The sequence below is a fragment of the Pseudomonas sp. 1L-B-1-E-C1 genome, from assembly GCF_057291835.1.
In genome coordinates this window covers 1-54838 of sequence record NZ_JBXAWN010000013.1, presented here as the reverse complement: position 1 = coordinate 54838, position 54838 = coordinate 1, and the positions used below count along the sequence as shown (strand labels likewise).

Sequence of the window (54838 nt, the reverse complement as noted above, 5' to 3'; positions counted from 1 at the left end):
GCCATCGTCACTCACGCGCTGAATCCAGCACTGGCCGAAGCCGGTTTGCCGGTGGGTGCGGTGTCGTTGGTCGAAAGCGTTAATCACGCCGCCGGTTGGGCGATGTTCGCCGATCGGCGTCTGTCGCTGGCGGTGGCGCGCGGTTCGGGCCGTGCGGTCAGTCAGTTGGGCAGCATTGCCCAGCAGGCCGGCACCGCCGTCAGCCTGCACGGCACCGGTGGCGCGTGGCTGATTGCCGATCATGATGCCGACGCCACGCGCTTCGCGGCGGTGGTGCGCAACTCGCTGGACCGCAAGGTCTGCAATACCCTGAACGTCTGCCTGATTCAGCGTGAGCGCGCCGCTGAACTGGTGCCGCTGTTCCTCCATGCCTTGAAAGACGCCGGTATTGCGCGCGGCCAGGGCTGCAAATTGCACATCGTCGAAGGCAGTGAAAGTTGCCTGCCAAGCGAATGGCAGAACGCAACGGTCGAGGTGTATCGCGCCGAGGGTTACCGGACCGAGGCGCTGGCCGAATCCTTGCCCGAGGCGGATCTGGGTCGTGAGTGGGAATGGGAAGAAACCCCGGAAGTCAGCCTGATGATCGTCGACGATCTGGATCAGGCGATTGCGCTGTTCAACCGCTACAGCCCGCAGTTCACCGTGTCGCTGATCAGTGAGGATGCGGCGGTTCAGGAGCGCTTCTACAACGCGGTGAATGCGCCGTTTGTAGGCAACGGCATCACTCGATGGGTCGATGGCCAGTACGCGTTGAACAAGCCGGAACTGGGCCTCTCGAACTGGGAGAGCGGGCGCCTGTTTGCACGCAGTGCAATTCTTTCCGGCGATGGCGTGTTTACTGTGCGCAGCCGGATGACTCAGGTTGATCTCACGGTGAAACGCTGACTTGAAACCCGACCACACCGTGTAGGAGCCGCCGAAGGCTGCGATCTTTTGATCTGATCGCTCCCACGCAGAGCGTGGGAGCGATCACCGGCCGGGGCGTCAGGCTGCGTTGGAAGTCTTAGCGCTGATCGCGCAAGTCGTTGGTTGCTCGGCCAGCGGCACAAAAGTGCGGCGATCCGACGACAACGCGTCGATCGAACCGCTCTCGATGTCGTACACCCAGCCATGCAGATTCAGTCGGCCTTGCTCCTGGGCCAGGCGCACGCTTGGATGAGTCTGAATATTTGCCAGTTGCGCAATCACGTTCTCGCGCACCATTGAGCTCAACTTCGCCGCATCGCTGCCATGCGAGCGCGCTTCGTTCATCACCTTCGCCGATTCCGCATGTTGCAGCCAACCGCTGACGGCGGGCAGGTGATCCATGCATTTGCACTGAGCAATCGCCGTCATTGCGCCGCAATCGGAGTGGCCGCAAATCACGATATCGCTCACACCCAGCACCGCCACCGCATACTCCACCGTCGCCGAGACGCCGCCTGGATGCGGGCTGTAGGAGGGCACGATGTTGCCGGCGTTGCGGATCACGAACAGCTCGCCGGGCTCTTGCTGGGTCAGCAGCTCCGGCACCACACGGCTGTCGGAACAGGTGATGAACAGCGTGCCGGGTTGTTGCGTGGTCGCCAGGTGTTTGAACAGTTCGCTGCGTTGCGGGAAAGCTTCGTTCTGGAATTTCAGGAAGCCGTCGATCAGGGCTTTCATGGCGTGTCCTCTTGGCAGAAATCGGATGGCCCGCACGCGAGGTGCGGGCCGGGCGCGTCAGAACGGACGCAGCGGCAGGAACTTGCCGTCGAGGGTGACCACGGCGCGGGAGCCGCCTTCCGGGTCTTCGACTTTCTTGATGTCCAGTTTGAAGTTGATCGCGCTGATGATGCCGTCGCCGAATTGCTCATGCACCAGCGCCTTGAGCGTGGTGCCGTAGATCTGGATCATCTCGTAAAAACGGTAGATGGTCGGGTCGGTGGGCACGCCGCTGAGGCTGCCACGCAGAGGAATGATCTGCAGAGCGGCAATGTCATCAGCGGTCAGTTCGAGCTTGTCACCCACCACTTGGGCAGCGCTTTGCGGCAGCGGATGCTGACCGAGGAGGGCCGCGGTGACGTAGGCCAGGCTGAGGCCGGTGTCGTCGGCGAGATCCTGCCACGACAGATCTTTTTTCGCCTTGGCGTCGAGAACGCGAGTAGTCAGGGCCAGGCTGTTGTCGTTGTAGGCGTGGGACTGTTGCATGGTGTCACTCCTTTCAAGGGGTTGGCTTGCTGTGTGGGAGCAATCTTGCGCCGGCCCATCCATAGCGTCCAAGACCCATATACAATGCTGCGCATAAGCCCTGCCTATAGATGGTGTGCCCATGCTGTTGCGACATTTGCGTTATCTGCTGGCAGTAGCCGATCACGGTGGTTTCACCCGCGCCGCCGAAGCGCTGCATGTCTCGCAGCCGACGCTGTCGCAGCAGATACGCCAGTTGGAAGAGACCCTCGGGGTGAGTCTGTTCGATCGCACCTCGCGCACAGTGAAGCCGACGGATGCCGGTGCGGCCTACATCGAATGCGCGCGGCGCGTGATGGTGGAGCTGGAGGCTGGGCAGCGCGCGTTGCACGATGTGAAGGATTTGTCCCGGGGCACCCTGCGCCTGGCGATGACGCCGACGTTCATGGCGTATCTGGTCGGGCCGTTGGTGCGTGATTACCGGGCACGGTTTCCCGGAATTCATCTGGAAATCTTCGAACTGTCGATGGATGACATCGAGGCCGGCCTCGCCGATGACTCGTTGGATGTCGCGATCGCGTTTACGCCGGTGCGCAATGCCGAGATTGAATGCCTACCGGCGTTTACCGAAACGCTGGGGATCATGGTCGGGCCTGGGCATCTGTTGTATGAAAGCCGATCGGTGCTGACGCCGACGGAAGTCGCTTCACTGGATTTCGCCCTGCTGGCGCCGGGCTTCATAACGCGGTTATCGGTGGATGAGTATTTTCGTGAGCACGGGATTACGCCGCAGGTGCGGATTGAAGTGAATTCGGTGAGTACGTTGCTGGAAGTGGTGCGGCATGCGCCGCTGGCGACAATGCTGCCCGAGGCGATTGCCAGCGAAGACCGCGCATTGCGCCGCTTGCGTGTCGAAGGGGAGGCGCCACAGCGGGGCGCGGCGTTGTTGCGGCGCAGGAATAATTACCACAGTGCGGCGGCGCTGGCGTTTGTGGAATTGGTGCTCGGCATGAAAAGCCCCTCACCCTAACCTCTCCCAGAGGGAGAGGGGACTGACCGAGGTGTTGGGCGAGATACGACGCCTTGAACGAGCTTCGTTGACTCATAGTCACCACGGTCATTCAAGTTGTCGGTTGACCTGAGACAACTCGGTCGGCTCCCTCTCCCTCGGGAGAGGGCTGGGGTGAGGGGCGACGGGGGCACTCACGCCGCTTAACTCAAACGAATAAAAAAGGGCCTGCTCCCAATTGGAAGCAGGCCCTTCAGTTAAATAATCTACAACTCAATAAAACCGATCAATCACCCGAACTTCATTCTTGTTCTGCATCGAGTCCCACGCCTGTTTCAGCGTCTGCAGCACATTGCCAATGAAGTCCTTGTCGGCTGCAGCCTTCTTGCCGACATAACCATGGCCGCGGCGGTACATCTTCAGGCGGGCCAGCAGGTTCTGGTGGTTGCGGTCGAATTCTTCTTCGCCAGCGTGGGGCGACAGGCAGTCGATGTGCACCTGGCCCGATTTGCTGATCCAGAGAATATGGCTGTCGTGGCTGTCTTTCTGCGCCGCAAACATACGAGCCAGTTCTTCGATGGTGGGTTGATTGTTCAGATTCATTGTTATGCCCCTTGACCAGTCTGGTGATCTTTCAAAGTTGATTCGCTAATACAGGTAGCCCATCGGTTAGTTGATCCCTGGCACCGAAACCAGGACGTCAGCGCTCGCCCGTGTGAAGTACGGGGTCGTGCATCTGTTGCATGTAGTCGTGTTGAATAACTGCTACGCAATAGCGTCACAACGAGGAGAAGCAGCGAAAACCGGGAGGCTCCTTGACGACATATCCAGTGTCGGCCACAAGCATCTTGAGAATTTTCGCCAGCGCTTCTCGTCCTTGTACTGGACGTTCAGGCCAGGTCAGCTTCTTCAATCTGCCTTGTGGGCAGCGTGTATCCGGAAAAAACAACTCGGCGGTCAGACGAGTTTGCTCAAGCGTGTTACCAGTGTTCCCGATCGGGGAACGTCTTCATCATGCAAAAGCAAAACGATGCCGTCAACGCTTTTGTAGTGATTATTTTCAAGCGCTACATATTGTCGGACAAAGCCGTTTTGGCATGAGAAAAGATCCGCTTCAGCAACGCAGAGAAGGGAACCGCGAGGGATTTAGCGAGTCGCCGGACGCGCTGTGCGTTTGCGCGTAACGGCGGTTTTGCTGGCCGTCGACTTGCGTTTTTTCTTCCACGGCGCAGCGGCTTTGCCGGCGGGAGGCGGGCCGCTGATGGTCAGGCTGAGGGCAGAGCAGCGGCTGACTTGCTTGCTCATCCACGCAGCCTGTTTGGTGACGAATTCTTCCAGGCTCATCTCACCGCTTTGCACCATGTCGAGCGCCTGCTCCCAGATCGCTGTGGTGCCGGGGTCGGCGATTGCGCGTGGCACGGCATCGATCAAGCTGAAAGCGGCAGGCGTCGCCGCCAGTGCCTTGCCGTTCTTCACCAGATATCCGCGATCAAGCAAGCCTTGGATGATCGACGCGCGGGTGGCTTCGGTGCCGATGCCGGTGGTGTCCTTGAGTTTCTGTTTGAGCAGCGGATCCTCGACCAGTTTGGCAACGTTCTTCATCGCTTTGATCAGATCACCTTCGGTGTAGGGTTTGGGCGGTTGCGTCCACAGATCCTTGAGATTTACCCGCGACACCGCGCATTCGACGCCCTGGCTCAGGGCCGGCAAGGTTTGCGGCGCGGGCGCTTCGCGGCCCTTGGCCGGGGCAAGGGCTTCGGGCAATGCGCGCTTCCAGCCCGCCTCGATGATCTGCTTGCCCACCGCGCGCAAGGCCTGCCCGTTGCAATCGAAATCGGCCTGGGTGCGATCGTATTCGTGATTGGGCAGAAACTGCGCCAGGTAACGCGCGCGAATCAGCGTGTAGACCGCGCGATGCTTGCCGGTCAGGCGTTCGAGGTTCTTTGCGGCGATGGTGGGGATGATGCCGTGGTGAGCGCTGACCTTGGCGTCATTCCACGCCCGCGAGCGCCGTTGCGGTTCGAGATAACCCTGCAAAGCGTCGAGGCTCGGATCGGCTTGACGCAACGCTGTGAGGATCGATGGCGCCTCACTGTGTTGGCTCAAGGGCAGAAAGCCGCAATCACTGCGCGGGTAGGTGATGACTTTGTGGGTTTCGTAGAGCGCCTGGGCAATATCGAGAGTTTCCTGCGCGCCGAGCCCGAGCTTCTTCGAGCAGACTTCCTGCAAGGTGCCGAGATCGAAGGGCAGCGGCGCCACTTCGCGCATGCGCTCGGTTTTCAGCTTGATCACTCGGGCGCTGGCAGCACTGCTGAGCGCCGCTGCCGCTTGCTGCGCCAACGCCTGATTCAGACAGCGATCCTGATCATCACAAGCGTCCGCCGGTGCGCGCCATTGGGCGGTAAACGCCGTGCCGTCGTGCAGCAGCTCCACGTCGATTGCCCAGAACGGCACGGGGACGAAATCGGAGATGCTGCGGTCGCGGTCGACCACCAATCGCAGTGTCGGCGTCTGTACTCGACCTACCGGCAACACGCCCTGATAACCGGATTGACGGCCCAGCAAGGTGAACAGTCGACTCATGTTCATGCCGATCAACCAGTCCGCCCGCGACCGTCCCAGCGCCGAGTGATACAGGCTGAACGTTTCGGCTCCCGGCTTCAGCGCTGCCAGCGCCTTGCGAATCGACGCCTCGTCCAGCGCCGACAGCCACAAGCGGCGGATCGGCCCGCGATAGCGGCAGTGCTCGACCAGTTCCCGGGCGATCATCTCGCCCTCACGGTCGGCGTCAGTGGCGATGATCAGTTCGCTGGCTTCGCCGAGCAGGCGTTTTACCGCTTTGTACTGGCTGGCGGTGCGCGGCTTGACGGTCATTTTCCACTTGTCCGGAATGATCGGCAGATCAGCCAGCACCCAGCGTTTGTAGCGCGCGTCGTAGGCGTCCGGCGGCGCAGTTTCGAGCAAATGGCCGATGCACCAGGTCACTGTGACGTCCGTCCCCAGCCAGCAGCCGTCGCCGCGGCGCCTGGCGCCGAGCACGGCCGCAATGTCTTTGGCCTGGGACGGTTTTTCACAGAGGTACAGCCGCATGTCTGCCATCGCTGGTTGGTGTGTGGAGTGGGCACAGGATGGCCGGAGTTTGCGGCGGGGGCAACTTTTATCTGTATGGATATACAGATAAAGCGTTGCTGAAGGTTTGTACCGTTCGGCTGCACGGCCAGCCGGGCCTGGGCCCATCAGCTATACCTGAACCGGTCTCTTCGCTGTGTTCAGGAGACCCTCATGAAAAGCCCCAGTCCCGTAATCAGCCTCGAACAACTGGCGGGCTGCCTGCTGGTGAAATTCCACGGCATCCAGGTCGCCGCGTCCTCCCACGCGCTGATCCTCCAGGAGGCCAACTACCCGCCGGTCTACTACATTCCCCGCGAAGACATCGATGAAAAGTATTTTGCTCGTACCGACCACACCAGCTATTGCCCGTACAAGGGCGACGCCAACTATTTCAGTCTGCAAGTGCCGGGACATGAGGGCGCGAACGCGGTGTGGACGTACGAAAATCCAAAGGTTTCAGTCGCATCGATCCGCGACTACGTGGCGTTTTATCCGGATCAAGTGAAATTCGAGGTGATCAAAGCGGACGCCTGAAGCAAAAAATGGCGAGAGAATCGCTTCCCTCGCCATCGCTGTCAGCGCGTTTATCAGTTCTTGTCGAGATCGATATTCTTGGTCTCACGCAAGCAGACCATTCCCACCACCAGACTCACACCGGTGATCAGCACCGGATACCACAGCCCATAGAAAATGTCCCCGGTGTACACCACCAGCGCAAAGGACACGGTCGGCAGGAACCCACCAAACCAGCCATTGCCGATGTGATAGGGCAGCGACATTGAGGTGTAGCGAATGCGTGTCGGGAACAGTTCGACCATCAACGCGGCCAGCGGGCCGTAGCACATGGCCGAGATGATGATCAGCGCCACGATCAGGGCGACGATCATCGGTTTGTTGATCTGCTGCATATCGGCCTGTTGCGGATAACCGGCGAGGGTGATTGCGCCGCGCAGTGCCGCCTCATCGAAACCGTCCAGTTTCACGTCGCCGACACTCACTTGCACGGCGCTACCGGCAGGCGCAGCGACGCTGGTGTAGGGCAGGCCTTGTTTGACCAGGAAGGTTTTGACCTTGTCGCACGGGCTGTCGAATTTGGCCTTGCCCACTGGATCGAACTGGAAGGTGCACGTGGCCGGATCAGCGAGGACGGTGATCGGTGCCTGACGGCTGGCCTGGTCGATCGCCGGGTTGGCGTAATGGGCCAGGGATTTGAAGATCGGGAAGTACAGCGCGGTGGCCAGCAACAGGCCGAGCATCAGCACCGGTTTGCGTCCGACCTTGTCCGACAGCCAGCCGAAAAAGATGAAGAACGGCGCGCCGATCACCACGCTGATGATCAATAGACTGTTGGCCACCGCCGGGTCCATTTTCAGGAACTGGGTGAGGAAAAACAGCACGTAGAACTGCGCGGCGTAGAAGGTCACCGCTTGCCCGGCGTTGATACTGAACAGCGCGATCAGCACGACTTTGAGGTTCTCCCATTTGCCGAAGGATTCGCGGATCGGCGCCTTTGAGGTTTTGCCTTCTTCCTTCATCTTCAGGTAGGCCGGCGACTCGTGCAGGCTCAGGCGAATCCAGGTGGAAATGCCCAGCAGCACGATCGACAGCAGGAACGGAATCCGCCAGCCCCAGACCTCAAACTGATCGCCGGTGAAATAGCGGCAACCGAGCACCACCAGCAGCGACAGCAACAGGCCGAGGGTCGCGGTCGATTGAATCCAACTGGTGTGGAAACCGCGTTTGCCGATCGGCGCGTGTTCGGCCACGTAGGTGGCCGCACCGCCGTATTCGCCGCCGAGGGCCAGGCCCTGAAGCATGCGCAGCACCACCAGAATGATCGGTGCGGCGATGCCGATGCTGGCGTAGGTCGGCAGCAGGCCCACGCAGAACGTTGCCACGCCCATCAGAATGATCGTCGCCAGAAAGGTGTATTTGCGCCCGATCATGTCGCCCAGGCGGCCGAACACCAGTGCGCCGAACGGCCGCACGATGAAGCCGGCGGCGAACGCCATCAGGGCGAAGATGAACGCCGTGGTGTCGTTGACCCCGGCGAAAAACTGCTTGCTGATCACCGCCGCGAGTGCGCCGTAAAGGAAGAAGTCATACCACTCGAACACTGTCCCGAGTGATGAAGCGAAGATGACTTTCTGCGTTGCGTTGCTGGTCTCGGCGCTGCCCGCAGCGTCTAGCGGCTGAGCGTGGTCTGACATATCGGTATCCCTCACAGTGATTGTTTTTGTTGTTCCACTGGTGTTGCGTGTCCGGGTGATGCGCGATGCCTTGAATGGGATGCAAATCCCTGTGGGAGCGAGCTTGCTCGCGAAGGCGCCCTGTCAGTCAACGCCTATGTTGAATGATCTACCGCTTTCGCGAGCAAGCTCGCTCCCACAGGTACGGTGTTTACAGCACTACGTTTGAGGATGAGTTGTGCCGCCTTCTCGGCAATCATCAGCGTAGGCGAACAAGTGTTGCCTGAGGTAATTCTCGGCATGATCGACGCGTCGGCAACGCGCAACCCCGGCACGCCGTGCACGCGCAGTTGCGCATCGACCACCGCGTCACCGTCGTTGCCCATGCGGCAAGTGCCGACCGGATGGAAAATCGTCGTGCCGATTTTCGCCGCCGCTTCGTGCAGTTGTTCTTCGCTTTGCAGGTCGGCGCCGGGCAGGTATTCCACCGGTTTGAACGCTTGCAGGGCAGGGGCGCTGACGATGCGTCGGGTCAGGCGAATCGCATCGGCGGCGACACGCAGGTCTTGCGGATGGCTGAGGTAATTGGGCTGAATCAGCGGCGCCACTTGCGGATCGGCCGAGCGAATCTCGATGCGCCCCCGGCTCTGCGGGCGCAGGTCGCACACCGACGCGGTGAACGCCGGGAAGCTGTGCAGCGGTTCACCAAAACGCTCCAGCGATAACGGCTGCACGTGATATTGCAGGTTCGCCGAGGTTTGCTCGGGACCGGATCGCGCAAACGCGCCCAACTGACTCGGCGCCATCGACAGCGGGCCGCTGCGGTCGTACAGATAACGCAGGCCCATGCCCATCTTGCCCCACACGCTGCCGGCGATCTGGTTCAGGGTGCGGGCGTTTTCCAGCTTGTAGATCAGGCGCAGTTGCAGGTGATCCTGCAGGTTGCCGCCAACCCCCGGCAGCTCATGAATTACGCCGATGCCCAAACGATCGAGCAGCGGCTGCGGACCGATCCCGGAACGCTGCAAGATGCTCGGCGAGCCGACCGACCCGGCGCACAGAACAATTTCCTTGCGCGCCTTGAACTGCTTGATCTGGCCTTCATGCCGCGCGCTGACTTTTGCCGCGCGGCCGTTTTCCAGCAAGACACGATCAACCTCGACGCCGGTCAACACGGTCAGGTTCGCCCGGCCTCGCAGCGGTCTCAAAAACGCTTTTGCCGCGTTCCAGCGCACCCCGGCTTTCTGGTTGACCTGAAAGTAGCCGCAGCCTTCGTTGTCGCCCTGGTTGAAGTCGTCGATGCTGGCGATGCCGCTTTGCTCGGCAGCGCTGCGAAAAGCATCGAGAATCGGCCACGACAGGCGCTGTTGCTCGACCCGCCATTCGCCCTGATCGCCGTGAAATTCAGCGCCGCCGGCGAAGTGGTTTTCGCTCTGTTTGAACAGCGGCAGCACATCTTTCCAGGCCCAGCCCGGATTGCCCGCCGCCGCCCAACCATCGTAATCGGCAGCCTGACCGCGCATGTAGATCATGCCGTTGATCGACGAACAACCGCCCAGCACCTTGCCGCGCGGATAACTCAGCGCACGGCCATTGAGACCCGGTTGTTCTTCGGTTTTGAAGCACCAATCGGTGCGCGGATTACCGATGCAGAACAGGTAACCCACAGGAATGTGAATCCAGGCGTAGTTGTCGCGCCCGCCGGCTTCGAGCAGCAACACCCGTTGATGAGGATCTGTTGAGAGCCGGTTCGCCAGCAAGCATCCGGCGGGGCCGGCGCCGACCACGATGTAGTCGAATTCATCCAGGGACGTGTACATGCCCTGACCTCACTTTTTGTTTTTATTGTCGGACACTCTAGTTGTTAGCTTTCGTTAAAAGAATGTTAGTTTTTGCGCAGCCGCTGTGCGTTTTCAAACAGCGTTTAGCGACGATAGCCGACAAGGACCCGCCATGTTCGACTGGAACGACCTGCGCTTTTTTCTCGAACTGCAACGTAGCGGCCGCTTGCTCACCGCCGCGCGCCGGCTCAACACCACCCACGCCACCGTGGCACGGCATATCGAATCGATCGAGAAAAGCCTCGGTACCGCACTGTTCGTTCAGCATGCCCAAGGCTATGAAATGACCCCGGCGGGGGAGGCGCTGCTCAAACACGCCGAAGCGATGGAAAACGTCGCGCTGCTGGCGCAGGAAGAAATCACCCAGTCCACGGCGCCGCTGGGCAAGATCCGCGTCGGCGTCACCGAAGGCCTCGGCATCAAGTTTCTCGCCAGTCGCATGATCGGTCTGTTCGAACGCTATCCCGGTCTGGAAGTGGAATTGGTCGCGGTACCGCGCTTTGTCAGCATCCTCAACCGCGAAGCGGAAATCAGCATTCACCTCGAACGACCCTCCGCTGACATGCTGGTCACGCGCAAGCTCACTGACTATCGACTCGCGCTGTACGCCAGCCAAAGCTACCTCGACAAAGCGCCGCCACTGCAAAGCCGCGAAGATTTGGGTCGACATGCGTGGATCGGCTATGTCGATGATCTGTTATTCAGTCAGGAACTGATGTTCCTCAACAGCTTCTGCCGCAGCCCGCGCGTGGTGTTTCACAGCACCAGCGTCATCGCCCAGCAGGAAGCGGCGCGCTCGGGATTGGGCATCGCTGTGCTGCCGTGTTACATGGCCGCCTCCGACCCTGAACTGGTGGCGCTGCTGCCGGATGAAAACATCGAACGCAGCTACTGGATCAGCACGCGGCGGGAGTTGCACAAATCGGTGCGGCTGCGGGTGGTCTGGGATTATGTAGTGGGATTATGTGAGGCGGAGCAGGGGTTGTTGCTCAACCTTTGAGATCAAAAGATCGCAGCCTTCGGCAGCTCCTACACCGATTCCTGTAGGAGCTGCCGAAGGCTGCGATCTTTTGATCTTGTTTGACCGAATATATGGATATCCGTATATTCGGTTTCCCGCATATGGCGAACCGATCACCATGATCACCCCCACCGAAGTCTTCAAAAGCCTCGCTGACGAGACCCGCGTCCGTGCCATTCTTCTCATCGCCGAGCAAGGTGAACTCTGCGTCTGCGAGCTGATGTGTGCGCTCGGCGACAGCCAGCCGAAAATCAGCCGTCATCTCGCGCAACTGCGCAGTAATGGTTTGCTGCTCGACCGCCGTCAGGGCCAGTGGGTTTATTACCGGCTGAACCCGGAGCTGCCGGCATGGATCGGCGAAATCCTCCAGGTGACCGCGAAGGCCAATGCCGATTGGCTCGAGGACAACGCCGCGCGCCTGCAACATATGGATGGCCGCCCCGTGCGGGAACGCGTTTGTTGCTGAACTTTCATTTTTTACGGAGCGCATCGATGCGAGTCCTGTTCATGTGCACGGCCAACAGCTGCCGCAGCATTCTTTCCGAAGCCATGTTCAATCACTTGGCGACCGGCAGCTTCACAGCGGTGAGTGCCGGCAGTTTTCCCAAAGGCCAGGTGCTGCCACGCAGCCTGACGACTTTGCAAAAGTACGGTATCGCCACCGACGGGTTGCACAGCAAAGGCAACGACGCTTTCGAAAACGATCCACCGGATATTGTCATCACCGTCTGCGACAAAGCCGCCGGGGAAACCTGCCCGGTATATTTCGGCCCGGCATTGAAAGCGCACTGGGGACTGGAAGATCCGTCCGAAGTGCAGGGCGACGAAGCTGCAATCGACGCGGCATTCCAGGCCACTCTGATGCGCATCGGCGAACGCTGTCAGGCCTTCCTCGATCTGCCGTTTCACTCGCTCAGTCGCGAACAACTGAAGGCCGAACTCGACCGTATCGGTACGCTTTAAGGAGGCCCCATGTCAGACCATCTGCCCAACCTCGACGCAACCTTGTTCGACGCGGACAAGCCATCGTTAATGGGCGAATACAAGCCGCGCATCCTCTTGCTCTACGGCTCGACCCGTGAACGCTCCTTCAGCCGCTTGCTGGTCGAGGAGGCCGCACGCCTGCTCGAACATTTCGGCGCCGAAACCCGCGTCTTCAATCCGTCCGGTCTGCCACTGCCCGATGACGTCCCGCTTGACCACCCGAAGGTCCAGGAACTGCGCGAGCTGGTGCTGTGGTCAGAAGGCCAGGTCTGGTGCTCGCCGGAACGCCACGGCGCCATGTCCGCCGTTTTCAAAGCGCAGATCGACTGGATCCCCCTCGAACTCGGTGCTGTCCGCCCGACCCAAGGCAAAACCCTCGCGGTGATGCAAGTCTGCGGCGGCTCGCAATCGTTCAACGTGGTCAACCAGTTGCGCGTGTTGGGTCGCTGGATGCGTATGTTCACTATCCCCAACCAGTCCTCCGTACCCAAGGCATACATGGAATTCGACGAAGCGGGGCGGATGAAACCCTCGCCGTTCTACGACCGCGTGGTGGATGTGATGGAGGAATTGGTGAAATTCACCGTGCTGCTGCGAGGGCAGCAGGCGCATCTGGTCGATCGCTATTCCGAGCGCAAGGAAAGTGCTGAACAGTTGATGGCGCGGGTGAATCAGCGGTCGATCTGAGTAGCGCTTTCGCAACATGACAAGGCCGGCTGCAAATGCTGGCCGATTCACCTAGGATACCGGCGCATCACCGTGTGACGGGCAAGCTCAAGGATGTGTGTTGGCATGAAATTCAAGGAATGGGTGGATTTGACGGCGCTGTACAAACGCAGCCGCAGACAGCCAAACAAATTGCTGTTCACGTGGAAGAATGCACGCCGGTTATGGCCGATGTGGGCGGTCGCCGTGTCAACATTTCCCTTGGTTGTCATGGCCGGTTTCGGGATCAAGTACCCGATACTCGTTCCGATCTCGTATGTTTTTCTTGGATTGTGGACGGGCGGACTGTTCTTGACTCGACTCCACGCCCTTCGCACGGTTTATCCACTTCAGTTCGCTGAACATGCCATTGACCAGCAACCTTGGAGCGAACAAGAAAACATTCTTTGCTATGCGTTCTTTTTGCAGATTGTAAAGGATGAAGGCTACAGGGCAGCCAAACTCCGGGAACTGTCGGCATATTCCGACCTGACGGTCGCGCCGGCCAAACCTGCTCTTTCGCAAAATCTGGGCTTCCTTTCACTCTTGGGTTTGATGATGGGACTGTCCGCTGAGCTGATCAAAACCACGGCATTTTTTTTAGGGCCAAAGGGCGCGCTCGTCCTTATACCTATCGTCGGTACATTGTTCATCTACTGGCTGGTTTGGGACGGCATTCAAAGTACTCGTGATCAAAGACTGCGGATAAAACGCTATGTTGACCTGGCCGCTTATGATCTGGAGGAAGCGGTTCAGGATGTTCCAGAGTTGAATCCGGTGAAGACTTCGCCGGTTTTGTCGATGAGCCAGCAAACGGAGCCTGCAGCATGAACGAAGACAAAAAAGTGAAAGGCCCAGCCTCGTGCTTTCTATCGCGCTGAGCACGGCGCCTCAAATGATTAATCAACATAGCGAACAAGAATGGACACTCTGAAAGACCGACCGCGAGCAAAAGAAGTGCATGCGGCATGGCAGTCACTTGTTGACCAGATGCTCAGCGCACAGGCGGTACACCGGATCGAACATCTGGTTTCCAGACATCACGCTGTCACCGTACCGCCGAATGCCGGAGTTTACGCTTTCTGGTGGGTGGGATGCCGTGAGCAACTGATGAGCGCAAATCGGCATATTATTTTGAAGGGCCCCGGAGGTTCTGATGTCGATGTGCTTTACCACGATTGGTGGCCGGCAGACGCACCGTACCCGTGTTTGTATGTAGGCAAGGGGACCAATTTAAAACGTCGGCTGAGAGAGCACCTTTTACCCGGCACCGCTGGCCGCGCGCACCCACCGTTAACCCGAAACAATAAGGCCAAGCCTCGAACAACCTCCTGCCAATTGCGATTTGGCATCGAGCATGTATTCCCTACGGAAGCTGCACCCCTGACGTTGATAAATGACAATGTCGGGTTTTCCTGGTGCGATGACTTTCCAGATAACGCAGTGGCTGAACGTTTCTTCGCCGAAGACAGACTTGTGGGGCATCTTAGGCCTTGGTTCAACATCGATTCGGAGCGCTGATGTGCGACGAGGGGCTGGATTGCTAATTCGTGCTCGAGCCCGGTTTTGCCACATTTCAAAGGTTTTGATCATGTCAGATATGCCACCGCGCCTGATCTACAGACGCCCACAACCAGCAGACCTGCCCACCGTTTTCGCTATTTTCGGCGACCCGAAAACCAACCAGTTCAACCCCGCTGGTCCAATGACCGACATCGCCCAGGCCGAGGCCCTGCTTGATCGCTGGCTGCAACACTGGACAACCCACGGCTACGGATGGTGGGCAATCAGCAGCACCCAGGCCCCCGAAAACATCCTCGGATTCGCCGGCATCGCTGCCCATGACTATTTGGGCAAACTGGTTATCAACCTCGGCTACCGCTTCGCCGTCGAAGGCTGGGGCCACGGTTACGCAACAGAAGCCGCCCAAACCGCGCTGACCCACGCGTTCCACTACCTCGGTTTACCTGAAGTATTCGGGCTGGTCAGACCCGACCATGTCGCCTCGATTCGCGTTCTGGAAAAGATCGGCATGCACCGCTTCGGCGATCTCGACGACGTCCCGGGCAAAGCCCCGAGCCTCGTATTCCGTGTCCAAAGACAAGACGCCTAACCCAAAGCCAGACGCAAAACCTGTAGGAGTGAGCCTGCTCGCGATGACGCCAGCCCAGCCACCACCGTTCCCAGGCCAGCACATTCCCCTGTCGGAGCGGGCTTGCCCGCGAAGGCGCCCGCCCAGTCAGCCCTCATGCGCAGTACACCTTCGGGGGGCCGGGTCCCAGTTACAGGTCTACCCACCCGCGTAAGGCCGCCACCTTCGTTGGTGGCGAATGTGCTCGGCGAAATCGCCAGCTAACACCCACTTCGACGAGGGGAAAGCCTCGTCGAACCCCGTGGGCACACCTTGGCTGGCACACGGCCACAGCTTGCGTCTCCCAGTCTCGGCTGTCACCCTTCGGGCCGTTCTCAAGGATCAGAACCAGGAATCACGGATGAGTGGCTACGTACCCAACCCCCCGAAAAATTATCGTTACGAAGAAGCCAAACCCGTCGATATTCATGCCGAGCGTTGGGCGGAATATGAGAAGTACGGGAAAGAACCTGCGCGCGAGCCTGAGAAAATCGGGATTGCGTTGAGGATTGGGGTTTTCTTTGATGGCACGGGCAACAACGCGAATAACTCTGCTGCGGGGTTGTTGTGTGGTGCTCAGCATCCGATTGCGCCTGAGGATATTCCCGCCAGCTGCCAGCCTTACATGAGTGACCCGGACAGTAGTTACGGCAACGATGTCAGCAACGTGAAAAAGCTTAGTGATCTGTACTTCGCACCGCAGCAGGCGGAGGGCGATGTTCGTCAAAAGCAAGCGTTTCGTATGGTCTACGTCGAGGGGATCGGAACTCGATCTGGAGAAGAGGACAGCACGTTCGGTGCAGGTAGCGGTCGTGGAGAAACAGGCGTTGCTGGTCGAGTTCAGCTTTCATTTACAGATATCAAACTACGTATCAAAGACGTTCTGGATAGCCATCCCGATAGCGAAATTACCTCACTGACGTTTGACACGTTTGGCTTTAGCCGTGGGGCTGCTGCTGCTCGACACTTCGCGAACCAAATCGTACGGGGAAAACAGGGGCCGCTAGGTGATGTTCTGCGCAGCAACTCCCGAGCACTCAGCCGAACCTTCGTTGAAGAGTATAACGGCAGTATCAGGATGGGGTTCATTGGACTTTTCGACACTGTGCCGTCAGTTGCAGGCTGGTCAAACTTGGGCAATGTGAAAAGTCCCATCGCGACGGGCATCAAGTTGTACCTTGATCGACGTTTTTTTACAGATGTGATTCAACTCTCTGCCCGCGACGAGTGCCGAGCGAACTTCGCCTTGAGTCGCGTCAAAGCAGACCATTTGGAGATCACCTTGCCAGGTGCTCACTCCGACATCGGCGGTGGCTACCTCGATGAGGTTCAGGAGTGCGTACTTGTTAGTCCCATGCAGACGCTCGAGGTCTCGCAATTTACCGATGTCTCAACCACCTCGATCTACCAAGACGCAATGGCTATAAAAGACCAGTGGCTGGCGCGGGGTTGGCCTGCAGAGATGTTAGAAGTCGTTACCCCAGATGCATTGCTTCTGCCAATCGATAGACAGGATCGACTAAGCCCTCGCAAGAAACGTGTTTACGCAGCGCTACAACTCAAGCGACCAGTGAGTGGCATGCTGTCCAGGGTATATCTGCGAGTGATGCTCCAGCTCGCAAAAGATAAAGGCGTGAAGTTCAACGACATTCCAGACACCCCGGAATTGGCAGTGCCCGCGGAGCTTCGTGCGCTATGTGATCGATTCCTCGCAGGTGACTACAGCACCACGCCGCAAGAGGAAAAACTACTGATGCTTAAATACATTCATGCGTCCGCAAACTGGAACCATCCTCTTGGGCGAAGGGATGGCAGCGGTCTTCGCGCGGTTTACATCAATGCACCTACGGCCGACTCGATTCGCGTGCAGCATCCCCATGTACCTGACTGGACACTTTGGTAATGAAAATATTAATAGCCTTGCTATGCGCGCTGGTCATTGCCGGTTGCCAGTCTGCTGATCCACTCTCAGCCAAAAATGACCCGAAGTCCGAATGGTGGGAGCTGGCGTTCATTGAGCCGGCTTATATGAAAGTCTGGGTGGAGAACAGTTCGGTTCAAGACATTCACGGCAGGATTTTTTACAAAACCGGCGGCGGCACCGCTGCGGGGGGAGAGCCTGAAGATGGAACTGAGTCCGCCCGAGGTTGGACAGGTGGGGTGGGCGGCAGTGGAAGGAGAGTGGTGGGAGCAGATTTGCCAGTTCGCATCTGGGTCCGTTGGCAATCGATCGTCGAACAGAAAACCTGGCAAGCATGGGTAGATATTCCAGAGGAGGCCCGGCAGTTGATGGTGACGTCCGTTAATCAACGATGCCCAAAGACCCCGGACCAAGAGGCAAGATTCATGGCCTCGGTCTATCTGGGCCTGGCTCCAGGCGGTGCGGTACAAGTCTGGGTCAGAGACTCATGCCACCATCCTGTCAAAGTCGCCAGAGCGCAGGCAGAGATAGAACCGCTAGGGCCTAGTCAAGGCAAGAACCAAGGGCGCTACGCATATCCCGTAAGTGAAAAGTCCAAACGGTACATCGAGAAATTCGGCATCCCATACGGCAGTTGGTAACCCCTGAAGCCGTGAGTCTTCCATTGTGCTGCCGCGCTCAATATCGAAGCACGGCTGCCAATGCGCTGATCCGCTACCGATTCTTCAGGTGAATAAATAGCTCAATGCTCAAATCAAAACCTCAAACCCGGCACTACCCAACACCTCTCCATTAACCATCACCTGAACCCCATGCCGTCCGGCAAAATGCTTGCGCGTCGTAAAATCCTTGATCACCTGATTCCGCCGCACCACCTCAGCCCCGAACCCCACTAATTCCAACGTCTTCAACTTGAAAACCTTCCTCGAAACCCCGCCATTCGCCTTCACATAGTCAATCGCGTAATCAATCACCAGCCGCTGCTCATGCGCCACCGTGGACTTCACCGTAAACGACAAAGTAATAGCCTCACCCAACCTCACCACCGCCGGCTCAACCTTCACGTCCAACAACTCAACCTCAGCCTTCGCGCCCGCGCCAATCACCGTCAACGCCCGCAAATCCCCCTGTTTGATCAAACTCCGCAACGCATGCCTGGCAATCCAGGCCGTGTGCCTGTTCTCCAACGACCAACCTTCAATCGTGTCCAACACCCACTCCGGATGCACCTTGGTCACGTCATTCAAATGATTCGCCACAGACTTGCGCACGTACAAACTCTCGTCTGCCTTCAACCGATCCAGTATCCCGGCGGCCAAGTGAGGATCCGCCTGCACCGCTTCCAACCGAAACGACCAGGGCAGGCGAGGGCGGCTGCCTTCGCTGGCTAATCTTCTTACGTGGTGGTTTTCGTCGCGAGTCCAGTCATGCATCCGTTCCAGCGAGCGTTCAAGGTCGGCGCGCAGAAAGTGGCGGATGGCAAACTCGGATGAGCCGAAGGTGGTGAAGTACTTCAGCGCGTCCATTGAGGTGTCGAACGCGTGGGCGCCGTAGCTTGCCACGTAGTGCGGCAGGCACATGCTGACGAAGCCGCTGTTCAGACGAGGGGCAAGTTCACGTAATACCTCGAGCGTATCTTCATAATTCAGCGGCAGCACGGCATGCAGGCTTTCGGCGACTCGTGCCATGCGTTGCATCACCGACAACTCCGCCAGCCCATGGTTGGCATGCTTGAGAAAAGCCTTGCCCTTGAACGCCGGATACACCGTGCTCATTTCGTCAGCAATGTGCTGCAGGCGCTCGGCGTTGAAGATTTCCTTTAACGCCGGGGCGGCGCTGTTGGTGGTGCTCATGGTCAGTTCATCGGTGTGCTGATGAAGGCGTCGGTGCCTTCTGCGTACGCGGTGTATTCGGCAATTCTTGGATAGCGCGCGGCGTCAATCTGATCGGGCACGACGAGGCCGGTGAAGCTCCAGGCAACGGCCAGGCTGATGCCATCCTGGGCGAGCGAGCCGTCGACGGGTAATTCACGAAGCTCGAGTTCTTTTTCCAGAGCGGTAAACGCGGCGGCGAGTTGGCCTTCAACGCGTTCAACCCAAGGTTGATATTGAATGTCGGCCGGGCGCAAGTTGCGTTCGTAATAAAGCTGCACGGCTTTTTCGCAGGCCGCGAGGCTGAGGCCGATAAGGCGCAGGGCCTGTGCGCGTTGCGGAAATTCTGTCGGCAGCAGGCTTTTGCCGCAGGCGCTTTCGAGATAGTCGAGGATGAGGGTCGAGTCCATCAGAACCACGCCGTCGTCGAGGATCAGCGTTGGCGCCTTGACCACCGGGTTGATCTGCTGGAATTGCTCGAAATGGCGGAAAACCGAGACTGACTCATGTTCGAGGTCGATCCCCAGGCATTTGGCGGAGATCGCTACGCGGCGTACGTAAGGGGAGTCGAGCATGCCGATCAGTTTCATGACGCGTTCCTTCAAGTCGAACCGGTGGGAACGCATAACCTAGCCGAGCCTGAGGCAATTGTCAGTCGTCGAATCCGGGCTGCTCGTGAATCTCATCGACGTTCAGTCCCAACCGATACGCCACCGCCACAAATAGCGCCTGACATAAACATAGCGTTGCACTCAGCGAACGAAAGGCCAGCGCGCTGCCTTCATCGACCAGCAACACGCTGTCGCCGAGTCTCGCCAGCGGTGAGAGAGGGCTGTCGGTGATGATCAGGGCGTTGGCGTTTTGCTGCCGGGCGAAACGCAGACAATGCTGGGTTTCCCTGGCGTAGGGCACGAAGCTGATTGCGAGCTGATAGTTTTGCAGGGGCGTGGCTTTGTGCGTCCAGGCCTGGCGGAACAGCGCCTGCATTTCGCTGAAGCCGCTGAAATCGAAGCGCTGCGAGAAACGCACGATGGCGGACGGATGCACCTCGCACTCACGAGCGATGTCGCTGATGCGGTCGACCATGATTGGTTCGCTCTGCTGGCTGATGTAACTGGCAATACGCTTGAGCTGGCGCGGCAGGTCGTCGTATTCCCCGGTAATCGTTTGCAGCAGGTGCTCGGCAGTGATCGGAGGGCTGGCTAGTGGATGCTCGTCGGTAGCCGGCAGAGCGTGGCGAGGCATATGGCATCCTTGAGGCAGGTTGATCACGCGGTGGGCCGGATAATAGAAGGCCTGCGCGACCTTTGCCGGGCTGAAACGGTGCAACTTGCGAGAATAATTTTTGCTGGCGATGGGGTTCTGGTTAGCCGTTTGTCTTCTATATACAGCCGCTCGACTGAATTTCTTGCTATAAACGCACTCCGATGGCCCTGTAAAGCCTGTGTCAGAGCAGTTTCCAGGTCCTGTCGGACAAATTCCCTGTATTTACAGTTGCTGAGGTCTTGATCGGGCCTTAGACTGCCGCCCCTCGTAAATTGAGTGCCGGGTGGCGTTTGCAATAAAACGATGCCTTTTCGACGGCCCGACACGGTTCGCCGAAACGCTCCCTTATTCGCCTTAATGCACGTTTTTTTATAGAGATATCAATGACAAAGGACAAGTTGCTGGCCATGCCGGCAGATGACTACATGAATGCAGAGCAACACGCTTTCTTCGCTGAGCTGTTGCAGAACATGAAAGTCGAAACCCACGAGCGCATTGAGCAAAATCGTATCGCCATCGAAAGCCTGGACACCCCGGCCGACCCGGCGGACGCGGCTTCGGTTGAAGAAGAGCGCACCTGGCTGGTCAACGCGATCGATCGCGATCAGCGCATGCTGCCGCAACTGGAACAAGCCCTTGAGCGCATCAAGGACGACAGCTTTGGCTGGTGCGACGACAGCGGCGAGGCCATTGGCCTGAAGCGCCTGCTGATCAGCCCGACCACCAAGTACTGCATCGAAGCTCAAGAACGTCACGAGCAGATCGACAAGCACCAGCGTCAGGCCTGATTCCGTGGCCGCCCCCTGAACGGGGGGCGCCTGCAAAAGATCGCACCCTTCGGCAGCTCCAACAAGAGCTGCGGCAGGCTGCGATCTTTGCTTTTGCTCGTCTGCACTTTTCCCAAGCGGTTCCATTGACCTGCCACAGACCCCACGACTAACGGACCATGGATAATGGCGTTGTAGTGGCGTTTAATGCGGGTACAACAATGAGAACAAACGTGGGGTGATGAAGATGACGAGAGATGGATCTCTGGTTGCGGCGCTGCCTGCACCAGTGCTTTTGCCGAAACACCGCTGGATCGCGCCGACCCTGCAAAGCATCGCCCTGATGCTGTTGCTGGCCGGCATGGCCCTGACCGACTGGTCGCTGTACCTCGGCATGCCGCTGGCGGTGCTGATTGTCTGGCTACCGCGCCTGCGGTCGCGCAACGCTCCTGCCGCTGTTGCGGTCGATAGTGCGAGCGCATTGTCCGCACTGACCCGCGATCTTTCCTACACCACCAGTCACAACGCACTATCTGCAGCCGGCGTCGCGTTTTCGGTGAAAGCGCTCGCAAGCAAACTTGAATCACAACTCGACGCGGCGGCACAGATCGTCAGCAACGCCGAAGTGATGATCGCCACCGAACAGGCTACTTCACAGCTCAGCCGGGAGGCGCTCGATGCCGCCAGCGAAGCGCATCACAGCAGCGCGGCAGGGCGCAGTGAATTGCTCGACTCGATTTCACGTATGCAGCAACTCAGTCAACGCGCCAATACCAGTCGCGAGCTGATTGAGGCCTTGAGTGTGCGCAGCGACGACATTCAGCGCGTGACGCTGGTGATCCAGTCGATTGCCAGCCAGACCAATTTGCTGGCCTTGAATGCAGCGATTGAAGCTGCGCGGGCCGGCGAGCATGGTCGCGGTTTCGCCGTGGTCGCCGATGAAGTGCGTGGATTGGCCGCGCGCACGGCGGCGGCAACGGGCGAGGTTGGTCAGATGGTCGCTGACATTCAGCAGCGTACGGCCCAGGTGGTGGGGCAGATTCGCGAGTTGTCGAGCGACCTGCAGACCGGCGTCGAACAGGTCGAGCACACCGGCCAGCATCTGGACAACATCGCGCGCCTGGCCGCTGGCGTAGAAACCCAGGTCAGCGAGATCGCCCGTGGGGCGCAAACCAATCGTGAACAGCTTGATGCCTTGTTTACTGCGATCGAGCAAATGCGCAGCGACCTGGCGATCAGCGATCAACAGACCCGCCGTCTCGCCGATGCGGCGGTGCAAATGGAGGGACAGGCGGAAACCATCAGCGAGCGGCTGGCCGAAGTCGGTCTGGATGACTACCACCAGCGTATCTACGACCTGGCCCGCGAAGGTGCAAGCCAGATCGCGGCGCGCTTCGAAGCGGATGTCGAGCAGGGCCGGATCAGTATCGAAGACTTGTTCGATCGCACCTACCAGCCGATTCCCGGTACCGAGCCAGCCAAGTATCAGACCCGCTTTGATCGCTATACCGATCAAGTGTTGCCGACGATTCAAGAGCCGCTGTTGTTGCGTCACGAGGGGCTGGTATTCGCGATTGCCTGCACGCAGCAGGGTTATGTGCCGACGCATAATCAGGCATTCAGTCAGCCGTTGACCGGTGACGTGCAGGTCGACACGGTAAACAATCGCACCAAACGCAAATTTGCCGACCGCACTGGCATCCGCTGTGGCAGCCATCAGCAACCGGTGCTATTGCAGACTTACACCCGCGACACGGGCGAGCTTATGCATGACTTATCGGTGCCGATCATGATCAGGGGCCGGCATTGGGGCGGATTGCGTCTGGGTTACAAACCGGAGAATCCGCGTTGAGATTGTTACTGTTGACGCAATGAATCTGTGCACGGCGGTTGCTGTTTCCTCTGGATGGAAAGCTTTAACCTGACGACTTAGTTAGGTAGCTAATCATTTCGGAGGGCACATGCAGTGCAGGGTGGATGTGGCAGTGATGATCGGCAGCGGGGTGCCGGCCGGTTTACGTGCAATGGGGCGTAGCGTGTGCTGGGTTGTCTTGCTCAATGGTGAGCGTCGCGGTACGGCCTTCGCCAGTCGCGACGAGGCTGAAGAGTGCAAGGCTGCCTGGCTCGAACAATTGAACATCGAGCCTGGCGACAGCCTGCACTGATCGCCCTTATTTACCGCGATGCAGGCGTACGTTCAGCTCATCGACAATTACCGCTTCTTCACCGTCAGCACGCAGCCACTCTTTGAGTAATTGCGCCTGTTGAGGCGACCAGAAACCGGCATCGATCAGTTTGGTGTCCGAGTCCAGCGGGTGAGCCTCGACAAAATCATTGATCGACGCTTCATCGGACGGCAAGCCCAGCTGGTCGAAAAGGGTGGTCAGGTTAAGCTCGGTTGGCAGTTCCATCATCTACTCCTTGGTGGGCGCCGGTATGGCTTGTTTGTTCACTCCTCTTATCTGAGGCAGTCGTCGGCGCGGAGTTCGATTTTTGATTCAAGCGAGCGGGCGAGGGCGCACGCCTCGTTGTGATTACCGCGGAAACCTCTGACGCGTCCCGTGGATATCTCCTTGATGTGAAAGAAGGCGATGCCCGCTGGCACCACTTGAAAATGCGGGGTTTGGCGATTGTTAGAAGATGTCGGAAGGTGACTGAGGTCGGCAACCTGCACCGTCAGAGGTGTGCTGATTCCTGCGTCAGCCGACGTGGCGAAATGAGTCAAAGTGCACATATGAAGTCCTTTTCATCAGTCGGCCGGGATTTAGCGGCCGTTGCGGGTAGTCGTAATAAGCATCGCTGCTCTAGAATCGCCAGTACCTGTTGACGACCGGCCTTATCTAAAGCAATTTTTCGCCAGCGATATGTCGGAAAAGTGCTTTTTTTCGTGAGAAATTTCCCTGAAGTTCGTAGTCAGATTTGCTCCAGTCACGCTTGAAGCCTTTTCCTTCAACGTTTGGCGATTTCAGAGCGGGTTTCACTAATGACAATCCAGTAGTCTACGAACCTCGCGATTCACGAGCGCTTTGCTCGCTTCGGGTTTTTGAGTGATTTGGCAGTTTCCATCGGCTTGGCCGTTTCTTTGCCGTGCGCGTTTTTCGGTGCATGGTTTTTCAAATGTGGGGATGTTTCTTTGGCAGTCAGTAACCTCGATATGCATGCTTTGTTCGTGCTGGGTGATTTGCGCGCAAAGCTGGTCAAGCAATTTCAATCACGTTTTGTTTACATCACCGAGCAAAACGCCGAAGGCATTTACGTCGCTGAAATCGACACCGAAAGCGCATTGGTGGTCGATGACAAACCCGGACTCAAGCTCAAGGTAGGCGACCATTTCATAGCGTCGGTTTTGCCCAGCCGTGAAGGCGGCAAGATGGACATTCGTTTTCGTGAAATCAAAATGACGGTTTACGGTTTGGGCGACTACGCCTTCGTGAGCACGGCAGAAGGTCATGCGATTTTGTTCAAGGAAGGCCATAGCGTCGTTACGGTATTCGCCGCCAATGAGCAACTGCAGGAAGGCCTGACCAAAACCTTGAAAGCCGTCACTGCCAAGGCCGCCAAATGGCGCAAGGGCGAACTGGTGACCTTCAAGGCCAGCGAGTGAGCCGCGCGGACTTCCACTCGCAGAATTGCGGCAGCGCGCGCGAAGAGGCGCAGCGATTGTTTGTCCGAAAAGCCGAACTGCAAGGCGCCTGGCTCGGTTGGGTGGCGTCGCAGATCTATGCATTGCAACCGGCGGCTTACGCCAGCATGGTCAGACGTGAGCTGCAAAGCTTGCAGGAAAAGTCTGAAAGATAGCCTCGTGTGTGACAGCCCCCGGAAAAAGCAGGAACCTCGGCTAAAGTCAGTGGACTGAGTCATTCAGAGGCTTGCATTTCTGTCAGGCCAACTGCCATTGCTGTGAACAGCACGAGGTGCGATGCATGAACGGATTTCGACGGTTACTGGCCGCCAGCGTGGCCACCTTTGGTTTGCTGACGTCAGCGCAATCTCTGCAGGCGGCACAAGCGCCGGTCCACTTTGCCGACCTGAACTGGGAAAGCGGCAGCCTGATCACCGAGGTGTTGCGGGTTATCGTCGAGAAAGGCTACGGCTTGCCGACCGATACCTTGCCAGGCACGACCATTACCCTTGAGACCGCGCTGGCCAACAACGACATTCAGGTAATCGGCGAAGAGTGGGCGGGGCGCAGTCCGGTCTGGGTCAAGGCAGAAGCGGAAGGCAAAGTCGTCGGGCTTGGCGATACGGTGAAAGGGGCCACTGAAGGCTGGTGGGTGCCGGAATACGTGATCAAGGGCGACCCGGCCAAGGGCATCAAGCCGCTGGCGCCAGATCTGCGCAGTGTCACGGATCTTAAGAAATACAAGGATGTGTTCAAGGACCCGGAAAGCCCGGGCAAAGGTCGTTTCCTCAACAGCCCGATCGGCTGGACCTCGGAAGTGGTCAATAAGCAGAAGCTCACGGCGTATGGCTTGCAGGACGATTTCACCAACTTCCGCAGCGGCTCGGGTGCCGCGCTGGATGCCGAAATCAGCTCTTCGATTCGTCGCGGTAAACCGGTGTTGTTCTATTACTGGTCGCCGACGCCACTGCTAGGCAAATTCAAACTGGTGCAACTGGAAGAGCCACCGTTCGATGCCGAAGCGTGGAAGACGCTGACCGACGCTGATAATCCCAATCCAAAACCGACCCGCTCGCTGGCATCGAAGCTGTCGATTGGCGTGTCTACGCCATTTCAGAAACAGAATCCGCAAGTTGCCGAGTTCTTCAGCAAGGTTGATTTCCCGATCGAGCCGTTGAACAAAGCGCTGGCGGATATGAGCGATAAACACACCGCGCCTCGTGAGGCGGCGGTGGCGTTCATGAAAGCGCATCCGGATGTGTGGCAAGCGTGGCTGCCCAAGGATGTGGCCGACAAGGTGACGGCTGATCTGAAATAACGGGGTAAACCGACGTACCGCCGACCGGTCGTGCACGCGCAAAAAATCCGACTACGATGGTTTGTTCAAATCCCTTTGAAGGATTTCAACCATGACCTTTGTGTTGGCTCAATGGCTGGTGACGGTCTTCGCGGCAATCGGCTTGATGCATGTGTATTGGGCGCTGGGTGGGCAGTGGGCGGCAGCGGTGGTGGTGCCGCAAGTACCGGTGTCGGGCTTCGTGGCCACAGTGCGCCCGGCCTTCAAACCCTCGGGCTGGCTGACGCTGGCAGTGGCGGCTGCGCTGCTGGTGATTGCGGTGCTGGTTTGCATGCGGGTCGGCTGGGGCATGCCGGCAGTGCAGCACAAGGCACTGCAATGGGTCATCAGTGCGATTGCGTTGCTGATGTTTGCCCGGGCTATCGGCGATTCCAATCTGGTCGGTTTTTTCAAGGAAGTGAAGGATTCGCGATTCGCGCGGCTGGATACCTGGGTGTATTCGCCGTTGTGTGCGGTGCTGGGAGCGGGGTTGTTGGCGGTGGCCTGGGTCTGAGCTGATCCGGGATTTGTAACGACCCGACTGGCCTCCTCGCGAGCAGGCTCGCTCCCGAATGGGCACGCATTTCAGAGATGTAGGAGTGAGCCTGCTCGCGATGGCGCCTTTACAGGCGCCACATGATCATCAGTTACCACTTTCAGTCTGACGACTGCTCACCTCGGCTGGCACATCATCTCCAGCCATACGCTTGCGAAACAGCGCCGCCCGCGCCAGCAGCAAGGTCGTCACCGGCACCGTGATGGCTAACAGCACCGGAATCAGCCAGGCATGTACCACGGGCCCGGATTTCAGTGCGGAAAAGCAGATGATCGACGCCAACGCCACACACCACGCTCCGATCGTCGAAGCCAGCGCTGGCGGGTGCATGCGCTGGAAGTAATCCTTCATGCGCAGCAATCCGGTTGCGCCCAGCAGCGTGAATAAGCCGCTGAGCACCAGCAGAATGGCCACTGGAATCTCGACCCACAAAGACAATTCGACATTCATTCGATCACCTCGCCACGCAGCAGGAATTTCGCCAGGGCAAACGAGCCGACGAAGCCGAACAGCGCAATCAGCAGCGCCGCTTCGAAGTAGGTGTCACTGGCGTAACGAATGCCCAGGGTCAGCATCATCAGCATGGCGACGATGTACAGGTAATCCAGCGCCAGTACCCGATCCTGAGCTGACGGGCCTTTGAACAGGCGCACCAGGGTCAACGCCATCGCCAGGCAGTACAGAAACAGCGTCAGCAGAATCGCATTCGACAGCAATGGGCTCATTCGAAAATCTCCATCAACGGTCGCTCGTAAGTGCTTTTGAAGTGCTCGATGAACTGCGCTTCGTCGTCCAGATCCCAGACGTGCAGCAACAGAACGCTGCGATCCAGCGCCAGTTCCGACCATACCGTCCCGGGCACCACGGTGCAGATCATCGCCAGTGCCGCCAGGCCATGAGCATCACGCAGGTCCAGTGGCACTTTGAGGAAGCACGAGCGCGGCGGGCGACGACCGGCGTTGAGTACGCCCCAGGCGACGATCAGATTGGACATGATCACGTCGCGGCCGACCAGAAAGAACAGGCGCACAATGACGATGGGGTTGCGAATGCGCGCGCGTTTCGGCCGTAGTTTGCGCATCATCAGCGGCGCGGCGAACCCCAGCGCGGCGCCGAGCAGCAGGTTGCCCGGGCTGACCGACAGGTTCAGGGTCAGCCACAGGATCCACAGGGCCAGCGATAACCACGGAGCCGGAAACAGTCGATTCATGGCTGCACCTCCAGCATGTCGGCTCTGGCCTGCGGGCTCGGCACGGCACGGGTGCCAAGGACGGCCAGCACGTATTGCTGCGGATTGTTCAGCGCATCGGCCGTGGCCTGGGTGTAGCGCAGCAGCGGTTCAGCCTTGAAAGTCAGGGCGATGCTCAACCCGAGCAGCAGGAAAATCGGCGCACATTCGAGTTTGCGCAGCAATGGCGAAGGACGCTCTTCCGGTGTCCAGAACCGCTGAATGCCCAGGCGCGAGAAGGCCATCAGGGACGCAAGACCAGTCAGAATCAACAGCGCCAACAATCCCCACGCACCGGGAGACAGCGGCGCCTCGGTGCCAAGCCCCAACGGGTTGAGCAATGCGCCGATCAGGCCGAGCTTACCGATAAATCCGGACAGCGGTGGCATGCCGATGATCAACAGCGCACAGGCGATAAAGCTCAAACCGAGAAAGGCCATGGTCCATGGGATGACCTGACCGACTACGGCTTTCTGTTCGTCGTCGAGGTTGATGCCCTTGGGCGGCTGCAGCGATTCCTGCGGACGCGGCAGCAGTTCGCCTTCGTCTTCCAGCGGGATTTCGTTGGCCGAGCGCGAGCGCTCGATCAGTTCGGCCAGCAGGAACAGTGCGCTCAGCGCCAGGGTCGAGCTGACCAGATAGAACAGCGCGGCGCCGATCAGGTTCGGCTGGGCGAAGCCGATCGCCGAGAGCAGGATGCCGGCCGACACCAGAATGCTCAGGCTGGCCATGCGCTCCAGGCGTTGCGCGGCGAGGATCGCCAACCCTGCGCAAGCCATGGTCGCCATGCCGCCGTAGATCAGCCAGTCGCCGCCGAAGAACGCCGAGGCGCCGGCTTGTCCGGAAAACAGCAGAGTCCACAGGCGCAGCAGCGTGTAGACGCCCACTTTGGTCATGATCGCGAACATCGCTGCCACTGGCGCGCTGGCCGAGGAGTAGGCCGGCACGAGCCAGAAGTTCAGCGGCCACATACCGGCCTTGGCCAGAAACGCTACGGCGAGAATGCCGGCACCGGCGTGCAGCAAACCACGATCGGCTTCCGGCACCAGCGGGATCTTCATCGCCAGATCGGCCATGTTCAGCGTGCCGGTCACCCCATAGATCAACGCCGCGCCGATGAGAAACAGCGACGAGGCCAGCAGGTTGATCGAGATGTAATGCAATCCCGACGACACCCGCGCTCGGCCCGAGCCGTGCAGCAACAAGCCGTAGGAGGCGGCGAGCAACACTTCGAAGAACACGAACAGGTTGAACAGATCCGCCGTCAGGAAGGCGCCATACAATCCCATCAACTGGATCTGAAACAATGCGTGGAAACTCGACCCGGCGCCGTCCCAGCGGGCCATGGCGAACAGCAAAGCGCTGACGCCAATGATGCCGGTCAGCACCAGCATCAGTGCCGACAGGCGATCGACTACCAGGACGATCCCGAAGGGTGCCTGCCAGTTCCCAGGCAAGTACACGCCGATAGAGCCAGGAACGCCGGTGGTCTGTGTCCACTGCAGCAGCATCACCGAAATGAACAGGCCGACGAGGCTGGAGAACAGATTGATTTTCGCCTTCAGCGGCCGGTGCTTCTCGCCCAGCAGCAGCATGATCGCGGCGGTCAGCAGCGGCAGCAGGATCGGTGCGGCGATCAAGTGAGTCATTGCCATCATTCTTTGGGCTCCCGGCCGTCCACATGGTCGGTGCCGGTCAAGCCGCGCGAAGCGAGCAATACGACAAGAAACAGCGCGGTCATGGCGAAGCTGATGACGATTGCCGTCAGTACCAGCGCCTGGGGCAGCGGATCGGTGTAGTGCAGCAGATCCTGGGTCACGCCGTCCTTGATCACCGGCTCCTTGCCGATGAACAGGCTGCCCATGCTGAAGATGAACAGGTTGACTGCATACGACAACAGGCACAGGCCCATGACCACCTGAAAGGTTCGCGGCCGCAGGATCAGCCAGACTCCGGACGCGGCGAGAATGCCGATGGCGATTGCGATGACTTCTTCCATCAGACGGCTCCTTTGCTGGCGACGGACTTGGGCAGCGCTGCCGTTTTGTGGCCGCGCACCGATTGGTGGGCGAGGGCGGTGAGAATCAATAGCGTCGAACCGACCACTACGGCGTACACGCCGATGTCGAAGAACAACGCGCTGGCGATATGAATGTCGCCCACCAGCGGCACGCTGGTATGCCAGGTGTGGGTGGTCAGAAACGGATAACCAACCAGCATCGCACCCAGGCCAGTGGCGGTGGCGAACAGCAATCCGGTGCCCATCCAGCGCAGTGGGCGCAGGCTCATCTGCGCCTCGACCCACTGCGTACCGGCAACCATGTATTGCAGGATAAAGGCCACCGACATCACTAGTCCGGCGACAAAACCGCCGCCTGGTTGATTGTGCCCGCGCATGAACAGATAGAACGACACTACCAGCGCGACCGGCAGCAACAGGCGCACCAGTACTGCTGGCACCATCATGAAACCGAGCGCGGTGTCACTGGCTGAACGCGGGTTGACCAGATCGGTGACCACGTCCGGTGCCAGTAGGCGTTGCTGCGCCGGCAATTGCAGGCTTTCTTTCGGCGGGCGGAAGCGGCGCAACAGGGCGAACACGGTGAGCGCCACGGCAACCAGCACGGTAATTTCGCCGAGGGTATCGAAGCCACGGAAATCCACCAGCATCACGTTGACCACGTTGCTGCCGCCGCCCTCGGGCAGGGCGCGGCTGAGGTAGAACGAGGAGATGTGGTTCGGCGTCTGCCGGGTGAGCATGGCGTAGGACAACAGCGCCATACCCGCACCGACAGCGATCGACAGTAGCAAGTCGCGCAAACGACGAATGCGCGCCTTGCGCAGGCTGCTCGGCAGTGGCGAGACCTCTTCGATGCGTCGCGGCAACCAGCGCAGGCCAAGCAGGATCAACACCGTGGTCACCACTTCGACCGCCAGTTGCGTCAGTGCCAGATCGGGCGCCGAGAACCAGACAAAGGTCACGCAGGTCATCAAACCACAGACGCTGACCATGGTCAGGGCGGCGAGACGGTGATACTTGGCTTGCCACGCCGCACCCAGCGCACAGGCAATCGCCAGCAACCACAGAGTCACGAAGACAATCGAACCGGGGATCTTTGGCCGGTCGCCCCAGCTCAGGCTGCTGTGCAACATCGGGATCAGACCGGCGAGCACAGCGGCCGAAACCATCAGGAACAGCTGCATCTGCAAACGCTTGGTACCCAGTCGCCGCTCGACTCGCCGGGCGAGGCGCATCATCACTACCAGACTGCGCTCGAACAATCGCTTGCCATTGAAACGGCCCACCAGCGGCGGGTACTTGAAGCGGCCCAGCTTGAACTGCTTGCGCAGCAGCAGGTACAGGACGATGCCGCCGGACATGGCGATGAGGCTCATAATCATCGGCGCGTTCAAGCCATGCCAGATGGCGAGGCTGTATTCCGGCAACTCACCACCGACGACCGGCAGTGCGGCAGCGGCGAGCAATGGCCCGACGATCTGCGCCGGGAAAATCCCCACCAGCAGGCAGGTGAAGACCAGCAGTTCCACCGGCGCGCGCATCCAGCGCGGCGGTTCGTGCGGAGTGTGCGGCAGATCGGTAGCGGTGGGCCCGAAAAACACATCGACAGTAAAACGCAGGGAGTAGGCAACGCTGAACATGCCGGCGATGGTCGCGACGATCGGCAGACTGGTTTCGACCCACGCCGTGGCGTTGATGAACACGGTTTCGGCGAAGAACATTTCCTTCGACAGGAACCCATTGAGCAGTGGCACCCCGGCCATCGACGCACTGGCGACCATGGCCAGCGTCGCCGTGTACGGGATCAGTTTGATCAGACCGCTGAGTTTGCGGATGTCACGGGTGCCGCTTTCGTGGTCGATGATGCCGGCGGCCATGAACAGCGAGGCTTTGAAGGTAGCGTGATTGAGAATATGAAAAACCGCGGCGACCGCTGCCAATGAACTGTTCAAACCCAAGAGCAAAGTGATCAGGCCGAGATGGCTGATGGTCGAGTAGGCCAGCAAACCTTTGAGATCGTTCTGGAACATCGCGCAGTACGCGCCAAGCAACAGCGTACAGGCGCCGGCACCACTGACGATGTAGAACCATTCTTCACTACCGGACAGCGACGGCCACAAACGCGCAAGAAGGAAAACCCCGGCCTTGACCATGGTCGCCGAGTGCAGATAGGCCGAGACGGGCGTCGGAGCCGCCATTGCATGGGGCAGCCAGAAATGAAACGGGAATTGCGCGCTTTTGCTCAGCGCGCCAATCAGGATGAGTGGCAAAAGAACAGGGTAGAGGGCATGTGCGCGAATCAGATCGCCGGCGGCCAGGACCTTGTCCAGGTCATAGCTGCCGACGACATGGCCGAGGATCATGACCCCCGCCAGCAGGCATAAACCGCCGGCACCGGTGACCATCAGCGCCATATAGGCACCGCGCCGCGCATCGGCGCGGTGATGCCAGTAGCCGATCAGCAGGAACGAGAAAAGGCTGGTCAGCTCCCAGAAAAACACGATCTGAATCAGGTTGCCGGAAATCACCAGGCCAAGCATGGCGCCCATGAACGCCAGAAAAAAAGCGAAAAAACGCGGCACCGGATCGTCAGGCGACATGTAATAACGGGCATATAAAGAGACGAGGCTGCCGATGCCGAGCACCAGCATCGAGAACAGCCAGGCGAAGCCGTCCATGCGCAGAATGAAGTTCAACCCGAGGCTGGGCAACCACATGAATTCTTCGCGAATGACCCCGCCGTGGGCAATTTGCGGGTACAGCATCGCGACCTGAACGGTGCCGATCAAAGCGATCAGCCCCGCCAGCAGGGATTCGGCATTACGCGCGTTGTGCGGCAGCACCGCTGCCAGACAGCTGCCAATGAATGGCAGAAGCAGTAGAACTATCAGGGACATAGGCTTCTAATCTGCGGAAGTTTGTAAAGCATCATACGTGCCAGCTCCCCGATCACCAAACGCGAGGATGTCGCAGAATCCTACAAAGTAGTCTGGAATTTTGTGTTTGGCGTTGTTTCTACGAGAGCAGGTTGCTGCAGATGGCCTCATCGCGAGCAGGCTCACTCCTACAATTTGAAACGAATCCACCCTGTAAGGAGTGAGCCTGCTCGCGATAGCCCTAGGGCAGACGCAGCCTAGCCAAGGGTCTCCCGCTCCAGTTCAGCTTGCGGTTGAACACTCTTTCCCTTGGTCTTCAACTCACTGACAATCACCGCCGCAACGATCAACCCCGCGCCCACCAGCGCAATTGCTGGCAAGCGCTCCCCGGCAATCCGTCCGACAATCCCGGCCCACACCGGTTCACCGGCATAGATCAACGTCGCCCGAGTCGGCGAAACGCTCTTCTGCGCCCAGTTCATCGCCACTTGAATCGCCGCACTCGCCGCGCCCAGGCCCAAAGCCGTGGCCAGCAACAACCAGGAAAAATCCGGTATCGCTTCACCGGTCGGTACCACCAGCAAGAACGACAACATCGCCGTGACCGCCAATTGCACCACTGTCACTCGCCGCACATCGACCTGCCCGGCGAACGTGCTGATCAGGATAATCTCGGCCGCGATTGCAACTGCGCTGATCAGCGTGACAATCTCACCGGGACTGAAATTCAACGCCGCCCCCGAAGGACCCGACAACAGCATCAACCCGGTAAACGCCAGCATGATCCCGATGCTCGGCATCAATCCTGGGCGACGGCCAAGTACCAGCCATTGCAGCAGCGGCACAAACGGCACATACAGCGCGGTAATGAAAGCTGACTGGCTGCTGGGAATACTTTGCAGTCCGACCGTCTGCAAGCCGTAACCGAGCATGATCGCCACGCCGATGAACGATCCTGCCTTCACTTCGAACAAGGTCAATTCACTCAGGTGGCGCCAGGAAAACATAGCAACGATCGCCGCCGCTGCGGCAAAGCGCAGGCCGACGAAAAACATCGGCCCACTGACCGTCATGGCATGCTGCACCAGCAGGAACGTGCCGCCCCAGATCATGGTGATCAGCACCAGCACGCACTCGGCTTTGCTGAAGCGGGAGAAGCGGATTCGGGAAGAAAAATTGTTCGGCGACATCACGACCTTGCACACTGTAAAAAAGAGGCCGCACAATGCCGCCAACGTTGCGCAGTATACTGCCCAACCCCACCGAGTGAGCAATATAGTGCACAAAGATTCGACTCAGCGAGCCTCCGTCCTGCAACACGTCAGCCAGAATGTCCGACGTCTACGCCATGCTGCGGACATGAGCCAGGCCGCGCTGGCGGAAAAATCCGGGGTCAGCCGCCGCATGCTGGTAGCCATCGAGGCGGGCGAAAAGAATGTCAGCCTGACCACGCTTGATCGCGTCGCCGAAGCCCTCGACGTGGCCTTCAGCGATCTGATTCAGGCGCCCGATGCGCGCGACCCGAGCCGGATCAACGAGGTTGCCTGGGCGGGCACGATTCCAGGCAGCAGGGCGGTGCTACTGTCCAAGGCCACCGCGACCCGTGAAGTCGAGCAATGGGAGTGGTGTCTGCAACCGGGCGAAGTCTACCCGTCGCAACCAGACGCCGATGGCTGGAGCGAGCAGATCTACGTATTCGAAGGCTGTTTGACGCTGATGCTCGGCGATCAGCCGCAGCACATCAATAAAGGAGAGTTTTTCATGTTCGCCAGCAATCAGCCGCATTCTTATCGCAACGATGGCGAAGTCGCGGCGTGGTTCGTGCGTAATGTGGTGATCTGAATGGAGCAGCCTGCGGACATCCTGATCATCGGCGGCGGCCTCAGCGGCACCATGCTGGCGGCGCAGTTGTTACGCCTGCCTGGGCAACGAAGGATTCTGATCATCGAGCCGCGTGCTGAACTGGGACGAGGTGAGGCTTACAGTGCGGTCGAGTTGGGCCATACGCTGAACGGCAACGCGGCGCGCATGAGTGTTGATCCAGATAATCCTGATGATTTGACGCAATGGCTGACCGAGCACATTGCTGACGGCGGCTGGCCGGAGTCCGCTGAGCAGGATGTGCCGATTAGCGAGCTGTTCCCGCCTCGCGGCTTGTTCGGCGTCTATGTGCAACAGCGTCTTGCAGAGGCCAAGGCGGTGGGTGTGCGGCAAGGTTCGACGGTTGAACATATCTGTGCTGAGGTCGTCGACCTGCAAATCGAGTCCGGTTCAGTGCAACTCACCTTAAGCGATCGCCAGTATTTGTGGGGTTCCCGCGCCGTCCTGGCCACCGGCATGTTTCCCGCCGCGCGCACGCCGCAGACGCAATCCAGTGGCCTCAACGCCGCCGCGCTCGATCCCTGGGATGTGGAGGCCATGCGCGCACTCGACCCGCAATCGACGGTGCTGATCATCGGCTCCGGCCTGACCATGGTCGATGCCGTGGTGTCGCTGGAACAGGCCGGGCATCGCGGGCCGATCGAGGTGTTTTCACGGCATGGTTTGCTGCCCCATGTTCGTCGGCAACCGCCAGCCTGGGCGGATTTTCTGGCGCAGGATCACAGCATCCGCACGCCCCGCCAGTTGTTGCACGAATTGCGTCGGCACTGTCGCGACGCCGTAGCTCAAGGCGTTGATTGGCAGGCGCCACTCGATACCGTTCGCGCGCATATCGCTCGGTTGTGGAGTCAGGCGACTGACGTGCAGCGTCGACAATTCGTACGCCATGTGCGGCCGTGGTGGGAGAGTCATCACCATCGCTCGCCACCGCTGAGCGCCGAGTTGATCGAGCGACTGCATTACGAAGGACGCTTGCGCATTCATGCCGCGTCGTTCAACGGGCTCGAACCCGGCACGGGCGAGGCTGTGAGCATTCGCATTCGTCCGCGCGGTGAAACCGAAACGCGCGTGGTGAGCGGTGCGGCGCTGATCAACTCGAGCGGCATCGAATATGACTGGCGGCGGGTCGCCCGGCCGTTGCCGCAGCAATTGCTGGCGCGGGGACTGGTGCAACCGGGGCCGTTGGCGTTGGGGATCGCAGCAGTGGACGGCGCTGTGGTCGATGCCGAAGGGCGCGTGAGTTCTCGTTTGTTTGCCATGGGCCCGCCGTTGCGCGGGATGTGGTGGGAGAGTACGGCGGTGACGGATGTGGCAGCGCAGGCTAAAGCGTTGGCAGGGCGGTTGGTGAATAATCTGAGGGATTGATGTGTTCTCTCTGGCTCGCCACTACAGGATATTGAGGTTGTGAAAACAATTTGCGCCACACCGCAGCCCCTGTAGGAGTGAGCCTGCTCGCGATCGCGGTCTATCAGTCAGCTTTTATTGACTGAACCACCGCTATCGCGAGCAGGCTCACTCCTGCATTTGTTATGTGGTGGTCGGAAGAGTTATGCAACCACGCGATAACAAGGCACATACGCCGCGCCACCCGGCAACTTCATCCGGTGCTGGGCGACGAAGGCTTTCAGTAGCGCATCGAGCGGCTGCATGATCGCCGCGTCACCACGGATCTGATAGGGGCCGTGCTCCTCGATCAGACGAATGCCCTTGTCCTTGACGTTGCCAGCGACGATGCCAGAGAACGCCCGGCGCAGGTTGGCCGCCAGTTCGTGGGGTGGCTGGTCGCGGTGCAGTTTCAGGTTGGCCATGTTTTCGTGGGTCGGATCGAACGGACGCTGGAAGCCCTCATCGATCTTCAGCAGCCAGTTGAAGTGGAACGCGTCGTTGCGCTCGCGGCGGAACTGCTTCACCGCTTTCAGGCCCTGAGTCATCTGTCGCGCCACTTCGGCCGGGTCATCGATGATGATCTCGTAATGCTGCTTCGCCGCTTCGCCAAGGGTCGCGATGACGAAGGCATCCAGCTGTTCCAGATACGGTGCAGCGTTCTTCGGCCCGGTGAGGATCACCGGGAATGGCAGACCTTCGTTGCCCGGGTGCATCAGGATGCCGAGCAGGTAGAGGAACTCTTCAGCAGTACCGGCGCCGCCCGGGAAAATAATGATACCGTGGCCCACACGGACGAAGGCTTCCAGACGCTTTTCGATGTCCGGCAGGATCACCAGCTCATTGACGATCGGGTTCGGCGCTTCGGCAGCGATGATGCCCGGCTCGGTCAAACCGAGGTAGCGACCGCCATGAATGCGCTGTTTGGCATGGGCGATGGTGGCGCCCTTCATCGGGCCTTTCATTACGCCCGGGCCGCAACCGGTGCAGATGTCGAGGCTGCGCAGGCCCAGTTCGTGGCCGACTTTCTTGGTGTATTTGTATTCTTCGGTGTTGATCGAGTGGCCGCCCCAGCACACCACGATTTTCGGCTCGACGCCTGGGCGCAGGGTGCGCGCGTTGCGCAGCAGGTGGAACACGTAGTCACTGATGCCCTGGGAATTGCTCAGGTCGATGCGCTGGCTGTCGAGTTCGTTTTCGGTATAGACGATGTCGCGCAAGGCACTGAAGAGCATTTCGCGGGTGCTGGCGATCATCTCGCCATCGACGAACGCGTCGGCCGGAGCGTTCAGCAGCTCCAGGCGCACACCGCGATCCTGTTGGTGAATGCGGATTTCGAAGTCCTTGTAGGCTTCGAGGATGGTCTTGGCATTGTCGACATGCGCGCCGGTGTTGAGGATGGCCAGGGCGCACTGGCGGAAGAGGGTGTAGGTGCTGCCGGATCCGGCTTCGCTCAGTTGCTGGACTTCACGTTGAGAAAGGGTTTCCAGACTGCCTTTCGGGCTGACCGAGGCATTGATTACGTGTCGTTGGGTCATGCAGTGATCCTTAAAACGATGTCATCCACAACGCAGCGGATGGCATCCGAATAGTGTGTATCCATGAATGAAGATGGCACGATCTGCGCTGGACCGCCATGTCCCGTTGGACGCTGAAAAGATGAAAAGGAGCCCCAGCATAGCTAAAACCCGATGCGATGCGATAATGCGCCGGCGAGTTTTTTCCGTTGCGCCTTTTGTCAATCAGGGAAGTCATTTCGATGTTCGAGATTCAGCCGATGGACCCCGCTACCTTTCGCCAGCAGACCCGCCGCAGCACAGTCATTATCGCTGTGCTTTTTTTGCTGCTGGCAATGCTGTTTTCGTCCGTCGCGGTGGCAGTGTTCGGTGAGCCCGAGGGGGATAATCTGCGGTTCAATGTTGGCGGCGTGTTCGTGGCGTTTCTGCTGACGGCAGCGCTGTTGCGCGGACGCTTCTGGCATCAGACCTGGATGGCCCCTGCGGTGTATGGCTGGCGCCTCAAGCGCAATCTGATGAGCATCACCAATGTGATGCATCAGGTGACAGCGGCGGTGCAGGATAATGACCCGGCGGCGATGAAGGTGTTGCGCTTCTACCACATGGGATTGCTGCAGATGCACGAGCTGGACGGCAACTCGAGCGATCACGGCCAATTGCGTGACGAAGTCGAACAGCACAAGGCGCGGATGCAGGCGCAGGGCCTTGATCCACACCAGCCACGCTTCGATCCGCAGTGGCTGGAGACATTGAAACCAGACTCGCGTTAAAACGGAATGCGTCTGGCGCGGCGCAGTTTCCACGCGCGCAGCAGTCGCGCGTAGACGATCAGGTTGATCGCCAGTACCACGCTGCCGAGGGCCAATTGAATCTGCGGCGTCAGACCTGCCGGATAGATGATCGGCCAGATGTAGTGCTCGATGAAGCCGCCCGCGTATTCGGTCTGCCCGGCCGCGTGGCGCATCAGGTTTTCCCAGTAAGTCAGCGGACAGGTCAGGTGCAACACCTCGACCGCCACGCCCCAGGCTGCAGCTGGCAAGTGCAGCCACATCAGCCGTGGCCAGCGCAGCACCAACAGCCCGCCGAACAGCACGAACAGGATGAAACACAAGTGAAACAGCACCAGCCCGTCGGCGGCGATTCGGTACAGCATGGCGTCTTCCTGACGTGAAGATGGATGGCGCTATGGTACGCCGCGCGAGACAAAATTCGTTGGTGAATTTGGACCAGGAAAAGTGTTCTACCCTTTGACAATGATCAACTTGTTCTGAGGTGAGATGCACATGGCGAACGAGCAACCGCGTCCCGATGAAGATGAGCCAACGCAGGCCGAGATCGAGCGGCAGAAGAAAAGAGAGGAGAAAACCTGGAAGCACGATGACAGCCGCGAGCTGTCGGAGCGCGATCAGGAGCGTCCTCTGAAGCCTTGAACAACGCATACGAAGAGCCCCGCATCAGCGGGGCTCTTCGCGTTTCAGAGGTCTTCCAGCTGCGTGAAGTCCGGGTAGGTCGCCCGATACCCCAACGTTCGATCGATCCACGCATTGAGCTCATTGACCATCACCGGCGGATGGCCGGGATATCCCTCGAGGGTGCTGCGCAGGGTGCGTTCGATGTCGGGCACGCTGTGCAGGTTTCGGGTCTTGATGTAATGGCCGATAAAACAGTCGAGTTCCAGGCGTTCTGTCTTGGACAGATGGACACACTTCAGGCCGCTGACCTGTTTGATTGCAAAATCGTCGCTCACTTATTTCTCTGCAAGGCTTGAAAGTTGTTGATGGATTCCTGATTTCTTTGACTCTTTGGTCAACTGGTATACCAATCGGAAAGGCGGCGCGCATGCTATCCGCAGCGCGTGAAAATGTATGTATGACAGTCGAAATGTCAGACAGGCGGTTGATTCGCTCAAACGGCTGTTTTATCGAGCTTGTTTCGCCGTTGAAACACTTTTTGTAACGCTGGGGAATCAACGAATCGCATGTTCGGATAACGCGCCCAATCGGCAAATATTTAGTCGTTCCGGTCGGTTGGCGTCGCCAGGCCAATCTGCCTCGACGATGCGTAATACAGTGATTAACTTATGCGAAATTAGAATTTAAAAATTAAAATCAAGAGCGTTATGGTCTATGCAAACCTCATCTGCAGGACTCGCCATGAAGCTTTCTCGTTTCCTACGCCGCGCGCTGACCATTGTCTTGTTGACCTCGCCACTGGCCTACGCCGCGGAGCCTTTAGTCCTGCACGTGGGCGATCAGAACTACTACAACATCCGCGCTTCGATCGAAGCCTCCGGCGTGTTGAAAGACGCACCTTACACAGTCGATTGGAAACACTTCCAGGCTGCCGCGCCGCTCGCCGAAGCGTTGCAAACCGGCTCGCTGGATCTGGGGTTTCTCGGCGATTCCGGTTTCCTTTTCCTTGCTGCCAAACAGGCACCAGTGAAACTGATTGGCGTATCGCGGCAGAATCCGGACACCATCGCGCTACTGGTACCAAAGGATTCGCCGGTGAAAACCATCGCCGACCTGAAAGGCAAGAAAGTCGCTTACTGGCCCGGGGCCTGGAGTCAGCAACTGACCCTGCGCGCATTGGAGCAGGGCGGTCTGCCGGAAAACTACGTCGACTTCGTCAAGTTGATGCCAATCGACGCAGCCGCCGCTTTGCCGCAGGGCAGCATCGACGCCTTTCCGGTGTGGGAACCGTATATCTCGCAACAGATCGTGTTCTCTGGCGCTCGGCCGATTCTGACGGCGAAAAACCTGATGCCAGGCCTCAGTGCCATCGCGGCGTCGACTCCTTCCATCGACAGCAAGCGGGCGGCGATCGCCGATTTTCTCGGGCGTTTGAAACAGGCGAGAGCCTGGGTTGATCACCATACCGACGAGTACGCTGACCTCTGGGCAAAAAAAGCCAACCTCGATCAGCAGGTCTCGCGGCATTGGTTGCGCCAGGCCCACATGAGCGTCGGGCCGGTGGACCAGCAAGCGGCAGCAGATTTACAGAGCACGGCGGACTTCCTGTTCAAAGTCAAAGCACTGCCGGCACCACTGGCCACCGCAGGCATCATCGACACTTCCTTTCAACAAGCCTTGACGCACTGAAAGCCAGCACCGGAACCAAACCCTGTGTACCTTATCCAACCTGCGCTCGCTGATAGCAGCGCAGGATGGATAAAGGCGAGGGAGTTTTGCCATTCGACAACATGACGGCCGTGGCCGGGCTCAGGGCAAAACATGACATCCGGATGCAAACTTCTTTGTGCTGCGCTCATCGCGTTGGGGCTGGCCGGCTGCATCGCCGCGCCGATCGAAATGACCGCGCAAACCGAAACTCGTCTGCAGGCCCAGGCGCCCGTGCGTTTTCTGCTGACGTTCGATGACGGTCCAAGTGCCTCGGGATTATGGAATCCGACGGCTACCGTACTCGACAGCCTCAAAGCCAATCCTGTGCAGGCAAACATCAAAGCAGTGTTTTTCGTGCAGACTCGCGCGCCCAGGGCCGGCGACAGCGAGATTGGCCGCAGTCTGATGCGTCGTGAACACGCAGAGGGACATATTCTCGCGTTTCACACGGCTACTCACTGGCACACCAACCATCGCTTGCTCAGCCCGCAGGAACTGAAGCAATCGCTGACCGACGGCAGCACTGACATCGCTACCATCACCGGTGCACCGCCCAAGCTCTTGCGTCCGCCGTTCTGGAATTATGACAAACGCACATTCGCGGCCTACCGGCAACATGGTCTGCACGTTTTGCTCACGGATTTGAGTGCCAACGACGGCAAGATCTGGGGCTTCAATGCCAGTCCACGACGTCGCGCGAATATGCTGCGTCAGTTGTCCGAAGTGCGCGAACGCATTGCTCTTGGTCAATTGCCGACGGTGGATGGCGTAATCCCGGTGGTGGTCACGTTCCATGATCTCAATCGCTACACCGCGCGGCACACTCGCGAATATTTGCAGATTCTGCTCGATAGCGCGGCGGTAACCGGGGTCAAGCTTTCAGCCAAGCCGTTTTATGACGACCAGGCCGCGCTGGAAAAGGCCGCGCTCGGACGTACCGTTGAGCAGAGTACCCAACCGGTGACTCTACCGGGAATGTGGAATTGGATCTGGGATCACGACGCGCATTGAGTGCTGAGAGTTGCGCTCGGAAATGAGCGTGGGACGTCGAGCGTCGGATGGTTGACGCCTATAAACGCCGTTGGAAGGCTTGCACGATGCGCCGGGTCGCGTCGTTGGTGTCGAGGTTTTTCACGGCATCCAGTGGATACCAGATGCAATCGATGATCTCGTTCTGTGGGCGCACGTCTTCTATATTTGCCACCGAAGCCTCGTAGACGTGGTGCCGCGTGCTGCCGGCTTGCAGGTCCATCAAGTACAGGACTTCATCGGCATTCAGACCGGTTTCTTCTTGTAACTCGCGCACGGCAGCGGCCGCGCGGGTCTCGCCGGCCTCGACCTTGCCACCTGGCAATGACCAGGGATGGCGGGGTTTGCGCACCAGGAGGATATGTCGATCCTGCTCGCAAATGACGGTAGCGCGTACTTTCATGAATGCCCTGTTTATGTCTGTCACAAAAATGTAATTGAACTGCAATATTCGAGCCGTGCCCAGATTTAAAGGTTCCATCCGAGTTGAGAGCTGCTGGAAAGCGCAAAAGTGCCACAGGGTCTGGTGGACTGAGCGAGTCGGGCGCGATATCCGGTCGACATCGGGGCTTGAACCGGGTGTAAGGTGAACGCGTACACCGGAACTACCTTTGCAAGCTGGAGGTGCTCATGAGTATTCCAATGTTGAACAAGCTGCACATGAACGGTTACGACGTACTCAGCGTCAACAACGGGCCATGGCGCGTCTGCACCCAGGGTGACCGGCTGGCGTCATTTACCAGCCGAGAGGAGGCGATGGCCTATGCGGCGGCGCTTCCCGCTTACAAGCATCGCTCCAAGCGGGAACAAGGCCAAAACGTCGGTTGATGCGTTGTAACGAAAGAGCCCCGGTTTCGACCGGGGCTCTTGTTGAAAGGAGGCACTCGTAATCAGTGAACCTTGGTTCGGCTGATGGCTCGGGCTTTTACCTCCCGGGCATAACCCTGCAATCTTTCCTCGTCGCTTTGCAGAATTTCGCAAGAGCGCAACACAGTCCGGGCGTCAGCCTCGTTGCCGGATTTACGCAACTGTTCGGCAATGCGCTTGAGGTCGACGGCCGACCATCGAAGATCCGACGCCACGCTTTGCAAATCCCGTTGAAGTTCGTGTTCGTATTCATTGAGCCGCATGATCACCTCCAGAACATTCTCGGTAGAACAGAGTAGTCGCATTTTTCCGGATGGGGCCAGGTCATCTGACGCCCGGCTGAATGTATGTGAAAAATTGTCCAATCGCCGCTAACAGCGGGGTGCCACGATGGATGTGCGAGCGGTTAAACGGTACATTCACGTTTTTTCATTACAGGTAAACAGCATGCGCGTATGGATCGGCAGTTTGACCCTGGCCCTGTTGACGGGATGCTCGCTACCGGCGTCGTTGGTGCCGGGCGAGCCAAACCTCAGCAAGACCAGTGACAAGCCTCCCAGGGAATATGCCGCGTGTTTGTTACCGTTGTGGCAGAAGGACGTTGCCAGGACGTCGCAGATGTCGATTTCCAACGGCTACCGGATCACCGCGCCGAGCATCATCACCGCAGACGAGATTCTCGATATCGTCAAATACAAGGACGGCAGCAAGGTCTCGCTGTATCAAGGCCCGCCATGGGCCAAGTCCGGATCGCTGCGCCAGTCGGTGCGTGACTGCCTGTAACCAGGCGCCTGTATCGCAAAAAAGGCAGACACCGTGCAAAGGTGTCTGCCTTTTTTTATTGCATGGAGCTCCAGCCAGACGCTTGCAATGGGCTGTGACAGTTGCCCGCGAGGCGCTGCAGGATCCTCGCCTAGGCTTTGAATGTCGGCCCGTGACGGGATCGGCATGACGAAAAGGAGCCTCGGATCATGGATGATCTGGTCAAGGAAATCATTCCGCTGTTGCAGTACCTCATCCCCGGTTTTTTATCGACCTGGATCTTCTATTCACTCACCGTGTTCAAGCGACCGGATACGTTTGGGCAGATCGTGCAGGCGCTGATATTCACGTTTGTGATTCAGGGCGCGGTGCTGGCGCTGGGCAACCTCTATCTGTGGATTGGCTCGAAGGGGTTTTCATTAGGGCGCTGGGATGATCGGGCGCAAACACTCTGGGCATTTGTGTTTTCGCTGATGCTGGGATTGTTTGCCTGTTACCTGGCTACGAATGACAAATTGCATGGCTGGTTACGCCGGCGAAACGTCACGAAACAATCTTCTTACCCGAGTGAATGGTTCTGCGCTTTTGCCCAGTTCGACCGGTTCATAACCCTACATTTACATGACGAGAGGCGCGTGTTTGGCTGGCCGGTCGAGTGGCCGTCCGAATCCAGTTGCGGGCAGTTCGTGATGCAGAATCCACGTTGGGTCAATGAGGATGGCAAGTCGACGCCTTTTGGTGCAGAAATTTTGCTGATAGATTCCGCGCAAGTTAAGTGGGTTGAATTCAGCCCGATATCAGAGGGTTCATCATGACGACCGCAAGAGCGCCGCGACCAATGCCAGAGAAATACGAACGCCTTTTCACAGGGCCTGACGGCAAACCGCTGGAGGAGCCTTTGATCAAAGCACCGAGCGCTCCACCTCCGCTCAAATACCGGTTGCCACGATAATTTTTCAGCCCCAACCCTCCACCACCGCCCGGCGAATCGCCTCCAGCAACATCGCGAACGCCGGGTTGTCATTATTCTCTCGCCAGATCAGATGCAGCTCGCTCTGCACCCCCTCGCCGAGATCGATCTCGCGAAACACCACATTCCGGAACACCACGCTGGTCGCGCAACGTGGTACCAGCGCCAGCCCCATGCCGGCGTTGACCAGCGCCAGAATCGTCAGCGATGAGCCCAGCCATTGCACGTAATCCGGTGCCACCCGAGCTGAGCGCAGCGTGCCGGTCAACAGTTCGTTGAACGGCGGATAGGCTTCATGGGAGTACATCAGGAACGGTTGTTTATCCAGATCCACGACTGACACTTCAGCCGAGTCTGCCAGCCGATGCCCGCTCGGCACTGCCAGCACAAACGGTTCGCGCACCAGGCATTCGGTGGCATAACCCGGTTCCTGCAAGGGCGCCCGGGCGATGCCCAAATCGATACGGCGGGCGCGCAAGGCCTCGTGTTGCTGATAGGTGTTCATCTCTGCCAGGTCGATCTTTACCTGGGGCTGTTTAAGTCGCGCTTCGGCGATCACCTTGGGCAGGAACTCATACACCGCGCTGCCGACGAACGCGATGTTCACCGAGCCGATGTCGCCCTCGGCAAACCGCCGTGCGGTGACCGCCGCTTGCTGCGCGCGCTCCAGCAGATTCTGCGCTTCGACGAAAAATGCCCGGCCTGCCGCCGTCAGCGCAACGCTGCGGGTACTGCGGGTGAACAGCTCAACGCCGAGGTGATGCTCCAGCAACTGAATCTGCCGACTCAGCGGCGGCTGCGTCATGTTCAAGCGTTCGGCAGCGCGGCGAAAGTTGAGTTCGGTGGCGACCGTGGTGAAACAGCGCAGTTGAGTGAGTTCGAACATTGATCTAATCCAGGTATCAATCGAATGCCAGTTTAGATTAGACGGGATCAATGCGTGACGTCCATGATCGGCTTACCGCTTCAAGTCATCCCTAAAAAAACAAGATCGGGAGTCGCCCCTTGAAAACCCTCCAGAGTCCGCCGGACATCACGGTGCTTGCCCGCGCCGCCGCCAAGGTCAAGCGCCACGTGCTGCCGCTGTTCGTGGTGATGTTCATCGTCAATTACATCGACCGGGTCAACATCGGTTTTGTGCGCAGCCATCTGGAGACCGATCTGGGCATCGGCGCAGCGGCGTATGGACTGGGTGCCGGCCTGTTTTTCATCGGTTACGCGTTGTTCGAGGTGCCGTCGAACGTGCTTCTGCAGCGCTACGGCGCACGAGTGTGGCTGACCCGGATCATGTTCACTTGGGGCGCCGCTGCCATGGCCATGGCGTTTGTTCAGGGCGAAACCAGTTTCTACGTGCTGCGCTTTATTCTTGGTGCGGCGGAGGCCGGGTTCTTCCCGGGAATCATTTATTACTTCACCCAGTGGCTGCCAGCGTCCGAGCGCGGCAGAACCATGGCGGTGTTTCTTAGCGGCTCAGCGATTGCCTCGGTGATTTCCGGCCCGGTGTCCGGTGCGCTGTTGCATATCAGCGGCTTGGGCATGCACGGCTGGCAGTGGATGTTTCTGATCGAAGGCGCAGCTTCGGTGGTGTTGTGCGCATTCGTCTGGTTCTGGCTGCAATCGCATCCCCGGCAGGCCAAATGGCTGAGCGAAGAAGAGCGTGCAGCGCTGGTCGCGGCGATCGCCGAGGAGCAGCGGGCACGCGAGGCGGCGCAAGTGGCCAAGCCGTCGATGTTCAAGCTGTTGGCTGACCGGCAGATCGCGCTGTTCTGCTTCATCTATTTCTCCATCGCCCTGACCATTTACGGCGCGACCTTCTGGCTGCCGAGCATGATCAAGAAGATGGGCAATCTCGGCGACTTCCAGGTCGGGCTGCTCAACTCGATCCCGTGGATCATTTCGATTGTCGCCATGTACGGCTTCGCGGCGATGGCCGGCAAGTGGAAATTCCAGCAGGCATGGGTCGCGCTGACTCTGGTGATCGCGGCCATCGGCATGTTCATGTCGACCACCGGCGGGCCGGTGTTTGCCTTCGTCGCCATCTGTTTCGCCGCCATCGGCTTCAAAGCAGCGTCGGCGCTGTTCTGGCCGATCCCGCAAAGCTATCTGGATGCGCGCATCGCCGCTGCGGTCATTGCGTTGATCAACTCCATCGGCAACCTCGGTGGCTTCGTCGCGCCCACCGCGTTCGGCATTCTCGAGCAAACCACCGGCTCCATCGAGGGCGGCCTGTATGGCCTGGCCGCGACCTCGCTGGTCGCTGCCGTGGTGATCTTCTTCGCCCGCACGGCGCCAGGCGCCAAAGGTAAAACCCCGGCAAAGCCAAGTGACGAAGCCGCCGTTGTAGCGCCGGCTCGTCCGGCTGCGAGCCACTGAATCGATTGTTGATCCGTCAGGAGCGTTATCTTGAAAATCACCCGTGTCAGCGTCACCCCGATTGCCTTTCGCGATCCGCCACTGCTCAACGCCAGCGGCATCCATGAACCCTTTGCCCTGCGCTCGATCATCGAGATCGAGAGTGACAACGGCTACATCGGCCTCGGCGAAAGTTACGGCGATGCCCCGGCGCTGGCGATCCAGCAACAATTGCAGAGCCAGTTGATCGGCCTTGATCCGTTCAACCTCAATCAGCTGCGCACGATCGTGCAAGCCACCGTGGCGGCGCATAAACCCGCTAGCATCGCTGGCGCCGAACTGGCGCCCGGTTCCCACGCCAGCAAAGCGGTGAGTAATGCCTACTCGGCATTCGAAGTGGCTTTTCTGGATTTGCAGGCGCACTACCTGAACGTGCCGCTGGTGGACCTGCTCGGCGGGGCTATCCGCGATGAAGTGCCGTTCAGCGCTTACCTGTTTTTCAAATACGCCGAACACATCGACTCGCCCTACAAACCGGACAATTGGGGCGAGGCGCTGAACGAGCAGCAGATCGTCGCGCAGGCAGCGCGGATGATTGAGGCGTACGGGTTCAAGAGCATCAAGCTCAAGGCTGGCACTTTGCCGCCGGAGCATGAGGTGGCGTGCATCAAGGCGCTGAAAAAAGCCTTTCCGGGATTTCCGCTGCGCATCGACCCGAACGGCAACTGGTCGCTGGAGACGGCGATTCGCATGGCCGAACTGCTCGGAGATGATCTGCAGTATTACGAAGACCCGACCCCGGGCCTTGATGGCATGGCCGAACTGCACAAGCGCACCGGTCTGCCATTGGCAACCAATATGGTGGTCACCGATTTCGACGAGTTCCGCCGCAGCGTTGCGCAGAACAGCGTGCAGATCGTCCTTGCCGACCACCATTATTGGGGTGGCCTGCGTGATACGCAGACGCTGGCGAAAATGTGCGACGTGTTCGGCCTCGGCGTGTCGATGCATTCCAACTCGCACCTGGGCATCAGCCTGATGGCCATGGCCCACGTCGCGGCGGCGGTGCCGAATCTGGATTACGCCTGCGACACCCATTACCCGTGGCAGGAGCCGGATGAGGAAGTGATCAAGGGCGGCAAGCTGCCGATTGTCGATGGCTGCGTGAAGATCACCAAGGCGCCCGGGCTGGGGCTGGAACTGGATCATGAGCAACTGGGCAAGCTCCATGATCAGTACCTGACCTGCGGGATCCGCCAGAGGGATGATGTGCGGCAGATGCAGCGGTACAAGGCGGATTGGCGGGCGGTCAAGCCAAGGTTTTGAGATTGTTGCGACTGACCTCTTCGCGAGCAAGCTCGCTCCCACAGGAAAATGCATACCAAGTGTGGGAGCGAGCTTGCTCGCGAATGGCGGCGGTTCGATCCTTCAGAGGGTATGAACCAGCCAATCCCGAAACGCCTTCAGCGAAGGCAGATTTTCGTTGCGCGGCGGATACACCAGGTAATAGCTGCGCCGGCTGGTAATCGGCTCGCCCAGTTGCAGCAACTCACCCTTGGTCAGCTCGTCTTCGACCAGAATTCGCGGCACCAGACCGACGCCGATATTGGCGCGGACCGCTTGAATCAAGTGCGAAGTCATTTCAAAGCTCGGCCCGATCCTCATGCTGCGATGTGGCAGTTGGTGTTGGCTGAACCATTCCGCCCACGCCTGGGCATTGCTGCTGACGTTGAGCAGCAACTGCCCGGCAATGTGCCGCTCGGCCTCGTCGCGTTCAGTGGCCGACAGCTGCGCGCTGGCAATCGCCACCAGTTCTTCGGTGTGCAAGGGCAGGGCGGTCAGGCCTGGCCATTCACCGCCGCCGACACATATGGCGGCGTCGATTTCACTGGTGTCGAAGTCGATGGTTTCGATCCGCGAATGCAAGTGCACGGTCATGCCCGGATGCGCCGTGTAGAAATCCTTCAGCCGGGGCAGCAACCATTTCGAGCCGAAGGTCGGTAACGTCGCCAGTCGCAGACTATGAATGCCCGAACCAAACGCCATCGCTTGCAACGTCGCGCTGCGAATCTGCCCGAGGGCTTCCGTGAGTTCGCGCTGGTACATGCGCCCGACATCCGTCAGCACTACTTGCCGGCCTTCGCGGCTGAACAGGCGCATGCCGAGCATCTTCTCGAGAATCTGTACCTGGCGGCTGACCGCGCTCTGCGTCAGTGACAGCTCATGGGCCGCGCGGGTGTAGCTCTCGTGGCGAGCGGCGGCCTCGAAAGCCAGCAGCAGCGACATGGACGGCGTGAGGGTGCGCGGATTCATTCGTAAAACTCATCAATAACGGGTCGAAATTACGCTTGTTCAAGGGTTCGCCAGCAATGAACATGGGCGCAATCAGATGGCGGAGCCTGACGCAATCATTCGTCGCGTACAAGTGTTCACCGCCACGCAGCCCGATTTGTCCGAGATGACCTGACCGATGATTGCCCAACTGTCGCCCGCCAAAGCCCTGACCGGCGATTACCAACAATTCCTCGCCGCCCTGAAAGACAGCGGCTTTCGCGGGGAAATCAGCGCCGATTACGCCAGCCGCGTGGTGCTCGCGACCGACAACTCGATTTACCAGCGCCTGCCGCAAGCGGCGGTGTTTCCGCGGGATGCCGATGATGTGGCGCGGGTGGCGCGGCTGATTGCCGAACCGGCGTACGAGAACGTGGTGATCACCCCGCGTGGCGGTGGCACCGGCACCAACGGCCAATCGCTGACCGACGGCATCGTCGTCGACCTGTCGCGGCACATGAACCGCATACTGGAAATCAATGTTGAACAGCGCTGGGTGCGCGTTCAGGCCGGGGTGGTCAAGGATCAGCTCAACGCTGCGCTGAAATCTGCCGGGCTGTTTTTTGCTCCGGAACTGTCGACCTCGAACCGCGCCACGGTCGGCGGCATGATCAACACCGACGCCAGCGGCCAGGGCAGTTGCACCTACGGCAAGACCCGCGACCATGTACTGGAACTTGAAATGATCCTGCGCGGCGGCGAGCGTCTGCGCGGTCTGCCGCTGACGGAGGACGAGCTTGAAACGCAGTGCGCCCGCGACGATCGGGTCGGCGAAGTCTATCGCTGCGCGCGGCAGATCATTGATGAGCAGGGCGAGCTGATCAAGGCACGCTTCCCCGATCTCAACCGCTGTCTGACCGGTTATGACCTGGCGCACCTGCGCGAGGCCGATCTGCGCTTCAACCTCAACAGCGTGCTCTGTGGCGCTGAAGGCTCGCTGGGTTTCATTGTCGAAGCGCGACTCAACGTGCTGCCGATTCCCAAACATACGATGCTGGTCAATATCCGCTATGCCGGGTTCATGGATGCACTGCGCGATGCGCGGGCGTTGATGGCGCTCAAGCCGTTGTCGATTGAAACCGTCGATTCGAAAGTCTTGCTGCTGGCGATGCAGGACATCGTCTGGCACGGCGTTGCCGAATATTTTCCCGAAAACCCTGAGCGCCCGACTCTGGGGATCAACCTGGTCGAGTTCTGCGGCGACGACCCCGAAGACTTGCAGCGGCGCGTCGAAGCGTTCCTCGAACACCTGCAAAACGACCGCACGGTGGAGCGCCTCGGGCATACGCTGGCAGTCGGTCAGGCAGCGGTGAGCAAGGTCTACGGCATGCGCAAACGTGCGGTGGGCCTGCTCGGCAACGTCGCCGGTGAAGCCCGCCCGCAGCCCTTCGTCGAGGACACTGCCGTGCCGCCGCAGCACTTGGCCGAATACATCGCCGAGCTGCGCGACCTGCTCGATAGCCATGGTTTGCAGTACGGCATGTTCGGTCATGTCGACGCCGGTGTGTTGCACGTGCGGCCGATTCTCGACATGAAAGACCCGCAGCAAGCGGCGCTGGTGCGGCCGGTGTCCGATGGCGTCGCCGCTTTGACCCAGCGCTACGGCGGCCTGCTCTGGGGCGAGCATGGCAAGGGCCTGCGTTCGGAATACGCGCCGGCATTTTTCGGCGAGTTGTACCCGGCGCTGCAAGCCTTGAAAGCCGCATTCGACCCCTTCAACCAGTTCAACCCGGGCAAGATCGCCACGCCTGCCAACAGCGGTGCGGCGCTGCTGAAGATCGATGAAGTGACTCTGCGTGGCGAACTGGATCGGCAGATCGACGAAAAAGTCTGGCAGAGCTACGGCGCGGCCATGCACTGCAATGGCAACGGCGCCTGCTACAACTTCGATCCCGACGACGCCATGTGCCCGTCGTGGAAAGCCACCCGCGAACGCTCGCAGTCGCCCAAGGGGCGCGCGTCATTGATTCGCGAATGGCTGCGGTTGCAGGGCGAGGCGGGTGTCGACGTGCTCTCGGACGCGATCCGCAAACCGGCGTTTTTCCGCACACTGTGGCAGCGCTGGCGCAATAGCCGCGATCCGTCGGCGGACTTTTCCCATGAAGTGTACGACGCCATGGCCGGTTGCCTGGCCTGCAAATCCTGCGCGGGGCAATGCCCGGTCAAGGTCAACGTGCCGGAATTCCGCTCGCGCTTTCTCGAGCTCTATCACAGCCGTTACCTGCGCCCAGCGCGGGACTATCTGATTGCTTCGCTGGAATACACCATTCCGTACATGGCGCGGATTCCGGCGCTGTACAACGGTGTGATGGGCGCTGGCTGGGTACGTGGCGCACTGGCGCGTGTGGGCGGCATGATCGATGTGCCGTTGCTCAGTCGTTTTGATTTCTACGCGGCGATGCGTCGTTGGCAGGTGCAGCCAGCGACGGTTGCGAGGTTGTCGGCACTGACCCCGGAGCAACGCGAACGCAGCGTGGTCATCGTGCAGGACGCCTTCACCCGCTACTTCGAAGCGCCGCTGTTGGCGGATCTGGTCGAGCTGATTTCGCGTCTGGGTTATCAGGTGTATCTGGCGCCGTTCAGCGCCAACGGCAAACCGCTGCATGTGCAGGGCTTTCTCCCGGCGTTCAATCGGGCGGCGTTCCGCAACGCTGAGCAATTGCAGGCGCTGGCGCAGACTGGCGTGCGGTTGCTGGGGCTGGATCCGGCGATGACGTTGGTGTATCGCCAGGAATACCTGAAAGTGCCGGGCCTGCAGGCATGTCCGCAGGTGGCGCTGGTGCAGGAATGGTTGCTCGAAGTCATGCCGGAGCAGACGCCTCAGGCCCAGGCCAAAGCGTTCCGTCTGCTCGCCCATTGCACGGAGAAAACCAACGCGCCGGCCGCGACCCGGCAGTGGGAACAGGTTTTCGAACGTGCCGGTTTACAGCTGGCGACGCAAGCCACTGGTTGCTGCGGCATGTCCGGCACCTATGGCCACGAGGCACGCAATCGCCAGACGTCGGCGTTGATTTACGAGCAGTCCTGGGCGCGTCAGGTACAGGCGCCGGTGGAGCAGGGCGAGGCGTTGGCGACCGGCTATTCCTGCCGCAGCCAGGTCAAACGCCAGTCGGATCAGGCGTTGCGCCATCCGTTGCAGGTGTTGCTGGAGGCTCTGCGTCGCTGATCGTGTCGCTGGTGTCCTGGTCCCAGATCAGGCGCGGGTCGAAACTCATCGCCGCGAGCATGGTGAACACCACGACCAGGCCGAAGAACAGGATGCCCGGTCGTGGCTCGATATCGCCCAGCGCCTGGAATTTCACCAGTGCCGCTACCAGCGCGACCACCAGCACGTCGAGCATCGACCAGTAACCGATCAGCTCGACGAAGCGGTACAACTTCGAACGCTCCCTGCGCGCCCAGTCGCTGTTGCGCTGGACGGTGATCAGCAGCAGGGTCAGGGCGACGAATTTGATCCCCGGCACTGCGATGCTGGCGATGAAAATGATCAAGGCAATGTCCCACGCCCCGGCTTCCCAGAACTCCAGCACGCCGCTCATGATCGTGCTGTCGGCGCCGTTGCCGAGCATCACCGTGTTCATCACTGGCAGCAGATTGGCGGGAACATAAAAGGCCAGCGCGGCGAGCATGTACGCCCAGGTGCGCGCCAGCGAATTGGTCTTGCGTCGATGCAACGGCGCATCGCAGCGCGGGCACTCGTGTGGCTCGTCGGTCATGTCGCAGGCCAGCCCACAACTGTGGCACAGGCACAGGTTGAGCTCGCTGGCGGTCGGTGGACGCTTCATAAAATGTCCCACAGGTCGCGGATGTCACGGCCGGCAATGCGGATCATCATCAGGCTCAGCACGGCAAGGGCGAACAGGCCGATGCCGGGCAACACGTCAAGCAGGCCGGCGAGTTTGAACACCGCGACCATCGCCCCCAGCAGACACACTTCAAGCATGCTCCACGGGCGCAGGGTTTCCAGCCAGCGCATGCACAGATTGAACCCCGGCGCCCGACGCAGACCGAGGGCAAAACCCAGCACCCAGACCAGCAACACCAACTGAAAGGCCGGGGCGATGATGATCGCAATCGCCGCGACCATGGCGATAAACGTGATCGGGCCTTGGCTCAGCGCCAGCACCGAATCCCACAGGGTTGCGCTGTTTTTCATGCCTTTGAGGCTGATGCTCATCACCGGGTAGAAATTGGCGAACAGCCACAGCATCGCCGCCGTGAACGTCAGCGCCAGGCGTTGCTCGATGGTCAGGCCGTTGAAGCGCTGCAGCACGCTACCGCAGCGCATGCACAGGGTTTTCTGGTGCTTGGCGAGCACGACTTTTTCGTACACGCAATCACAGTGCTCGCAGATGATCAGGTGTTCGGTGTTGACCATTAACAATGCTCGACAATGGGCCGCGACGGTGGGGCGGACCTGTTCACTATAGAAGGCTGAGGCCGATGAGCAACCTGTTTGGATTTTGCTTTTTTGATGTTATAAGGTAACGCAGAATTTGCGGGCGTCGTTGTGGCTGCCCGGTGTTATCCCTTTCGATTGCGAACGTTCCATGACCCCTGTGCTTCCCCGTTCTGCCCCATTGACGACTGGCCGGCTGCTCTCCATTGACGCGCTCAGAGGCCTGGTGATCCTGTTCATGCTGCTCGATCACGTGCGCGAAACCTTCCTGCTGCACCGCCAGGTGTCTGACCCGATGGATATCGCCAGCACCGAGCCGGCACTGTTTTTCAGCCGCACGCTGGCGCACCTTTGTGCGCCGGTATTCGTCTTGCTGACCGGGTTGTCGGCATGGCTGTACGGTGAAAAATATGCCGGCAAAGCCGACGTCAGCGGGTTTCTGTTCAAGCGCGGATTATTTCTGGTGGCGCTGGAATTCACTCTGGTCAACTTCGCCTGGACGTTCCAGTTACCGCCGAGCGTGATCTACCTTCAAGTGATCTGGGCGATCGGCTTGAGCATGATCGCGCTGGCATTGCTGGTCTGGTTGCCGCGCGCGGTGCTGCTGGCGCTGAGCCTGGCGATCATCGCCGGGCACAACTTGCTTGATACGCTGCACTTCCCGGTGGAGTCGGCGCTGCATGTGCCTTGGGCGATTCTGCATGACCGAGGCTGGATCGAAGTCAGCGAAACCCTGCGCCTGCGTACTTCATACCCGCTGCTGCCGTGGATCGGTGTAATTGGCCTGGGCTATGCGCTGGGGCCGTGGTTTGCCCGAGGCATGGATAGGGCGGTGCGTCAGCGTCGTTTGCTGATTGCTGGAGCTGGCGGGTTGCTGGGGTTTATGGCGCTGCGCTTGATCAATGGCTACGGCGAGAAGCCGTGGGCGGTCAGCGATTCGCTGGTGCAGACGCTGATGAGCTTTTTCAACATCACCAAATACCCGCCGTCGCTGCTGTTCATCACGCTGACTGTGAGCACAGGCCTGTTGCTGCTGCTCGCCTTCGAACGCGTGCAGAGTCGCCGCTGGATTGGCTGGCTGACCGTGTTCGGTTCGGCGCCGATGTTTTTCTATCTACTGCATCTGTACGTGTTGAAGGTGCTGTATCTGATTGGCGTGGCGCTGTTCGGCCTGAATCAGGGCAGCTATTTCGGCTTTTCAACGGTGACGGCGGTATGGCTGGCGGCGGTGGTTCTTGCCGTGGTGTTGTTCCCTGCAGTGCGCTGGTTTTCGCAACTGAAAGCACGGCGCCGGGACATCGGCTGGTTGAAATATCTGTAACTTGCACGGACTTGTGGGAGTGAGCTTGCTCGCGAAGAGGTTGTTTCAGTCAACACATTCGGCGACTGACAGAATGCTTCGCGAGCAAGCTCGCTCCCACAATGGAAGGGTGTTACGCCCCACATCACATACGCCGCCGTCCCCCTGTGGGAGTGAGCTTGCTCGCGAAGAGGTTGTGCCAGTCAACACATTCGGCGACTGACAGACTGCTTCGCGAGCAAGCTCGCTCCCACAATGGAAGGGTGTTACGCCCCACATCACATACGCCGCCGTCCCCCTGTGGGAGTGAGCTTGCTCGCGAA

The 54838-nt window shown here is 59.3% G+C and carries 59 protein-coding genes (1 of these 59 cut by a window edge); 32 read left to right on the top strand and 27 right to left on the bottom strand.

Features of this window, described 5'->3' with window-relative positions; translation table 11 throughout:
* A protein-coding gene (locus AC0Z4S_RS21825) for an aldehyde dehydrogenase family protein (RefSeq protein WP_485624552.1) crosses the window boundary here: on the top strand, nt 1–885 show its 3' portion. Its footprint begins 618 nt before the window's first position; only the last 885 of its 1503 coding nucleotides appear in the window; its start codon lies beyond the left edge, outside the window; it ends in the stop codon at nt 883–885.
* Nucleotides 886–984: 99 nt separating this feature from the next.
* On the opposite strand, the gene AC0Z4S_RS21820 is transcribed toward AC0Z4S_RS21825, so the two are convergent.
* Both AC0Z4S_RS21820 and cynS read right to left on the bottom strand, forming a co-directional pair.
* On the bottom strand, nt 985–1644 hold the full coding sequence (locus AC0Z4S_RS21820; RefSeq protein ID WP_485624551.1) for a carbonic anhydrase: 660 nt from the start codon (nt 1642–1644) through the stop codon (nt 985–987).
* A gap of 57 nt (nt 1645–1701) precedes the next feature.
* Nucleotides 1702–2169 (bottom strand): cyanase, encoded by a 468-nt coding sequence (gene cynS, locus AC0Z4S_RS21815; RefSeq protein WP_064363505.1) that lies wholly within the window; start codon nt 2167–2169, stop codon nt 1702–1704.
* Nucleotides 2170–2290: 121 nt separating this feature from the next.
* Here cynS and cynR point away from each other — a divergent pair, with 121 nt between their 5' ends.
* Complete coding sequence (gene cynR, locus AC0Z4S_RS21810) at nt 2291–3178, top strand: transcriptional regulator CynR (RefSeq protein ID WP_485624550.1); 888 nt, start codon at nt 2291–2293, stop codon at nt 3176–3178.
* A 252-nt stretch (nt 3179–3430) separates the two neighbouring features.
* On the opposite strand, the gene AC0Z4S_RS21805 is transcribed toward cynR, so the two are convergent.
* Nucleotides 3431–3760, bottom strand: coding sequence for a hypothetical protein (locus AC0Z4S_RS21805; RefSeq protein WP_056789230.1), 330 nt, complete (start codon nt 3758–3760; stop codon nt 3431–3433).
* A 543-nt stretch (nt 3761–4303) separates the two neighbouring features.
* A complete protein-coding gene (locus AC0Z4S_RS21800) occupies nt 4304–6247 on the bottom strand; it encodes a DNA topoisomerase III (protein WP_485624549.1) in 1944 nt (647 codons plus the stop codon).
* 192 nt (nt 6248–6439) lie between these two features.
* Here AC0Z4S_RS21800 and AC0Z4S_RS21795 point away from each other — a divergent pair, with 192 nt between their 5' ends.
* A complete protein-coding gene (locus tag AC0Z4S_RS21795; RefSeq protein ID WP_485624548.1) occupies nt 6440–6802 on the top strand; it encodes a DUF427 domain-containing protein in 363 nt (120 codons plus the stop codon).
* Between the two features lie 53 nt (nt 6803–6855).
* Here AC0Z4S_RS21795 and AC0Z4S_RS21790 read toward each other — a convergent pair whose 3' ends face one another.
* Complete coding sequence (locus AC0Z4S_RS21790; protein ID WP_485624547.1) at nt 6856–8478, bottom strand: MFS transporter; 1623 nt, start codon at nt 8476–8478, stop codon at nt 6856–6858.
* 134 nt (nt 8479–8612) lie between these two features.
* Nucleotides 8613–10277, bottom strand: coding sequence for a GMC family oxidoreductase (locus AC0Z4S_RS21785; RefSeq protein ID WP_485624546.1), 1665 nt, complete (start codon nt 10275–10277; stop codon nt 8613–8615).
* A gap of 133 nt (nt 10278–10410) precedes the next feature.
* On the opposite strand from AC0Z4S_RS21785, the gene AC0Z4S_RS21780 reads away from it, so the two are divergent.
* The 9 genes from AC0Z4S_RS21780 to AC0Z4S_RS21740 all read left to right on the top strand — a co-directional run bounded on the left by AC0Z4S_RS21780 (nt 10411) and on the right by AC0Z4S_RS21740 (nt 17701).
* Nucleotides 10411–11298 (top strand): LysR family transcriptional regulator, encoded by an 888-nt coding sequence (locus tag AC0Z4S_RS21780; RefSeq protein WP_485624545.1) that lies wholly within the window; start codon nt 10411–10413, stop codon nt 11296–11298.
* Between the two features lie 139 nt (nt 11299–11437).
* Entirely contained in the window at nt 11438–11785 is a 348-nt protein-coding gene (locus AC0Z4S_RS21775) for a metalloregulator ArsR/SmtB family transcription factor (RefSeq protein ID WP_485624544.1), read from the top strand.
* A 26-nt stretch (nt 11786–11811) separates the two neighbouring features.
* Nucleotides 11812–12282, top strand: coding sequence for an arsenate reductase ArsC (locus tag AC0Z4S_RS21770; protein WP_485624543.1), 471 nt, complete (start codon nt 11812–11814; stop codon nt 12280–12282).
* A 9-nt stretch (nt 12283–12291) separates the two neighbouring features.
* Entirely contained in the window at nt 12292–12990 is a 699-nt protein-coding gene (gene arsH, locus AC0Z4S_RS21765) for an arsenical resistance protein ArsH (RefSeq protein WP_485624542.1), read from the top strand.
* A 105-nt stretch (nt 12991–13095) separates the two neighbouring features.
* Nucleotides 13096–13839, top strand: coding sequence for a hypothetical protein (locus AC0Z4S_RS21760; RefSeq protein ID WP_485624541.1), 744 nt, complete (start codon nt 13096–13098; stop codon nt 13837–13839).
* 90 nt (nt 13840–13929) lie between these two features.
* Nucleotides 13930–14529, top strand: a complete 600-nt coding sequence (locus AC0Z4S_RS21755; protein ID WP_485624540.1) for a GIY-YIG nuclease family protein — start codon at nt 13930–13932, stop codon at nt 14527–14529.
* Between the two features lie 70 nt (nt 14530–14599).
* The gene (locus tag AC0Z4S_RS21750; protein WP_485624539.1) at nt 14600–15121 is read left to right on the top strand and encodes a GNAT family N-acetyltransferase; all 522 of its coding nucleotides are present in this window, start codon (nt 14600–14602) and stop codon (nt 15119–15121) included.
* Between the two features lie 379 nt (nt 15122–15500).
* Nucleotides 15501–17042 carry a T6SS phospholipase effector Tle1-like catalytic domain-containing protein gene (locus AC0Z4S_RS21745; protein WP_485624538.1) on the top strand — a complete coding sequence of 514 codons (1542 nt, stop codon included), beginning with the start codon at nt 15501–15503 and terminating at the stop codon, nt 17040–17042.
* Nucleotides 17042–17701, top strand: a complete 660-nt coding sequence (locus AC0Z4S_RS21740; RefSeq protein ID WP_485624537.1) for a DUF2931 family protein — start codon at nt 17042–17044, stop codon at nt 17699–17701. Before AC0Z4S_RS21745 ends, AC0Z4S_RS21740 begins: the two co-directional genes overlap by 1 nt.
* Nucleotides 17702–17809: 108 nt before the next feature.
* Here the strand turns inward: AC0Z4S_RS21740 and AC0Z4S_RS21735 are convergent, their stop codons facing one another.
* The 3 genes from AC0Z4S_RS21735 to AC0Z4S_RS21725 form a co-directional block, all read right to left on the bottom strand.
* Entirely contained in the window at nt 17810–18913 is a 1104-nt protein-coding gene (locus AC0Z4S_RS21735; protein ID WP_485624536.1) for a DNA alkylation repair protein, read from the bottom strand.
* Nucleotides 18914–18915: 2 nt separating this feature from the next.
* Nucleotides 18916–19521, bottom strand: coding sequence for a glutathione S-transferase (locus AC0Z4S_RS21730; RefSeq protein ID WP_485624535.1), 606 nt, complete (start codon nt 19519–19521; stop codon nt 18916–18918).
* 61 nt (nt 19522–19582) lie between these two features.
* Nucleotides 19583–20176: a MurR/RpiR family transcriptional regulator gene (locus AC0Z4S_RS21725; protein WP_485624534.1), complete on the bottom strand. Its 594-nt coding sequence runs from the start codon at nt 20174–20176 to the stop codon at nt 19583–19585.
* Between the two features lie 404 nt (nt 20177–20580).
* Here AC0Z4S_RS21725 and AC0Z4S_RS21720 point away from each other — a divergent pair, with 404 nt between their 5' ends.
* From AC0Z4S_RS21720 to AC0Z4S_RS21710, 3 genes are all read left to right on the top strand, one after another.
* Nucleotides 20581–20985, top strand: a complete 405-nt coding sequence (locus tag AC0Z4S_RS21720) for a TraR/DksA family transcriptional regulator (protein ID WP_485624533.1) — start codon at nt 20581–20583, stop codon at nt 20983–20985.
* A gap of 220 nt (nt 20986–21205) precedes the next feature.
* Nucleotides 21206–22816, top strand: a complete 1611-nt coding sequence (locus AC0Z4S_RS21715) for a methyl-accepting chemotaxis protein (RefSeq protein WP_485624532.1) — start codon at nt 21206–21208, stop codon at nt 22814–22816.
* 109 nt (nt 22817–22925) lie between these two features.
* Nucleotides 22926–23129, top strand: coding sequence for a hypothetical protein (locus AC0Z4S_RS21710; RefSeq protein WP_016775093.1), 204 nt, complete (start codon nt 22926–22928; stop codon nt 23127–23129).
* 6 nt (nt 23130–23135) lie between these two features.
* Here the strand turns inward: AC0Z4S_RS21710 and AC0Z4S_RS21705 are convergent, their stop codons facing one another.
* Both AC0Z4S_RS21705 and AC0Z4S_RS21700 read right to left on the bottom strand, forming a co-directional pair.
* Nucleotides 23136–23375: a DUF2789 family protein gene (locus AC0Z4S_RS21705; protein WP_253502686.1), complete on the bottom strand. Its 240-nt coding sequence runs from the start codon at nt 23373–23375 to the stop codon at nt 23136–23138.
* Nucleotides 23376–23422: 47 nt separating this feature from the next.
* Entirely contained in the window at nt 23423–23698 is a 276-nt protein-coding gene (locus tag AC0Z4S_RS21700; RefSeq protein WP_253502683.1) for a hypothetical protein, read from the bottom strand.
* A 399-nt stretch (nt 23699–24097) separates the two neighbouring features.
* Here AC0Z4S_RS21700 and AC0Z4S_RS21695 point away from each other — a divergent pair, with 399 nt between their 5' ends.
* The 4 genes from AC0Z4S_RS21695 (at nt 24098) to AC0Z4S_RS21680 (ending at nt 26436) form a co-directional block, all read left to right on the top strand.
* Entirely contained in the window at nt 24098–24568 is a 471-nt protein-coding gene (locus AC0Z4S_RS21695; protein WP_471880164.1) for a hypothetical protein, read from the top strand.
* Nucleotides 24565–24762 carry a hypothetical protein gene (locus AC0Z4S_RS21690; protein ID WP_253502680.1) on the top strand — a complete coding sequence of 66 codons (198 nt, stop codon included), beginning with the start codon at nt 24565–24567 and terminating at the stop codon, nt 24760–24762. The genes AC0Z4S_RS21695 and AC0Z4S_RS21690 overlap by 4 nt, the downstream gene beginning before the upstream one ends.
* Before the next feature lie 125 nt (nt 24763–24887).
* Nucleotides 24888–25904, top strand: a complete 1017-nt coding sequence (locus tag AC0Z4S_RS21685; protein WP_485624531.1) for an ABC transporter substrate-binding protein — start codon at nt 24888–24890, stop codon at nt 25902–25904.
* Between the two features lie 91 nt (nt 25905–25995).
* Nucleotides 25996–26436: a DUF3995 domain-containing protein gene (locus tag AC0Z4S_RS21680; protein WP_253502674.1), complete on the top strand. Its 441-nt coding sequence runs from the start codon at nt 25996–25998 to the stop codon at nt 26434–26436.
* Nucleotides 26437–26565: 129 nt separating this feature from the next.
* Here the strand turns inward: AC0Z4S_RS21680 and AC0Z4S_RS21675 are convergent, their stop codons facing one another.
* From AC0Z4S_RS21675 to AC0Z4S_RS21645, 7 genes are all read right to left on the bottom strand, one after another.
* Nucleotides 26566–26928 (bottom strand): Na+/H+ antiporter subunit G, encoded by a 363-nt coding sequence (locus tag AC0Z4S_RS21675; RefSeq protein WP_485624530.1) that lies wholly within the window; start codon nt 26926–26928, stop codon nt 26566–26568.
* Complete coding sequence (locus tag AC0Z4S_RS21670; protein ID WP_071172757.1) at nt 26925–27203, bottom strand: K+/H+ antiporter subunit F; 279 nt, start codon at nt 27201–27203, stop codon at nt 26925–26927. Before AC0Z4S_RS21670 ends, AC0Z4S_RS21675 begins: the two co-directional genes overlap by 4 nt.
* Complete coding sequence (locus tag AC0Z4S_RS21665) at nt 27200–27688, bottom strand: Na+/H+ antiporter subunit E (RefSeq protein WP_485624529.1); 489 nt, start codon at nt 27686–27688, stop codon at nt 27200–27202. Before AC0Z4S_RS21665 ends, AC0Z4S_RS21670 begins: the two co-directional genes overlap by 4 nt.
* Complete coding sequence (locus AC0Z4S_RS21660) at nt 27685–29364, bottom strand: monovalent cation/H+ antiporter subunit D (RefSeq protein ID WP_485624528.1); 1680 nt, start codon at nt 29362–29364, stop codon at nt 27685–27687. Before AC0Z4S_RS21660 ends, AC0Z4S_RS21665 begins: the two co-directional genes overlap by 4 nt.
* Nucleotides 29361–29705: a Na+/H+ antiporter subunit C gene (locus tag AC0Z4S_RS21655; RefSeq protein WP_016775082.1), complete on the bottom strand. Its 345-nt coding sequence runs from the start codon at nt 29703–29705 to the stop codon at nt 29361–29363. The genes AC0Z4S_RS21660 and AC0Z4S_RS21655 overlap by 4 nt, the downstream gene beginning before the upstream one ends.
* On the bottom strand, nt 29705–32623 hold the full coding sequence (locus AC0Z4S_RS21650; RefSeq protein ID WP_485624527.1) for a monovalent cation/H+ antiporter subunit A: 2919 nt from the start codon (nt 32621–32623) through the stop codon (nt 29705–29707). The genes AC0Z4S_RS21655 and AC0Z4S_RS21650 overlap by 1 nt, the downstream gene beginning before the upstream one ends.
* 236 nt (nt 32624–32859) lie before the next feature.
* Complete coding sequence (locus tag AC0Z4S_RS21645; RefSeq protein ID WP_485624526.1) at nt 32860–33792, bottom strand: DMT family transporter; 933 nt, start codon at nt 33790–33792, stop codon at nt 32860–32862.
* Between the two features lie 88 nt (nt 33793–33880).
* On the opposite strand from AC0Z4S_RS21645, the gene AC0Z4S_RS21640 reads away from it, so the two are divergent.
* The gene (locus tag AC0Z4S_RS21640; RefSeq protein ID WP_485624525.1) at nt 33881–34444 is read left to right on the top strand and encodes a helix-turn-helix domain-containing protein; all 564 of its coding nucleotides are present in this window, start codon (nt 33881–33883) and stop codon (nt 34442–34444) included.
* Nucleotides 34445–35848, top strand: a complete 1404-nt coding sequence (locus tag AC0Z4S_RS21635; RefSeq protein ID WP_485624524.1) for an FAD/NAD(P)-binding protein — start codon at nt 34445–34447, stop codon at nt 35846–35848.
* Nucleotides 35849–36030: 182 nt separating this feature from the next.
* Here the strand turns inward: AC0Z4S_RS21635 and ppnN are convergent, their stop codons facing one another.
* Nucleotides 36031–37404, bottom strand: a complete 1374-nt coding sequence (gene ppnN / locus AC0Z4S_RS21630; RefSeq protein WP_133336521.1) for a nucleotide 5'-monophosphate nucleosidase PpnN — start codon at nt 37402–37404, stop codon at nt 36031–36033.
* Between the two features lie 221 nt (nt 37405–37625).
* Here ppnN and AC0Z4S_RS21625 point away from each other — a divergent pair, with 221 nt between their 5' ends.
* Nucleotides 37626–38153: a DUF3087 domain-containing protein gene (locus tag AC0Z4S_RS21625; RefSeq protein WP_485624523.1), complete on the top strand. Its 528-nt coding sequence runs from the start codon at nt 37626–37628 to the stop codon at nt 38151–38153.
* Here AC0Z4S_RS21625 and AC0Z4S_RS21620 read toward each other — a convergent pair.
* Nucleotides 38150–38536: a DUF2784 domain-containing protein gene (locus AC0Z4S_RS21620; protein ID WP_485624522.1), complete on the bottom strand. Its 387-nt coding sequence runs from the start codon at nt 38534–38536 to the stop codon at nt 38150–38152. The genes AC0Z4S_RS21625 and AC0Z4S_RS21620 overlap by 4 nt on opposite strands.
* Before the next feature lie 130 nt (nt 38537–38666).
* Here AC0Z4S_RS21620 and AC0Z4S_RS21615 point away from each other — a divergent pair, with 130 nt between their 5' ends.
* Entirely contained in the window at nt 38667–38813 is a 147-nt protein-coding gene (locus AC0Z4S_RS21615) for a hypothetical protein (protein WP_485624521.1), read from the top strand.
* A gap of 44 nt (nt 38814–38857) precedes the next feature.
* On the opposite strand, the gene AC0Z4S_RS21610 is transcribed toward AC0Z4S_RS21615, so the two are convergent.
* A complete protein-coding gene (locus AC0Z4S_RS21610; RefSeq protein WP_042606722.1) occupies nt 38858–39130 on the bottom strand; it encodes a hypothetical protein in 273 nt (90 codons plus the stop codon).
* 406 nt (nt 39131–39536) lie between these two features.
* Here AC0Z4S_RS21610 and AC0Z4S_RS21605 point away from each other — a divergent pair, with 406 nt between their 5' ends.
* Entirely contained in the window at nt 39537–40484 is a 948-nt protein-coding gene (locus AC0Z4S_RS21605) for an ABC transporter substrate-binding protein (RefSeq protein WP_485624520.1), read from the top strand.
* A gap of 132 nt (nt 40485–40616) precedes the next feature.
* Nucleotides 40617–41516 carry a polysaccharide deacetylase family protein gene (locus AC0Z4S_RS21600; protein WP_485624519.1) on the top strand — a complete coding sequence of 300 codons (900 nt, stop codon included), beginning with the start codon at nt 40617–40619 and terminating at the stop codon, nt 41514–41516.
* A 58-nt stretch (nt 41517–41574) separates the two neighbouring features.
* On the opposite strand, the gene AC0Z4S_RS21595 is transcribed toward AC0Z4S_RS21600, so the two are convergent.
* A complete protein-coding gene (locus AC0Z4S_RS21595; protein WP_471880148.1) occupies nt 41575–41937 on the bottom strand; it encodes an NUDIX hydrolase in 363 nt (120 codons plus the stop codon).
* Between the two features lie 227 nt (nt 41938–42164).
* Between AC0Z4S_RS21595 and AC0Z4S_RS21590 the strand changes: the two genes are divergently transcribed.
* Nucleotides 42165–42362 carry a DUF2188 domain-containing protein gene (locus AC0Z4S_RS21590; RefSeq protein WP_253502629.1) on the top strand — a complete coding sequence of 66 codons (198 nt, stop codon included), beginning with the start codon at nt 42165–42167 and terminating at the stop codon, nt 42360–42362.
* A 62-nt stretch (nt 42363–42424) separates the two neighbouring features.
* Here the strand turns inward: AC0Z4S_RS21590 and AC0Z4S_RS21585 are convergent, their stop codons facing one another.
* On the bottom strand, nt 42425–42664 hold the full coding sequence (locus AC0Z4S_RS21585) for a hypothetical protein (protein ID WP_253502626.1): 240 nt from the start codon (nt 42662–42664) through the stop codon (nt 42425–42427).
* 184 nt (nt 42665–42848) lie between these two features.
* On the opposite strand from AC0Z4S_RS21585, the gene AC0Z4S_RS21580 reads away from it, so the two are divergent.
* Both AC0Z4S_RS21580 and AC0Z4S_RS21575 read left to right on the top strand, forming a co-directional pair.
* The gene (locus AC0Z4S_RS21580) at nt 42849–43184 is read left to right on the top strand and encodes a hypothetical protein (RefSeq protein ID WP_485624518.1); all 336 of its coding nucleotides are present in this window, start codon (nt 42849–42851) and stop codon (nt 43182–43184) included.
* 188 nt (nt 43185–43372) lie between these two features.
* Nucleotides 43373–43978: a DUF6338 family protein gene (locus AC0Z4S_RS21575; protein WP_485624517.1), complete on the top strand. Its 606-nt coding sequence runs from the start codon at nt 43373–43375 to the stop codon at nt 43976–43978.
* 141 nt (nt 43979–44119) lie between these two features.
* Here AC0Z4S_RS21575 and AC0Z4S_RS21570 read toward each other — a convergent pair whose 3' ends face one another.
* Nucleotides 44120–45019, bottom strand: coding sequence for a LysR family transcriptional regulator (locus AC0Z4S_RS21570; RefSeq protein WP_253502619.1), 900 nt, complete (start codon nt 45017–45019; stop codon nt 44120–44122).
* A gap of 119 nt (nt 45020–45138) precedes the next feature.
* Here AC0Z4S_RS21570 and AC0Z4S_RS21565 point away from each other — a divergent pair, with 119 nt between their 5' ends.
* Nucleotides 45139–46506 (top strand): MFS transporter, encoded by a 1368-nt coding sequence (locus AC0Z4S_RS21565; protein WP_485624516.1) that lies wholly within the window; start codon nt 45139–45141, stop codon nt 46504–46506.
* 30 nt (nt 46507–46536) lie between these two features.
* Nucleotides 46537–47811, top strand: coding sequence for a glucarate dehydratase family protein (locus tag AC0Z4S_RS21560; protein ID WP_485624515.1), 1275 nt, complete (start codon nt 46537–46539; stop codon nt 47809–47811).
* Nucleotides 47812–47913: 102 nt separating this feature from the next.
* Here AC0Z4S_RS21560 and AC0Z4S_RS21555 read toward each other — a convergent pair whose 3' ends face one another.
* Nucleotides 47914–48798 carry a LysR substrate-binding domain-containing protein gene (locus tag AC0Z4S_RS21555; protein WP_485624514.1) on the bottom strand — a complete coding sequence of 295 codons (885 nt, stop codon included), beginning with the start codon at nt 48796–48798 and terminating at the stop codon, nt 47914–47916.
* A gap of 157 nt (nt 48799–48955) precedes the next feature.
* On the opposite strand from AC0Z4S_RS21555, the gene ydiJ reads away from it, so the two are divergent.
* Entirely contained in the window at nt 48956–51982 is a 3027-nt protein-coding gene (ydiJ, locus tag AC0Z4S_RS21550) for a D-2-hydroxyglutarate dehydrogenase YdiJ (protein WP_485624513.1), read from the top strand.
* Here the strand turns inward: ydiJ and AC0Z4S_RS21545 are convergent.
* The gene (locus AC0Z4S_RS21545; protein ID WP_485624512.1) at nt 51915–52601 is read right to left on the bottom strand and encodes a paraquat-inducible protein A; all 687 of its coding nucleotides are present in this window, start codon (nt 52599–52601) and stop codon (nt 51915–51917) included. The genes ydiJ and AC0Z4S_RS21545 overlap by 68 nt on opposite strands.
* Nucleotides 52598–53194: a paraquat-inducible protein A gene (locus AC0Z4S_RS21540; RefSeq protein WP_485624511.1), complete on the bottom strand. Its 597-nt coding sequence runs from the start codon at nt 53192–53194 to the stop codon at nt 52598–52600. Before AC0Z4S_RS21540 ends, AC0Z4S_RS21545 begins: the two co-directional genes overlap by 4 nt.
* Before the next feature lie 172 nt (nt 53195–53366).
* Between AC0Z4S_RS21540 and AC0Z4S_RS21535 the strand changes: the two genes are divergently transcribed.
* Nucleotides 53367–54536, top strand: a complete 1170-nt coding sequence (locus AC0Z4S_RS21535) for an acetyltransferase domain-containing protein (RefSeq protein WP_485624510.1) — start codon at nt 53367–53369, stop codon at nt 54534–54536.
* The last annotated feature ends 302 nt before the right edge of the window (nt 54537–54838 follow it).

Coding starts and splice junctions, on each gene's coding strand:
- AC0Z4S_RS21570 (WP_253502619.1), bottom strand. CDS start 45,019: ATGTTCGAACTCACTCAACTGCGCTGTTTCACCACGGTCGCCACCGAA.
- AC0Z4S_RS21665 (WP_485624529.1), bottom strand. CDS start 27,688: ATGAATCGACTGTTTCCGGCTCCGTGGTTATCGCTGGCCCTGTGGATC.
- AC0Z4S_RS21715 (WP_485624532.1), top strand. CDS start 21,206: ATGAAGATGACGAGAGATGGATCTCTGGTTGCGGCGCTGCCTGCACCA.
- AC0Z4S_RS21700 (WP_253502683.1), bottom strand. CDS start 23,698: ATGTGCACTTTGACTCATTTCGCCACGTCGGCTGACGCAGGAATCAGC.
- AC0Z4S_RS21795 (WP_485624548.1), top strand. CDS start 6,440: ATGAAAAGCCCCAGTCCCGTAATCAGCCTCGAACAACTGGCGGGCTGC.
- AC0Z4S_RS21670 (WP_071172757.1), bottom strand. CDS start 27,203: ATGAGCCCATTGCTGTCGAATGCGATTCTGCTGACGCTGTTTCTGTAC.
- AC0Z4S_RS21725 (WP_485624534.1), bottom strand. CDS start 20,176: ATGCCTCGCCACGCTCTGCCGGCTACCGACGAGCATCCACTAGCCAGC.
- AC0Z4S_RS21780 (WP_485624545.1), top strand. CDS start 10,411: ATGTTCGACTGGAACGACCTGCGCTTTTTTCTCGAACTGCAACGTAGC.
- AC0Z4S_RS21805 (WP_056789230.1), bottom strand. CDS start 3,760: ATGAATCTGAACAATCAACCCACCATCGAAGAACTGGCTCGTATGTTT.
- AC0Z4S_RS21705 (WP_253502686.1), bottom strand. CDS start 23,375: ATGGAACTGCCAACCGAGCTTAACCTGACCACCCTTTTCGACCAGCTG.
- AC0Z4S_RS21735 (WP_485624536.1), bottom strand. CDS start 18,913: ATGAGCACCACCAACAGCGCCGCCCCGGCGTTAAAGGAAATCTTCAAC.
- AC0Z4S_RS21650 (WP_485624527.1), bottom strand. CDS start 32,623: ATGTCCCTGATAGTTCTACTGCTTCTGCCATTCATTGGCAGCTGTCTG.
- AC0Z4S_RS21740 (WP_485624537.1), top strand. CDS start 17,042: ATGAAAATATTAATAGCCTTGCTATGCGCGCTGGTCATTGCCGGTTGC.
- ydiJ (WP_485624513.1), top strand. CDS start 48,956: ATGATTGCCCAACTGTCGCCCGCCAAAGCCCTGACCGGCGATTACCAA.
- AC0Z4S_RS21600 (WP_485624519.1), top strand. CDS start 40,617: ATGACATCCGGATGCAAACTTCTTTGTGCTGCGCTCATCGCGTTGGGG.
- AC0Z4S_RS21820 (WP_485624551.1), bottom strand. CDS start 1,644: ATGAAAGCCCTGATCGACGGCTTCCTGAAATTCCAGAACGAAGCTTTC.
- AC0Z4S_RS21580 (WP_485624518.1), top strand. CDS start 42,849: ATGCGCGTATGGATCGGCAGTTTGACCCTGGCCCTGTTGACGGGATGC.
- AC0Z4S_RS21720 (WP_485624533.1), top strand. CDS start 20,581: ATGACAAAGGACAAGTTGCTGGCCATGCCGGCAGATGACTACATGAAT.
- AC0Z4S_RS21555 (WP_485624514.1), bottom strand. CDS start 48,798: ATGAATCCGCGCACCCTCACGCCGTCCATGTCGCTGCTGCTGGCTTTC.
- AC0Z4S_RS21770 (WP_485624543.1), top strand. CDS start 11,812: ATGCGAGTCCTGTTCATGTGCACGGCCAACAGCTGCCGCAGCATTCTT.
- AC0Z4S_RS21800 (WP_485624549.1), bottom strand. CDS start 6,247: ATGCGGCTGTACCTCTGTGAAAAACCGTCCCAGGCCAAAGACATTGCG.
- arsH (WP_485624542.1), top strand. CDS start 12,292: ATGTCAGACCATCTGCCCAACCTCGACGCAACCTTGTTCGACGCGGAC.
- AC0Z4S_RS21680 (WP_253502674.1), top strand. CDS start 25,996: ATGACCTTTGTGTTGGCTCAATGGCTGGTGACGGTCTTCGCGGCAATC.
- AC0Z4S_RS21785 (WP_485624546.1), bottom strand. CDS start 10,277: ATGTACACGTCCCTGGATGAATTCGACTACATCGTGGTCGGCGCCGGC.
- AC0Z4S_RS21590 (WP_253502629.1), top strand. CDS start 42,165: ATGAGTATTCCAATGTTGAACAAGCTGCACATGAACGGTTACGACGTA.
- AC0Z4S_RS21625 (WP_485624523.1), top strand. CDS start 37,626: ATGTTCGAGATTCAGCCGATGGACCCCGCTACCTTTCGCCAGCAGACC.
- AC0Z4S_RS21595 (WP_471880148.1), bottom strand. CDS start 41,937: ATGAAAGTACGCGCTACCGTCATTTGCGAGCAGGATCGACATATCCTC.
- AC0Z4S_RS21585 (WP_253502626.1), bottom strand. CDS start 42,664: ATGCGGCTCAATGAATACGAACACGAACTTCAACGGGATTTGCAAAGC.
- AC0Z4S_RS21745 (WP_485624538.1), top strand. CDS start 15,501: ATGAGTGGCTACGTACCCAACCCCCCGAAAAATTATCGTTACGAAGAA.
- AC0Z4S_RS21545 (WP_485624512.1), bottom strand. CDS start 52,601: ATGAAGCGTCCACCGACCGCCAGCGAGCTCAACCTGTGCCTGTGCCAC.
- AC0Z4S_RS21760 (WP_485624541.1), top strand. CDS start 13,096: ATGAAATTCAAGGAATGGGTGGATTTGACGGCGCTGTACAAACGCAGC.
- AC0Z4S_RS21620 (WP_485624522.1), bottom strand. CDS start 38,536: ATGCTGTACCGAATCGCCGCCGACGGGCTGGTGCTGTTTCACTTGTGT.
- AC0Z4S_RS21635 (WP_485624524.1), top strand. CDS start 34,445: ATGGAGCAGCCTGCGGACATCCTGATCATCGGCGGCGGCCTCAGCGGC.
- cynS (WP_064363505.1), bottom strand. CDS start 2,169: ATGCAACAGTCCCACGCCTACAACGACAACAGCCTGGCCCTGACTACT.
- AC0Z4S_RS21685 (WP_485624531.1), top strand. CDS start 24,888: ATGAACGGATTTCGACGGTTACTGGCCGCCAGCGTGGCCACCTTTGGT.
- AC0Z4S_RS21710 (WP_016775093.1), top strand. CDS start 22,926: ATGCAGTGCAGGGTGGATGTGGCAGTGATGATCGGCAGCGGGGTGCCG.
- cynR (WP_485624550.1), top strand. CDS start 2,291: ATGCTGTTGCGACATTTGCGTTATCTGCTGGCAGTAGCCGATCACGGT.
- AC0Z4S_RS21730 (WP_485624535.1), bottom strand. CDS start 19,521: ATGAAACTGATCGGCATGCTCGACTCCCCTTACGTACGCCGCGTAGCG.
- AC0Z4S_RS21750 (WP_485624539.1), top strand. CDS start 14,600: ATGTCAGATATGCCACCGCGCCTGATCTACAGACGCCCACAACCAGCA.
- AC0Z4S_RS21605 (WP_485624520.1), top strand. CDS start 39,537: ATGAAGCTTTCTCGTTTCCTACGCCGCGCGCTGACCATTGTCTTGTTG.
- AC0Z4S_RS21775 (WP_485624544.1), top strand. CDS start 11,438: ATGATCACCCCCACCGAAGTCTTCAAAAGCCTCGCTGACGAGACCCGC.
- AC0Z4S_RS21675 (WP_485624530.1), bottom strand. CDS start 26,928: ATGAATGTCGAATTGTCTTTGTGGGTCGAGATTCCAGTGGCCATTCTG.
- AC0Z4S_RS21645 (WP_485624526.1), bottom strand. CDS start 33,792: ATGTCGCCGAACAATTTTTCTTCCCGAATCCGCTTCTCCCGCTTCAGC.
- AC0Z4S_RS21660 (WP_485624528.1), bottom strand. CDS start 29,364: ATGATGGCAATGACTCACTTGATCGCCGCACCGATCCTGCTGCCGCTG.
- AC0Z4S_RS21540 (WP_485624511.1), bottom strand. CDS start 53,194: ATGGTCAACACCGAACACCTGATCATCTGCGAGCACTGTGATTGCGTG.
- AC0Z4S_RS21790 (WP_485624547.1), bottom strand. CDS start 8,478: ATGTCAGACCACGCTCAGCCGCTAGACGCTGCGGGCAGCGCCGAGACC.
- AC0Z4S_RS21755 (WP_485624540.1), top strand. CDS start 13,930: ATGGACACTCTGAAAGACCGACCGCGAGCAAAAGAAGTGCATGCGGCA.
- AC0Z4S_RS21615 (WP_485624521.1), top strand. CDS start 38,667: ATGGCGAACGAGCAACCGCGTCCCGATGAAGATGAGCCAACGCAGGCC.
- AC0Z4S_RS21655 (WP_016775082.1), bottom strand. CDS start 29,705: ATGGAAGAAGTCATCGCAATCGCCATCGGCATTCTCGCCGCGTCCGGA.
- ppnN (WP_133336521.1), bottom strand. CDS start 37,404: ATGACCCAACGACACGTAATCAATGCCTCGGTCAGCCCGAAAGGCAGT.
- AC0Z4S_RS21575 (WP_485624517.1), top strand. CDS start 43,373: ATGGATGATCTGGTCAAGGAAATCATTCCGCTGTTGCAGTACCTCATC.
- AC0Z4S_RS21535 (WP_485624510.1), top strand. CDS start 53,367: ATGACCCCTGTGCTTCCCCGTTCTGCCCCATTGACGACTGGCCGGCTG.